This window comes from Tateyamaria sp. (assembly GCF_039945315.1).
GTDB lineage: Bacteria > Pseudomonadota > Alphaproteobacteria > Rhodobacterales > Rhodobacteraceae > Tateyamaria.
Map to the genome: position 1 here is coordinate 1 of NZ_JBDUXB010000019.1, position 57297 is coordinate 57297.

Below are 57297 nucleotides of genomic sequence, written 5' to 3' on the forward strand. Positions count from 1 at the left end.
CCGCATATCCACGCTCAACAACCTGCGCCACGGCGTCCTGCTTAAACTCATCCGTAAACCGTATGCCCTTGTTCATATCCGTCTCTCCTTGGTTCCAAAATTACCAAGCAAAGCGTCTACAAATCTAGGGGCACCTCAAACGAACTTCATGGGATTTGAGCACGGGCAGAATGCTTTGAGCGCAATTCTTCTGATCATTCCGCTGAAATTTCTCGGCCAGTTCAGGAAACAGGCTCAGCACCTCTTTACGGGCCTTAGGTGTCATGCTGTGCAACGCTTCGGGTCCGGGCAGCAAGGTTTCTGTCCATGCACCACCTGCACAAACCAACTGATGGCTATCAAGGAGTAGGTGATGATAGCTCACACAGCCGCCATGACGCAGGCGCACGCTGTGATCGTTGACCAGATGGACCGCGGCAACCAAAACCTCAGGCACACCGAACAACAATTCAGCCTTCCAGCCGGTCACCAACACCCGATGCTGTTGAGAGGTTTCAAGGGAATCCGTATTGCCGATGGCGTCCGGTGCAAAAACAACCGAGGCAAAAGGGCCTTTGCGTGCGACCCGGCGCGCCCCGCGCCAGCGGACCGGCATTGCGACACCGGGTGCGGTGGTCACCAGATCGCCTGCGGCAATCATCTCAATGGGGCATGGGCCATCCGGCGTGTCGATCAGCGTACCCTCTGCAAAACAGATAGGGGTGGTGTAGTCACCGGAATCAAAACTGGGCCCTTCCAGTGTGCTGGTGACAGTCAGGGTCACACCGACGGGTGGAAAGTTCCCTGGATCTCCGACAAAGGCAAGCCCCTCGACCGTCCCATAGGCAGGGTTGGAGTTGTTGACGTTGAACGCCACCAGCGTCCAAGAGTTGGTGCCGTCTGTCACAATAAAGGAAAATTCGGCTTCAACAGTTGTGCCTGAGTCATATGTGACCCCGTCCACCGTCTGTGCTCCGTCCAGCTGCTGCAAACTGTCACTGTCCTGAAAATTGTCGTCATCATCCGTGATCGAAATCGGGCGCCACGCGTTGTCGTTGAGCGTGATCTCAATCCCTAGCAGATGGCTGCCATCACCCTGATTGACCCCATCCAGAATGGCGCCATCACTGAGCGTGATGTCGCTTTCATCAAGAACATAGATGTCATAATCGGCCATGCCTTGCGCTCAATACGTCTTTTTCAACGACCTATGCCGGTTTGTCGTGTCGAGACTTGGGCAGAAAGGTGATTTTTCTGAATGCGGGGCGATTTTTTTAACAGCAGCTTGATCGCGTGTACGGGCTGAAATTGAGCACAGCCAATGCCCAGGCGGAGTGAGTGCAAAAAAGACCGTACGATGTGCGCCCCCACAACAAAACTGCTTAGCGACCTAAGAAGTGTCCGAGGTTAAGGTGTTGGCTGCCGCCGTGCGGCAAACCGCTTAACCCCTCCTTAACAAACCCCACCGCACTCCCTGTTAACCCACCAAACCGTGCACAGCCGGTGCATACCTTGTGCACTCATAGTGCACGCCCTGTGCTTGTCCGATTCTCCACAAAACATGGGCGTTAACCCTCGATTCGCGCCGTCCGTCGAAAGCACCCCACGATCCGTTGCGCGCCGCGACCCTCCGGGCCATTGACCAACCCGGCGTTCCGCGACATATCCCATCCCATGATACCGCTTTCACATATCCGCAATTTCTCCATCGTCGCACATATCGACCACGGGAAATCCACGCTTGCTGACCGCTTGATCCAGTCGACCAACACGGTCTCGGAACGGGATATGAAGGCGCAGCTGCTCGACAGTATGGACATCGAGCGGGAGCGCGGGATCACGATCAAGGCCAACACGGTGCGCATCGACTTCACCGCCGAAAACGGCGAGGCCTATGTGCTGAACCTGATCGACACGCCCGGCCACGTGGATTTTGCCTATGAGGTCAGCCGCTCGATGCGCGCGGTCGAGGGGTCTTTGCTGGTTGTTGATGCGTCTCAGGGGGTTGAGGCGCAGACGCTGGCCAATGTCTATCACGCCATCGACGCGGATCACGAAATTGTCCCTATTCTCAACAAGATAGATCTGCCAGCCGCTGATTGCGACCGCGTGGCCGAACAGATCGAAGACGTGATCGGGATCGATGCCTCCGGCGCTATTCAGGTGTCGGCCAAGACGGGGCAGGGGATCACCGAAACGCTTGAGGCCATCGTCGAACACTTGCCCGCGCCCAAGGGCGACCCGGATGCGCCGCTCAAGGCGATGCTGGTGGATTCATGGTATGACAGCTATCTGGGTGTGATCGTTCTGGTGCGCATCATCGATGGGCGGCTGAAAAAGGGCGAGAAGGTCAAGTTCCTCTCCAACAACACCGTGCACCACGTGGACCGCATCGGCGTGTTCCGCCCCGAAATGCAGGTGGTAGACAGCCTCGGTCCCGGTGAAATCGGGTTCCTGACGGCGTCGATCAAACAGGTGCGTGACACACGCGTGGGCGACACGATCACGCACGAACGTCAAAACGTGGAACCGCTGCCCGGCTTTAAGCCTGCGCAACCTGTGGTTTTCTGTGGGCTGTTCCCCGTGGACAGCAACGAATTCGAAGACTTGCGCGACGCCATCGACAAACTGGCGCTGAACGATGCCTCCTTCAGCTTTGAAATGGAAACGTCCGCCGCCTTGGGCTTTGGCTTTCGCTGCGGGTTCCTTGGGCTCTTGCACCTCGAAGTGATCCGCGACCGGATCGAGCGGGAATATGACATTGAGCTGATCACGACCGCACCGTCGGTGATCTATCATGTCTACGAGCGCGACGGGTCGATGACCGAACTGCACAACCCAGCTGACATGCCCGACCCGAGCACCATCGATCACGTGGAAGAACCCCGGATCAAGGCGACGATCCTCGTGCCCGACGAATACCTCGGTGACGTGCTCAAGCTGTGTCAGGAACGGCGCGGCATCCAGATGGACCTGACCTATGCGGGGTCGCGGGCGATGACGGTCTATGACCTGCCGCTGAACGAGGTGGTGTTTGATTTCTATGACCGACTGAAATCGGTGACCAAGGGCTATGCGTCCTTTGACTACCAACTGACGGGCTACCGCGAGGACAATCTGGTCAAGATGTCGATCCTTGTGAATGACGAACCTGTGGATGCGCTGTCGATGATGGTGCACCGCGACCGGGCCGAGATGCGGGGCCGGGCGATGGTGGAAAAGCTCAAGGACCTGATCCCGCGCCACATGTTCAAAATCCCGATCCAGGCGGCGATTGGGGGCAAGGTGATCGCCCGCGAGACGCTGTCGGCGATGCGCAAGGACGTGACGGCCAAGTGCTACGGGGGGGATGCCACCCGGAAACGGAAGTTGCTCGACAAACAGAAGGCCGGCAAGAAGAAGATGCGCCAGTTCGGGAAGGTGGATATCCCGCAGGAAGCATTCATAAGCGCGCTCAAAATGGACAGCTAATCCGTCCATTTTGGGCGCTTAGGAATGCCAGTGCGCGAAAGTCGTATCGCGCACTGGCACTCGGTTCGTGTGGAGGCGATCCAGCTTTCGCCATATGCATATTATTTCATAATCAATAGTTTGCAGGGGTGTCTCAAACATTTTGGGTAAGCCGACCGTGCAATCAAGGGTGGGCTGGGTCCGAAGCTCGCCCCATGAATTCACTCCTGCAATTTCTGGGTTTTTTCCAAAACTTCCACCCTTTCCCGCGCCTTCTCCGCCCGCGCCTTCGCTTCCTTCACCCCGTCCGCAATTTCGCGCAGGTCGTCGATCTCTTTCCCTTCGACCCCCATGTTGTCCGCCACCAGCAGCAGCGCCTCGGTCAGTTTGCCCAGCTGCTTGCCGTAGCTGGCCACTGAGGTGATCACCTCGTGCTCGACTTCCGGGACCCCTTCGATCTCGCCAAAGTTGGGGGCGATGGCTTGGGTGATGTTGCCCGACAGCGGGTATTCGAAATGCGGAGCGAAGGTGAATGGGAACATGGGCGAATCTCCTGTTTTGCTGAAATCAATGCCCGCAAGCCTCGCCGCATTGCAGCAATCGATCAAGTCAGGGAAACCCGTATACGACACCGTTTCTGACCCATGCCAAGCAGGCCAATCGACACGATAATTCTGACTTACCCCCAGCTTATCCACAAGAGATACACATGTAAAATCAACAGCTTATCCCCAAGAAATTTCGCAGAACCGCCAAATTTATGTTGCGCGACTCGCCGCGAAACCGCAGTCTGAATTCACCGACGCAGAGTTCTTCGAACAACGCGGTGGACGCAAAGGCCCCTCAGGGTGGTAAGCAAAACGCAATAGGTCCCCAGGATCAGGTGCGTCGAGTGGAAGCCAAGAGGACATGAGCCAGATCGTGGATCGGAAACGGTACGTGAGAGGGTGAAGTTGCAGGGTTGGAGCGGGGGAGTGCAGGTCGCAAGGCAAGCAGTCTCGGTGACGGGTGGTAACACCCCGAGCAAGCTGGGCCCAAATCGCCCTCTGGGGGGATGATAGGTTCAAGAAGGCGTCAGGTTGGTGAGGACCTCGGTCCACTCCCCTGGCGCCTTTCGCTTTTTCAGGGACCGTTTCCGGGTGAGGCCCTTGTTGATGTGGGTCAAGGCGGCCTCGTGTCCTTTGTTCCATGCTGGCCTCCATCACAACAGGAGGTGCCCATGGACATCGCAACCCAGAAACAGACCCTATTGAACCGTCGCGCCAAGCTGGTCGGTGATATGACCGAGATTGAACACCAGTTGGACGCCCCCGCGACCAAGGATGTCGAGGATCGATCATCAGAGCGGCAGGGCGATGAGGTGTTGGAGGCGCTGGGCCGGGTCGATCTGGACGAGGTAAAGCGTATCGACGCAGCACTTCAGCGGGTCGATGCAGGTACCTATGGCCTTTGCGTCAAATGCGGTGAACCCATCTCGGAAGCCCGTCTTGAGTTGTTGCCGGCCACGCCGTTCTGCAAGCGATGTGCTGTTTAAGACCGAATTGCTGTGAGGCTTTGGCCTTCCGCTAAATAGACAACGGCCCCGCATCTGGTGATCGGGGCCGCATGTTGTGTTCTTTGGATGGATATTCGCTGCCAGGCCAGAGCCCGCATGCGATCCCTTACTTATACCCGAAGGCGGAGTCCGGCATCCAGTCTGGCGCGCCTTTGCCCGCCCGCATCAGCAGGCAGGATGTGCCCACGCGCTGGAAGTAAAGGATGTCGACCGGGTACCAGCCTGCCTGAGGCACTTCGACCTGGACCGCGCGTGTTTCCTGACAGGTTTGCCGTCCATCGAAATAGCCGACCTCTTGCCCGCCGATCCTTGCGTCCAACCCGTCATTGGTCAGAAAGTCGATTGTGTAGGTTCCGGGGCTGTCGAATTTTACGTAACCGGTGATTCCGGCAACCACGTGTTCGACCTGCTTGGAGGTCAACGCTTTTTCACCAGGTGCGGTGTCGCGGTAGTCGAGCCCTTTAAGCGCTGGGCCTGCTTTGGCCTCTTTCAGATAGCGTTTGGCTTGAGCGAGATTTTTGACGTCCAGCGGGTAGGTGTATTTCACCGAAAGCCCCGATTTGAGCCCACTGGGCTGTGGGTTGGCGGGTTTGAGCTTGACCGGTGCGGCGAAGGCGGCCCCCGCCACCAGAATTGCCGCTGCTGCCAGCGCGGCTGTCTTTAACATCTTCATTCCGTTTACTCCCGTTGGTCGCCCGCTTTGGTGGGGCTTTCAATGGCCAGTAGTCTAGAGCGTAGCCTGCCAGAATGACAAGTTGTCCAGCATTATTGTGAACGCTACGCCGCCGGTGCGCGGTAAAAGAGGTAGCGTTCCGGATCAATCGTGTCCGGCCCCGCGATTTGTTCGAGCCCGATCAGCGGCTGTTGTGACAGCACCAGACCGCGCGGTGCCATCACGGCGGCGATCAGCGGGCTGAGTGCGCCGCCTTCTGCTACGTCGAGGTCTTTGACCCCATGGCCGAAGTCGTAATGCGCGAGTGCCATCTTATGCCCCTGTTCGGCCAGCTGCCGCAGCATGTCGTCCGCTTCGCCTTGCAGGAAGTCTTCCGGAGGAGGCACGCAACTGGGGTGCGGCTCCAGCACACGGTCGATCACCCAGATCCGCCGGTTTGGAATCTCCTGCCGCAAGTGGTCGTAGGTCCGGCCATTCCCCAGCCCCATTTCCAGCACGTCGCCCTGTGTGTCGCTGATCAGTGCTGCGGCCCAGTTGATTCCGTCAATCTGTGCGCTCAGGCGGCGGCGCATCGATTCAAGTCTGCTCATGTCGTGCTCTCCATCGTCCATGGTGTTGCGCCACCGTCCAGCAGTTCGCGCAGGAAGGCGGCGGTAAACGTCCAGATGGCCTCTGTGTGGACCAGGTGGTGGGTCAAAAGGCCAAAGGGTTCGCGCGTATCTTCGTTCCCCAAACGCCGTGCTTCCAGATGCTGGCAGGCTTGCGCGATCAGTTGGGCAGGGTCTACCAGATCCCGCGTCCCTTTCCACCAGATCGGGTCGATATGCGTGTTGATCTGGACAAGGCCGGGGGCGGCCTCGGGTGACGTGCGTGGCCCAAATGTGGACAGCGAGGTGTAGCCTTGCGAGGGCAACGCCTGCACCACCTGAGGACTGATCCTGTTCCAAGGGGGAACAAACATGGGACCGAGTGCTGCGCCAAAACGGGCGTGCATCCGTTTCATCGCCTCGGCCGTCTCATCGTTCGCGTCGGTGCGCGGTGTCAGGAATTCGTTTTTCTTGCCGATCCCGGCGCTGTGGTCCTTGTGCGCCCAACCGTGAACGACGGGGATAAGCGGCGCGGTTGCGATGAAGTTGACCAGTGTTTCATCAAGGTGCGCCGGGATGATGGCCAGATGAACCGGCAGGTTAAGGTCGGTGCTGAGGTCCGATAACCGGTCAAGCGCAGGCGTTGCCGACACGGCATCATCGTCGCGCCACCAGATCGGCAGGGCGATCCCGTCGCGTCGAAACGCGCTCAACGCCTCACGCAGTGGGGTCCAGTCAACGTTCATTGCGACACCTGCCTGCCCCGCAAATCGTGGGCAATCTCGACGCTGCGCGCGGCGCCGTTCATGTTCGACTGGCGCGGTGGTCGGACCGGCGCGTTGCGCACGTCTTCTAAGGCCGTGGCGAGGGCCGGGCCATTCAACTCCGCTTGCAGCAGCACCGTGATCCCGTCGAGGTGGCTCAATGCTTCGGAGCGCAATCCCTGTTCCACCTCACCCCCGTCATCAAATGGGACCAGCACGGCAGGCACTCCAGTTTGCAGGACATCCATTGCCGTGTTGTAGCCGCACATGGACACAGACGCGGCGGCCCCCGCCAGCAGTGTGCGGAAATCCGGGCGCGGCGCTTCGATATCGACGTGGGATGGCGCAGCGCGGATGAACCGCTCCCGTCGCGCGTCTGTCCCACCAATAAGGAACAACCAGTGGACCTGAGGCATCAAAGAGGCGGCATCAAGCGCGGCCTCGAAAATACGTTCGCCCACGTCGCCCCCGCCCGCACTGACGAGGATGCTGCCGTGATCATTCGTGTCGGCATTTGGTGGCGCAGGGGCAACAAAGCCGGTGTAGTGCAACGAGGGTGCGAGCGTGTTGGATACGGGCCAGCTGTGCCCAAGCGTCACAAGGTCGGGATCAGAGTGCACCAGCACGCCGTCATAAAAGGCAGCCACCTGTTCGTCTGCAAACACGGCCTTGGCCGGCTTGCTGGGCGGCGCAAGGATATCGCGGATCGAAGACAGGACCAGAGGTGGTGCTTCCATGTCCGTAGCAGCCGCAAGCAGTGCAGCGAACTCGTCGCGCAGGATGCGGCGGCCGAATGGGAACAACTCGGTGATCAGAATGTCGGGAGCACCCTCTGCCAGCGCGTCCAGCAGCATATCACGCCGTGCATCCATATAGGCAGGATCGACGGGTGCGCCGTCTTCGCCCAGCAACATGGTAAAATCGGTCCCGTTGGAATGCACGGGGGGCAGTTGGATCAGGCGCATGCCTTGAGCGTTGAAGTGCGGCACAGGCCGCCCTCCGCTCAGGATGGTGACATGATCCCCATTGACCTGAAAGGCCTGCCCAAGGGTCAGGGCGCGCGCCAGATGCCCTGTGCCTAGCAGGTGGGTAACGACGATCATGACCTTCATGAGGTGGCCTTGATCAGCCGTTCGTTGGTAGGCGCAGCGGTCCAGTTTGTGCCGTCGATGGTGATCACAAACAACCGGTCCCGTTTGATCGCAAAAGGCGCGGGTCCGTCAAAGTTCCAGCCCGTGGCGATAGCCATCAATACTCGCATCACGCCGATATGGCAGATGGCGACGGTATCGCGAGTGAGACCCATCGCCCATGGTTCAAGCCGCTTGCGCAGATCGGCTGGCGCTTCACCACCCGGCGGGCAGTAATCCCAGCCCCAGTCTTCGATATCGCGAAACCCAGATGCCGGATCGGCCTTGAGCACGGCCCCTTGGCCCCCTTCCCAGTCGCCCCAGTTCATCTCCATCAGGGCCGGTTCGGCCTGCGGAGTGCGTCCGGTGACCAGTTCGCCTGTGCCCATGGCGCGCGACAGGGGGCTGGCAACAATGTCCGCGTGTGCCCAGCCCGCGGGGAGACTGAATGCGCGCAGGTGGTCGCGCGCTTCGTCGTCCAGTGGGATGTCGGTGCGCCCCTGAATGCGCCCGGCGCGGTTCCACGCTGTGTGTCCGTGGCGCAAAAGGGCAAGGCGGATCATGTCAGGGACTCCAAGGTTTTGTTCAAGGCTCTGGTTGCGCTGGTTGCGAGATGGCACTCAGCCACGATAGCACGCGCTTTCCCCCCAATGTCACGCAGCACGTTTAGTTTCCCGGTCAGGTTCAGAACCTCTGCCGCAAGCCCGGAAGGACCGGCGTCCACGTCAGCAAGGGGGGCGTAGACCACATCCCGCACTCCGGGTCGGTCCTGTGCCACCACAGGTACGCCTGCGGCTTGCGCCTCTAGGTAGGTCAACCCGAACGCCTCGTTCACGCCCGGCCACAAAAGCAGACTGGCATGGCTGTAGAGTTTAGCAAGCGCTATCGGATCGAGGGCTCCGTGCAGGCGCACGCGCTGCCCAAACGGCTCCATCAAAGCCTCAACTGCGCCATAGGCAGGTCCGTCACCTGCGATATCCAGCTCCCACTCAAGTGAGGACGGCAAAGCCTCTAGCGTGCGCGCAATCAGGGTATAGGAATTCAGTTTGTCCCCTTCGCGCATCATGCCCACACTCAGCATGGGTCCCTCAAGAGTGCTCACCTCTGGCAGATCAATTCTGTCGAGAAAAGGGGGCAGATGGCGCAGGTTTTGTCCGTGGGGCGCATCACGGCGCAACGTTTCGGCGTCCCGATGGGTGAAGTAGAATATGGTATGCGCGGCATCGCTGGCCGCTTCGGCAGCAGCGGCAAACCGTGCCCACTGCCCATCAAGCCGCTTGCGAGCGCGCGTGCTCTCCACTTGCAGGTAGGGGATGTTCAGCGCGCGTGCGACAGTGGGACCGACCAAGTCGGGGGCCTTGTAGTAGTTATGATAGGTAAACCAAGCGCCCCAAGATTGGGCATCGGCGTGGGCCAGCAAACGTGTAACTTCTTCTTGGGCGTCTGCAAATAACGCGTCCTGCGCGGCTATATCTCCGCGAGGTTCGTAAATGCGCAGATCGCTGGCGAGGGTGACGGCGTGGCCACCTGCGTCAAGAGCGCTGATCAGCGCGCGGGCCAGTGCTCGGTCGCCGGACGGCGTCGGGTGGCCGGGTGGTTTGAGGGGCGCGAAAAAGGCGACATTCATGGCTGCATCATCCCGCGCAGGCGTTCGGCAAGATGGTCGATGCCCGGCTGCATGGTGAATTCGGAATGCAACCGCGCGTGGGCGGCTTCAGCTAGTTTGGGCCCGAGGTCCGGCGTTTCGGCCAGCCGCGTCATTTCGTTGGCGAGCGTGACAGGGTCGTCCGCGCATAAAATCCCATGCACGCCGGTGTCGATGAATTCGGGGATGGCGGACACAGGTGTGGAGAGGATGGGCAACTTTTGGCTGGCCGCCTCCATTAACACGTTGGGCAGGCCGTCACGGTCGCCGTCCTTTGCGATGCGGCTGGGCAGGACAAAAAGGTCAGCAGCGCGCATGGCGGCAATCACTTCGGGCTGATCGCAGGCGCCGCACCATGTGATACGCGCGCTGATCCCGTGAGCCTCGGCCCGGGCGCGCATGTCGGCATCAAGCGTGCCGCCGCCGATATGGATCCAGTGCCAGTCGATGTTTCGCTGCAGCAGCGCAAGGGCGTCGATCAGCCTGTCAAACCCCTTTTTCTCAACCAATCGCCCGACAGAGAGCATGGAGAAGGGCGCATCCGGGCTCCGCGGTGTGCGTGCAGGCGGATCGGGAAAGCGTGAAAGGTCGAGGCCGTGGTAAACTAGATCGACCGGGGTTGTGGCCGCGAGCGCATTCAGATGCTCGGCTCCAAACGCAGTGCAGGTTGCTCCAAAGCCTGCACCATTTGTGTCCGCAGCCAGCTTTTCCCGTAACTCCCATTCGGGGGACGTCCAGATATCCTTGGCATGCGCCGAGAACGCCCATGGAAGCCCGCGCAAACCGGCTGTGTAGCGGGCGACGGAAGAGGGGGTATGCAGAAAATGGGCGTAAATGGCTTGCGTGTCACGCGGCAACTCGCGCGCCATCACGCAGGCCTGTCCGAACCGGCGCACGCGGTTGCGGGTTACATCGCGCCGCAAATCGCGCAGGAATTGCGCGCAGGTGCACCAAAACCCGCGGCGCAGAATGGCCGCTCCCAGCCCGCGCAACACACGCAATGGCTCTTGGTGCAGGTATTCGGGCAGGTAGTAGACAGGCGCGCGCAACTGGTCATGCAGAGGATGCGTCTTGGTGTCTGTGGGATGGCGCAAGGACCAGATGGCGAAATCGATCCCGGCACGCTCCAGCGCTACCAGTTCTTGTGCAATGAACGTCTCTGAGAGGCGCGGCCAGCCTTTTACGGCGACGGCCAGACGCGGCTGGGCGTTGCTCATTCCGCAGCGTCGACCAACGTCGAGCGCATAAGCGCACTGGCGCGTTCGATCACCAAATCCAGACCATCCAGCAGACCGTCAGCGCCTGCCTGAGAGGGGCGTTGCTGATGCGGTAGCCCTCGGATGGCCGAGATCATGGAGGCGGCGGTAAGGCCATCGCGGAATTCATCGAGGTTGCGCACAAGGCCCAACTCTTCGGCGCGGTGGGCGCGGATCCATTGTTCCAACCTTGGTTTGGTGCGTGGCACGATGACGGCGCGCTGATCAAAGGACAGCACCTCGCAGAATGTGTTGTACCCGCCCATGCAAATCACACCCTCAGCATTGGCAAAAAGCGATTCAATGCGGCTGTCAAACCCAGTGGCTGTCACGCGGCCATCAAGGGCGGCCACGCGGGATTCAAATGCCTCGCGCCGATCACCGGACAGGAACGGCCCGTAGACCAGCACAGCGTGAGGGGAGAGTTCCGGGTCCTGCTCGTATGCTTGAAGGACGAGATCGACCATTGCTTCGCCGTCGCCGCCACCGCCGGGGGTGACGAGGATGTAGGGTGTATCGGGGACCTCGGCCGGGTCGATAACGGCCCGACGCAAATAGCCTGTCCAATGGGTGCGCGCGCGTACCGAATCTGACAGAGGCAAGCCGACAGTTGGGTCATAGACAGACTTCGGTCCATAGACCCAGAATTCGTCGTAATACGCTTCGGCGGCGTCCAGCGCGCCTTTGCGTTCCCATTCAGAGGCGAGCACTTCGGGTTCGTCCAGAACGTCGCGCAGCCCCAGCACGATGCGAGTGCGGCCAGAGTTGGTCAGCGTTTCGAGAGTGGGCAACAACTCACCACGAAAGCCGGTGGGTTCCTTATCCACGATCAGCAGGTCCGGGTCGTACTGCACGATGGTGGAATTGATCAGACCTTCACGCAAGGAGGTTGTGGCCTCCAGATCCATGCCCGAGTTCTGGCTGACGTAACTGCCATCGGCCAGTTTCTTGACCCCTGGCAGACGCACGTGATCAACGGCGCGTGGGAAAGTAAATCGCCCTGCTACCGGGCTGCCGGTGAGGATGATTGCGGAACCGGCAGTGCCGGACTGGGTCAGCGCCGAGGCCAGCGCCCGGCTGCGTCGCAGATGCCCAAGGCCAAAAGTGTCATGACTGTAAAGAACCACACGTCGGGGGCGTGAACCGGGCTGGGTCAGCGTTTCAGGTTTCGAAGTGACCATCGTGCTCTTCTTTTTGCCGTACTGTTCTGCCAGCGCGCGCGCTGATCAGACCCCTTGTTCCCTCTGGTAGGCAAGCTGCCCAGCCGTTTCAAGCTGTTGCGTTTTCTCACCCATCGCGCGAGTCATAATCCTGCCACCCGACAGGGACGCCTCGATATAGCGCTATGGCATGGAAATATCTCTTTTGCAAAACAAGCAGGGCCACAAAACGCCAATGAGGGAATTGTTTTTGCCAGTGTGCAACACTAGCGTGCTGTCTGCCGTGGATAGGATAGGCCTGCGATGAAAACCAATGTGATCTCGATGGTAGTGGTGCTTGCCTTTGTTTGGGTTGCCAGCCTGTTCCCCATACCCGTGGCCGCCCAAGGGCTGAGCAATTTGCTGTCAGGCTCAGAGACCGAAGCGCCATTGGATATTGACGCGGTGATGGCTGCAGCGGCTGAAAACGGCGTCAGCGTCATTGTGATCGACACCAACGGGCGCGTTCTGACGGATATCGAGGGCCCGGCTCAAACCGACGAAAGTCAGGACATGGGCGGGGCTTTAATGTCCATGCAGGACGATGCGGCGGCTTTTCGCACAGCGCTGTCCGAAGGGTTGCTGAACCTGCCCGCCTCGTTCAACGAGGTGCTGTATATTCTCAGGGCAACAAGCCCCAGCGGCGCTATCTTCAGCTATGTCGAAGTGCTTTTCTGGAGCCTTGTGTTTCTGGGCATCGGAATCCTGTTTCAGAACGAGATTTACGGCAAGCGCATCGTCAAGAATTACGTGGTGGGCCGCATTCTGGAAAAGCCTGTGGGCTACGGGCAAAAGATGCCTTTCCTTATGTTTCGTTTCTTTGTGGGCCTGATCGGAATCGTGATTTCGATGGTTGTGGCGTGGATTGTCGGGACTGTGGTCTTTGGGCCGCTGGAAAATTCGGCCCTGCAGTTCACCGCCACCCTGATCAACGTGGCCTATTTTGTGATCCGGGTTGTGACCAGCATCTGGCGCATGATCCTGTCCCCGTTCCTGTCCCAGTATCGTATCCCGCTTTTTTCTGACCGGGACGCAAAGAAGCTTTATTACTGGTTGTGTGTGGGCACGATCATGGGCATTTCCACCATTCTGTTTGGCGCGTGGATTCGCGAGCTTGGCTTGAATATGGACGTCTTCGTGTTCCTCTATTCCCTGCTGTCGTTTTTTGTGCTGGTTCAGAGCGTGATGATCGTTGTGTTCAACTGGCGCGCGGTGACCAATGCCATTCTGAACGGAACGCCCCCCATCGCCGCAAGCTGGATCCTGCGCATGCTGTCGCGCGCATGGGCCCCTATCAGCATCTTGTTCTTTTTGTTCGCATGGGGCGAGCAGACCTTCCGCCTTGTCTTGGGTGATCCGAACAGTTTCCCGCTTTTGGTCGGAGGCTGGTTCATCCTGACCACCATCATCGTCGTCTATGGTGTGCTGAATTTCTATATTGAGCGTGGTTTTGCGCGCCGCCGATATATGCGTGAGCATGCTCAGGATGATCGCGATGATAACTCGGAGGACAAGGTCCTCTCCGGTCCGCCCCGCGGCGCGGCCCTGACATCTTTTGAAGGTCTTGCCCGCCGGATCGCCGGTATTATCGCCTTTGTCGCAGGCAGTTATGCATTTCTGGGCATGTGGAGTCCGGGAGCAGGATTCGTCGGGGGCAGTGTCTCCGCCCGTCTGCTGGACGTCATCGTCATCATTTTTTTGGGCTACATTGGCTATTATGCCTTTCGCATCTGGATCGACCGCAAGATCGCGGACGAACAGGGCGACATGGGTGAGGGCGAGTTAGGCGACGAAGGAGGCGGCACCAGCGCGTCACGCCTTGCGACTCTATTGCCGTTGTTCCGCAATTTCATACTGATCCTGATTGTCCTGACCATCGGTCTGATTATTCTGATGGAAGTCGGGGTGAATGTTGGCCCGCTCTTTGCCGGTGCTGGTATTCTTGGCGTCGCTATCGGTTTTGGCAGCCAAAGCCTCGTGCGTGACATCTTTTCCGGAGCGTTCTTTCTGTTCGATGACGCGTTCCGCCGCGGAGAATATATCGATGTGGGAGGCGTCAAAGGAACGGTCGAGAAAATCTCAGTTCGTTCGTTCCAGTTGCGTCACCATCTGGGGGCGCTGCACACCATGCCCTTTGGCGAAATTCAGGTGCTGACCAACTATTCGCGTGACTGGGTGATCATGAAGCTGCCCTTGCGGGTGACCTACGACACGGATGTGGAAAAGGTCAGAAAACTGATCAAGAAGCTGGGTGTGGAATTGCTGGATGATCCAGTGATCGGCGACAACTTTATCCAACCCTTGAAATCACAGGGTGTGATCGAGATGCAGGATTCAGCGATGATCATCCGGGTCAAGTTCATGACTAAACCCGGCGATCAGTGGCTGGTGCGCAAAAAGGTCTACGAAGACATCCGTGAGTTGTTCGCCCGGGAGGGTATTCGGTTTGCCCATCGCGAGGTCACTGTTCGGCTCGCCGATGGCGAAAAGAAAGTCGAAGAATTGTCAGACGAGGATCGCAAGGCGATCACGGCTGCGGCGCAGGCTTCTATTGAGGAAGACATGCTTGAGGGCGGTGTCGCGGATGGGGACGACCGATAATCCCTCTCGACATGGGGCCTGAAAGGGCATAGGCGCTCAACGCTTGGTGGCCGGGATCGCCCGGCCCCTTTGCTTTGATAGGACCGAACCCCGTGATTACGCCCCTCCAGACCGCATTAACCGCCCGTGGATATACAGACCTGACCCCTGTGCAAGAGGCGGTCACTGACCCGGAACTGGTCGGTGCTGACCTGCTGGTTTCCGCACAGACGGGATCAGGTAAGACAGTCGGCTTTGGTCTTGCGCTGGGCCCGACACTGCTGGGCGATGAACCGCTGTTTCAGATGGCGGATGCGCCATTGGCGTTGGTGATCGCGCCCACCCGCGAACTGGCAATGCAGGTCAAACGCGAGTTGGGCTGGCTTTACGGCGAGACCGGCGTGGTCATGGCGTCCTGCGTTGGTGGCATGGACATGCGCGACGAACGGCGTGCTTTGGGGCGCGGCGCGCATATTGTTGTCGCCACGCCGGGCCGGTTGCGCGACCACATCATGCGCGGCTCGATCGACCTGACCGCGATCCGCGGCGTTGTGCTGGATGAAGCGGACGAGATGCTGGACCTTGGCTTTCGCGAGGATCTTGAGTTTATTCTCGGCGAATGCCCTGACAGCCGCCGCACCCTGATGTTCTCGGCCACTGTGCCTGCGCAAATCGCGAAACTGGCCAAGACCTATCAAAAGGATGCGATCCGCATCGCGACAACCAGCGGTGAAAAACAGCACGCCGACATCACCTATCAGGCCATGACCGTGGCCAATCATGACGCCGAAAACGCGATCATCAATATCCTGCGGTTTCACGAAGCCCCCAATGCCATCGTGTTCTGTAACACACGTGCGATGGTGAATCGGGTCACCACGCGACTGTCCAACAGGGGATTTCCCGTCGTGGCACTGTCGGGCGAATTGACCCAATCCGAGCGGACCAATGCACTGCAAGCGATGCGCGATGGGCGCGCGCGTGTCTGTGTGGCGACGGACGTGGCCGCACGCGGGATCGACCTGCCCAACCTGGATCTGGTGGTGCACGCTGAGCTGCCGTCCAACCATGAAACGCTGCTGCACCGTTCAGGCCGGACGGGCCGCGCGGGTCGCAAGGGCACGTCCGCATTGATCGTCACGGCTAAGGTCCGCGCCAAGGCCAACCGCATCCTGCGCGGCGCCAAGGTAGAGGCGGAGTGGATCGACGCACCATCAGCGGATGACGTCCGCGCAGCTGATGAAACCCGCCTGCTGGACGATCCAATGTGGACGGATGCGATCACCGAAGGCGAAGGCGATATGGTCGCCAAGTTCGTCGAGGCCTTTAGCCCCGAGCAACTGGCCACCGCGGTTCTGCGTATTCACGGTCTGCGCCATTCCGCGCCCGAGCACCTGTCCGAAGTCAAAGGCGACAAGGCCGCGCCCAAGGCGCGGGCGCCCTTCGGGCCAAGCACGTGGTTTTCTGTTGCGGGTGGTCGCGATCAGGGGGTTGAGGTGCGCCGCCTGCTGCCCATCGTATGCAATGCAGGTGACATCACCAAAGACGACATAGGCGCGATCCGCATCGTCGATGACATGTCTTATGTCGAGTTGAAGACAGAAGCAGTGGCCGGGTTCGTGCAGAACCTTGGACCTGCGATGCAAGTCGAAGGCGGGGCGAGCGTCACGCAGCTAGACGGTGTGCCCGATGCGGCCAGCCAACCCAAGCCACGGTTCGAGGGCAAGCCGGGTGGTCGTCCCAAGCGGGATTTTGGCGACAAGCCGAAACGTGACTATGGCGATAAGCCCAAGCGCGACTTTGGTGACAAACCCAAGCGGGACTTTGGCGACAAGCCCAAACGCGGCTTTGCCGATGCGCCGAGACCGACGGGCAAACCTTCGGCCAAAAAAGTTTGGAACCCCGACACCGCGCCTGCGCCCAAACCGCGTAACGATGCGGCCCCCATCGACTGGAACGACACATCGACCCCTAAACCGCGCAAGCCCAAACCGGGCGCAAAGCCCAAAGGCAAACCGGGCGGGAAAAAGCCATTCGCAAAAGCGCCCAGCACGCTTGAAAAAGCCATGCAGGACGGCAGCGTGAGCGCACCGAAAAAACCGCGCCACAAACCAGATAGTGCGCCGGGCGCGCCAAAAAAGGCGAAATGGAACAGCAAGAAAAACCAGGCCCGCCGCGCGGCTGCCGGCCAAGGTGGTGCGCAGCCCCCCAAACGCAAAGGGTAAGCGGGGTTTTCTAAGCTCTGCGCTTTAGCTTGTGTAAGGGTCCAGACTGTCGCGCAGACCGTCGCCGAGGAAGTTGAATGCCAGCACCACGATGATGATGGGCAGCATCGGGATCGCCGTCCACGGATAGATCTCAATACTCGCAAGGTTCTGCGCGTCGTTCAGCATCACACCCCATGACACCGCCGGCGCCCGCAAGCCAAGGCCTAAGAAGCTGAGTGCCGTCTCTCCAAGGATCATCGCCGGGATCGACAGGGTGGCGGACGCGATCAGGTGGGACATGAAGTTCGGCAGCAAATGGCGTCGAATGACCCGACCGGGCTTGGCCCCCATCATTTCTGCCGCACGTACATATTCCTCCTCTCTCAACGAGAGGAACTTACTTCGCACCGCCCTCGCGAGGCCGGGCCAATCGAGAAGCCCGAGTATGATACTGATAATGAAGAAGACGGACACGGGCCCCCAATTCGACGGCACCGCAGCCGACAGTGCCAGCCAGAGCGGCAGTTCAGGCAAACTTCGCAGGATTTCGATGGCCCGATTCACCACCCAGTCGACCCAGCCACCGAAATAGCCCGCAATGGCCCCGAACCCGATGCCAAGGATAAAGGACACCGTAATCCCGATCAGACCCACGGTCAGCGACAGTTGCGCCCCGTAAGAGATGCGCGAGAACACGTCACGCCCCAGCCGATCTGAGCCAAAGATGAATATCGTCGCCCCTTCGGGCGCGCAGAACAGATGGGTTGTGCTGGGGATGAACCCAAACAGATTGTATTCCGACTTTTCACAGAAGAACTTGAGCGGCATGGGTCGCGTTGTGTCAGTGATGTAGGTCCATCGGTAATTTTCGAGGTCTGCAACCGCCTCCGTCGGATAGACGAAGGGGCCGATGAATTCATCCTCGTGCCAAAGACGGATGGCCTGGGGTGGGTGGTAAAGGTACTCGGCGCTGCGTTCATTGGGCGTGTAAGGCGAGAAGAACCCTGCAAAAGGGATCGCCATATAGGCCAGAAACAGGAAAATGCCGGACAGCAGCCCCAGCCGGTGTTTCTTGAACTTGCGCCAGACCAGCACCCAGTTGGGGGCGTCCATGTCCGTCCGATCAAGGGCCGAAAGGTCCACATTCGGATCGTATGGGGCGTCGTCGATAAAGCGGCCGTCGGGAAGGGTGCTCATGTTCTGTTATCCTTCTCGGGCGCCATAGCGGATGCGCGGATCAAGCAGCACCAGCAAAAGGTCGGAAATCATGGTGCCGATCAGGGTCAGCAGGGCGACAAACATCAAAACGAACGCTGCAAGGAACTGGTCCTGCGATTTGAGCGCGGTCAGCAGCGCGGGCCCGATGGTTTGCAGGCCCAACACCACCGACACCAGAACCGAACCAGACACCATGGCAGGCAGCAGGTTGCCGATGTCGGCCACGAAGGGGTTGAAGGCCATGCGCAGTGGGTACTTCGTCAACAACTTGGTGGGGCCAAGCCCCTTGGCTTGCGCGGTTTCAACGTAAGGTTTGCTCAGCTCGTCCAGCATATTGGCGCGCAGGCGTTGCATCATCCCAGCCGCGCCAGAGGTGCCGATCACAAAGGTCGGAACGATCAGGTGCACAAGGATGGACTGTACCTTGGCCAGCGACATCGGTTCGCCCTCGAACTCCGGGCTCATCAGCCCGCCAATTGGCAGGCCAAGGTATTTGTGGCCGTAGTAGAACAAGATCAGCGCCAGCAGAAAGTTCGGCGTCGCAAGGCCCAGATAACCGACAAAGGCAGTGGTGTAGTCGACCCATGTAGCCGAGCGGGCAGCGGCCAGAACACCAAGTGGCAGGGCAACGAGGTAGACAAACAGAACCGCCGCAAGGTTCACAAGAACCGTCAGCCAAAGCGCGTCGCCTACGATGTCCGCAACAGGCGCATCAAATTCAAAGGACCAGCCGAAATCACCCTGTAACAGGCCGGAAAACCCATTGGGACCGTCCCAGACGCCAACCCAGATCAGATATTGTTCCCACAATGGTCGGTCGAGCGCGTATTCGGTGCGCAGAAACTCGGCCTTTGCGACCCCTTCGGCCTGCCCAGTGGCGCGCAGTTCGGCGATCTGGTTGGACAGGTAGTCACCGGGGGGCAGGTTGATAATGATGAACACCAGCACCGACACAACGGCCAGCGTCAGCAACATCGTGACCAGTCGCCACGCCGCGTAGCGCACAAACATCATTTGCTGACCTGCGCGATTTGTTCATCATCCGAGAAGTAGAATTCGTCGACCCTGTGCACGCCGAAATGGGCGCCGGGGTCCCATGCCCATTTGCCTTTCTCGGGCACATTGCGCAGCCTGTCTGATACCACGACCGGTTGCGGGGCCTCGGACAGGATGCCGATGCCAAACTGCTGGTCGGCGTGAATATCCAGCATTTCGCGCCAGATTTTGGTGCGTTCCGCTTCGATGCTCGTGCCCTGCCATGCCTTGCTGAGATCCATCAGGCGTTGGGCCGCAGGCAAGTCGATTGGTTCGCCTGCCGCGCCGTGTGTCTGGTAATGTTGCCCCCATTTAGGCCAGGCAAAGAACACCTGATCGGTGGGCGCAAGGTAGCTTGGTGGCGTGAAAGGTTGGGGGATACCATTGTCCCATCCGAACCAAACCGCGGCCATGGTCACTCCGGAAAAGACGCGGTTGCGCAGGATGTCACGATCCAGTGGGCGCATGATCAGCTTGATACCCAGATCGCGCCATGTGTCGGTGATGATGGCCAGCGCATTTTCGACTTCTTGGCGCTCGCCCGCAGTCTCAATCACGAACTCCATCGGTCGCCCATCGGGCAGCAGGCGGATGCCGGACGCCGTGCGTTCGGTCAGCCCCATTTCATCGAGCATATTGTTGGCAAGTTCCGGGTTGTAGATTGCCCATTTGGTGAGATTGTCAGGCTCAAAGAACGGGCTGGCGGCCAGCGCGGTCATGCCGCCCTCTTTCCCAAGCCCAAAGTAAAGCGCGCGGTTGATCATGCGCCGATCGATGCCCAAGGACAGTGCGCGGCGGAAGCGCGCATCGCGGATCACTTTGCTCCAAACCGGATCAGCAAAGTTGAGGTTGGGGTAGATCGCGATCTGGCTGGCTGCACCGTTGGACCACAAGTACGTGCGGTATGGGGCGCCATCCTGTTCGCCTTTCTTGAGGATCGATACGTCGCGGAAATCAAGGCCGCGTGCTTGCAGATCGGATTCGCCAGCGTTGGATTTTGCAGCCACCAGGCCTGAGCCGACGATGCCCATTTCGACCACATCAATGTAGGGCAGTTGCGTGCCGCGCGCGTCGACGCGGTGAAAGTATGGATTGCGAATGAACAACTGGCGCGACGAAGTTCCGCTCGCCACCACCCACGGCTGCAACGTGGGCAGGGCGGCGTTGTCGAACTGGTACATGTTGTCCATCTTGTTGTGCAGTGGCGCCCAGCTGCGCACGCGCTTGGCGTCGATCATCGCCTCCATCTCTTCGACGGTGTTGAAGTTCACATGGAACTGTTTGAGGTAATGGGACGGGCGAAAGATGAAAGGCGGCGCGGCCTGCGCCAGCATTTGCAGGAAGTTTGGATTGGGGCGCGGGAAAGTGACGACAACCGTGTAAGGGTCGGGAAAAGACATGGTTCCAAATTCTTCGCCCACACGCATGACTTCGGGCGGGCCATTGGGGCTGAGTTCCGGGTTTTGGGCGACGTGTTCCCACCAGTATTCAAAGTCGGCAGAGGTGAAGGGCGCACCATCTGACCAGCGGTGGCCGGGGCGCAGGTGAAGGGTAAAGACGCGCCGGTCTTCGACCTCATAATCCCGCAGAATATCCGCCTTTAGTCGGTATTTTTCGTCATAACCCACAAGGCGCGCGTATCCGTAAACAACCATTTGGCGGACGTCTTTGGACCGCGTGACCATAGTGCGCAATGTGCCGCCCTGTGTTCCGAATGTGCGACCCTTGGCTTCGAGATCGACGATCAGCGGGGTTTCGGGAATGCGCTGAGCTGCGGGGTCCATCTGGCCTTTGGCAACTTCGCTTTCCCAGAATGGGCTTTCATTGATGAGGGTCTGTGCCGTGGCGGGCAGGGCCAGGCAAGTGGCAAGGATGAGAGCGGCAAAACGGTTAAACATGGCAACGTACCTTGTGTCCGGGTTGGACTTGAATGAGGTCAGGGGCATCGATCCCTTCAAAACGGAATTCTTCAGACCACCCATCAGGGGACCCCGCCCCACGCGACACTTCTTCAAGGTCAATAGGACGGTCCAGGTCTGGTTCGGGCTGCGCCGCGATCAGTGCCTTGGTATAGGGGTGGCGGGGGTTGTAAAACAGAGTGTCCGGCGGGGCCTGTTCGACCACAACGCCCTGACGCATCACGGCAACTTCGTCCGCGATGCGCGCGACAACGGCCAGATCGTGACTGATGAACAGGTAACTCAGGCCCATACCGTCCTGTATGCGTTCTAGCAGCGTAAGTATCTGTTCCTGAACGGACACATCGAGCGCCGAGGTCGGTTCATCACAGACCAGCAGAACCGGATCGAGCGTGAGCGCGCGCGCAATAGACAGTCGCTGGCGTTGTCCGCCGGAAAAAGCATGCGGATAGCGTTTGAGCATATCCGGATTGAGACCCACCCAGCGCAGCATTTCGGCGGCCTTGTCACGCCGCTCCTGTTTGGACCCGATCTTGTGGATTTCCATTGGCTCGGTCAGCGCCTCTTGCACCCGCATGCGGGGGGACAGGGACGAGTAGGGGTCCTGAAACACCATCTGTGCCTGACGTTGGAAGGCGACCTTTTGAGCGCGGGTCAGAGCGCCGATATTGATGGGCTCTGCGCCTGCTCCTGGGCGAAACAGAACCCGCGACCCTTCGTCCGGCACTTCGGCTCCCAGTGCGATCCGGGCGCAGGTGGTCTTGCCCGACCCGCTTTCGCCCACCACAGCCAGTGTTTTGCCGCGCGGCAGTTTGAGAGAAACGTCGCTGCACGCATGCACCAGCTTGCGTTCGCGCCATCCGCCTGCGCGGACGGAGTAGGTTTTGGAGACGGATTTAAGTTCGAGGATCAGATCATCTTCGACCACCGGCGGCGAAGGCTCGGCAACCTCCGGGATCATCGGCGCCGCGGCGAACAGTTTTTTTGTATAGCCGTGACCCGGTGCTCCAAGGACAGCCGCAGCCGGGCCGCTTTCCATTATGTGGCCTTTGTTCATCACCACGACGCTGTCGGCCATATTGGCGACGACTCCCAGATCGTGGGTGACAAGGATCATTGCCATACCTGTGTCGCGTTGCAGGTTTTTCATCAGGCCAAGAACTTGCGCCTGCGTGGTCACATCCAACGCAGTGGTCGGTTCGTCGGCGATCAGTAATTCCGGTTTGGCCACCATCGCCATAGCGATCATCGCGCGTTGGCGCATGCCACCGGACATCTCGAATGGATAGGCGCGGTAGGCGCGTTCGGCATCGGCAAACCCGACCCTCTCGAAGGTGGCCAGCACATCGCGCTTGGCCTCTGAAAGGCTCATGTCACGGTGCAGTGTCAGCACCTCGCTTACCTGATTGCCGATGCGGTGGAGCGGGGAAAGAGAGCGCATGGGTTCTTGAAAAATCATCGAAATGGCATCGCCACGAACGGCTCTGATGTCTGAATTGCTGAGGCCGAGCAGGTCAGCGCGCGACGCGCCGGTCCCAAATTCAATAGACCCGCTGCGCAATTGCGCGGCGCCCGGAAGGATACGCAGGACCGAACGGCAAGTGAGCGTTTTACCCGACCCGCTTTCCCCGACGAGGGCCAGCGTTTCACCCGCATGAACGGAAAAATTTACACCTGCCACGACAGGCGGTGCTTCGCCAAAGCCGATAGAGAGGTTTTTTACGTCCAGCAGGGGGGCCATAGGGCGTCCTTTGTTGCGCGTGCGTGCCAGAGTTCAGTCAACCCGATTCCGACACTCAGGTCCATACACTGGTTATGCCGGAATTGTTGCTACACATTTTTGTCGTTCTGGCGCATCTAGAGGAAAAGCCAAAGGAATGCGCGCATGAGCCAAAGCCGTCTTGATCTGTTTGTCGACCGTATGGTTTCCCAGCGTGCCTGTCTGGATTATGCCGCCGCCGCGATTGCGGATGTGCCGGGCCCTGTGTTCGAGTTGGGCCTGGGCAATGGTCGCACCTATCACCACATGTGCCATATCATGCCGACCCGCGATATTTTCGTCTTCGAACGCGCAATTGCGTCCCACCCTGACAGCACACCGCCCGAGGGTCAGGTCCTGCTTGGCGATGTATATGACACGTTGCCTCAGGCATTGGAGCGTTTTGGGCCCACTGCGGCGCTGATCCACGCGGATCTTGGTGGCCATAATCGGGTCAAGAACGATATCTTCGCACGCAACGTCTCGCCCTTTGTTGAGCCCCTGTTGGCGGTCGGCGGGCTGATGGTGGCGTCGGATCGGATGTATTTTGAAGGTTTGGTGGAACAGCCATTGCCGACAGATGCCGTGCCTGGACGGTGTTTTATCTACAAGCGCGAGGCATGATCTGGTGGGCGCGCTGACGCGCGGAGACATGTTTTAGGGGCGCGGTCGCCAGGAGTTTTCTAAAACAGAAAAGGGTGAGCGTGCCCTATGACTGGTGACGCTGCGGCCTTTTGAGAAACGCTTGCCCTTTTGCGCGGCGCGCCTAGGCTGTGCGCCAAGGGAGAAATTCATGAGCGACAAGATTGCCTATGCACGGCACGGCGATATCGCCGTGCTTACCGTAAAGAACCCACCTGTAAATGCGCTGAGCCAGGCCGTGCGTCAGGGCCTTTGGGATGGCATGAACAAGGCCGAAGCCGACACCGGCGTGCGCGCGGTCCTCATCGTTGGCGAGGGGCGTGCGTTTTTTGCAGGAGCCGACATTAAGGAGTTTGGCAAGCCTCCGCTGGACCCGCACCTGCCCGACCTGATCCGCCGGATAGAGGCATCGCCCCTGATTGTTGTGGCGTCTATGCATGGTGTGTCCCTTGGTGGCGGGCTTGAGGTCGCTTTGGGCTGTCACTACCGTATTGCGGTGCCGTCGGCCCGGGTGGGTCTGCCCGAAGTGCATTTGGGTTTGATTCCGGGTGCCGGAGGTACGCAACGTCTGCCCCGTCTCACCGGGGTGGATGCGGCACTGGATGTTATGACGACCGGCCGCCCGATCGGCGCGGCGCAGGCCCATGATCTGGGCATCATTGATGTGATCAAAGACGGCGATCCGGCGGAAAACGGGCTGGCCTATGCACAAGAGCTCCTGGACGCTGGGGCCATACGGCGCGCGGTGAGCGAATTGCCGTTGCCCGCGGCGATCGACTGGGATGCAACGTTTGATGCCACGCTGGCCCGGTCCAAAGGTCAGATCTCACCCGCGTGGTGTGTCAGAGCGATCGAAGCCGCCTATGCCGGCGATTTCGAGGCCGGGATGAAAGCTGAGCGCCAGATTTTCTTTGACCTCATGCAGACTGATCAGCGCAAAGGCATGATTCACGCCTTTTTCTCGGAACGTGCGGTGGGCAATCTGCCAGAACTGAAGGGGGTTGCGCCACGTGAGGTGAGCCGGATCGGTGTGATCGGAGGCGGCACCATGGGGGCTGGCATTGCCACGGCAGCCCTTCTGGCCGGGCTACGCGTCCATCTGCTCGAGATGTCGCCCGAGGCTGGAGAAGTTGCGCGTGGTCGTATTGAAAGCAACCTGTCCGGGGCGTTGAGGCGCGGCAAGATCAGTGCAGACCAGCATGCGGCCATCCTTGGCGACGCCTTGCAGGTGGTGACGGATTATGACGCGCTGGCCGAGGCTGATCTGGTGATCGAAGCCGTTTTCGAAGACATGGCCGTGAAAAAGGTGGTTTTTGCCGAACTGGACCGGGTCTGCAAACCGGGCGCGGTGCTGGCCTCCAACACCTCATACCTTGATATCAACGAGATTGCGGCGACTACTTCGCGGCCCGGCGATGTGCTGGGACTGCACTTCTTTTCTCCGGCGCATGTCATGAAGCTGCTGGAAGTGGTGGTGGCCGATGCGACGGCGCCAGACGTTGCTGCAACCGGTTTTGCCTTGGGCAAGGCGTTGGGCAAGACTTCTGTGCGTGCGGGTGTCTGTGATGGGTTCATCGGGAACCGCATCCTGTCGACTTATCGCACGTGTGCAGACCACATGATTTTGGACGGCGCCTCACCCTATCAGATTGATGCAGCCCTTGAGGCGTTTGGATTTGCCATGGGGCCTTTTGCCGTGGCCGACCTTGCCGGGCTTGATATCGGCTGGGCCGTGCGCAAACGCAAACGGACCGAGGGGCTTGATCCACGCGCGCGCGACGCCGCTTATGCGGATAAGTTGTGCGAAGACGGGCATTTCGGACAAAAGACCGGCAAAGGCTATTACGACTATGCCGCCGGTCCCAAAGCCCGCGTTCCGAACCCGGATGTGATGCCGTTGATCGAGGCGGAGAGGGCCGCGCAGGGGATCACACCGCGCGACTTTGATGACGAAGAGATCGTGCGCCGGTACATGGCCTCAATGGTCAATGAGGCGGCCAAGGTTGTCGGCGAAGGGATCGCGCGGCGCCCGCTGGACGTGGATATGACGCTGCTCTTTGGCTATGGTTTTCCGCGCTATCGCGGCGGGCCTTTGAAATGGGCGGACATCGTCGGGCTTGAGAGTTTGCTGAGCGATATCAAAGGCTACGCAGAGGCTGATCCGTATTTTTGGGCGCCCGCGCCACTTTTAGAGAAGCTGGTGGCCGAGGGCCGCACCTTTGATGACCTGAACAAGGAGGGTTGAGACATGGACCTGAGCTATACCCCCGAGGAACTGGCCTTTCAGGACGAATTGCGCGCGTTCCTGCGCAACGAACTGCCCGCAGAAATCTCAGAAAAGGTGCGTCAGGGGCGCGAGTTGGAAAAGGCGGACATGGAGCGCTGGCATGCGATTCTGAACGCCCGCGGCTGGCTGGCCCAGAACTGGCCCAAGGCCTTTGGCGGCGCTGAATGGAGTGCTGTGCAGCGCCACATCTACGACGTCGAGGCCGCAGCAGCAGGTGCGCCACGCATTGTTCCTTTTGGTCTGTCGATGCTGGGACCTGTGTTGCAGAAATTCGGCTCCAAGGCGCAGCAGGACCATTGGCTGCCGGGCATTCTGGACGGATCGGACTGGTGGTGTCAGGGCTATTCCGAACCTGGTGCCGGGTCTGATCTGGCCTCCCTTAAAACCCGCGCGGTGCGGGATGGTAACCACTATATCGTCAACGGGCAAAAGACGTGGACGACGCTGGGCCAGCACGCCAACATGATCTTCTGCCTTGTGCGGACGGACCCGGAGGTAAAGCAACAGGAAGGGATATCCTTTCTGTTGATCGACATGAACACGCCCGGCGTCGAAGTGCGACCAATCATCCTGCTCGATGGCAGCCCCGAGGTGAATGAAGTCTGGTTCACAGACGTGCGCGTGCCAGCAGAAAACCTTGTCGGAGAAGAGAACAAGGGCTGGACCTATGCCAAGTATCTGCTGACCCATGAACGCACGGGCCTTGGCGGGATCGGAGCCAGTCAGGCTGCGCTTGCGTCGGTCAAACGGGTTGCACGGGCAGAAACTCACAACGGCAAACCACTGATGCAGAACCCGCATTTTGCCGCGCGAGTCGCGCAGGTGGAAATTGATATGCGGGCTATGGCCACGTCGAACTTGCGGATCGTATCGCAGGCCGCAGCCGGAGGCGCACCGGGGCTGGAAGCATCCATGCTAAAAGTCAAAGGATCGGTGATCCGTCAGGAGATCAATGACTTGGCCCGTCGCGCAGTGGGCCCATACGCCATGCCCTTCGCCTCAGAAGCGGTGGAAGGCGCCAACGATCTGATCCCCGATCCGTTGGGCGCTGGCCCGGTGGCAGCGCAGTATTTCAATAATCGCAAACTTTCGATCTTTGGCGGGTCCAACGAAATTCAGCGTGGTATTATCGCTAAGGTTACACTGGGAGGTGGCGCATGAATTTTGTTCTCACCGAAGAACGGAAAATGCTGCAGGACACCCTGCGCCGGTATCTCCGGGACAAATACACCACCTCAGTACGCAACGACATTCTGAATTCTGAAATGGGCATGTCGGTCGATATCTGGGCGGAACTGGCCGAGCTTGGCGTGCTAGGCGCGCTCTTTACCGAAGATCAGGGCGGATATGGCGGCGCCGGTTTCGATATTGCGGTGGTGTTTAAGGAACTGGGGCGCGCGGGAGTGGTGGAACCTGTGCTCGACAGCGCATTGATGGGTGGGCGCCTGCTGGCCGAGGCTGGCAAGACGGACATGGTCGAAAACATTATCGCGGGCACTTTGCAACTGGCTGTTGCCCACGGTGAACCCGGCGGGCGCTATGATTTGGACCATGTGCTGTCGCGTGCGGAGGACGATGTGCTCACCGGGCGCAAGGCCGTTGTGATGAATGCAGAAAGTGCGGAGCACCTGATTGTCTCAGCGCGCGATGGGGACGACATTGCATTTTACCTTGTGGCCAGCGATGCGCCCGGTGTTGATATTCAAGGCTATCCCTTGCTGGCAGGCGGGCGTGCGGCGGAGGTGACACTGGACAAGGCGCCGGGAATTCCACTTGGGCTGGGTCTGGCAGAATACGAGTGGATCAATGCGCTTGCCCTTGTGGCCATCAGTGCAGAGGCGCTGGGTGCGATGGAAAGCGCCACGGCGCTGACCAAGGATTACCTGATGACCCGCAGGCAGTTCGGGCGGCCCATTGGGACGTTCCAAGCGCTTGCGCATCGCATGTCCGATGTGCTGATCGAACTGGAACAGGTACGCAGTGCGGTGATCAATGCTGCCGGGAACCTCGACGCATCTGATCGAGACCTGCACCTGTCAGCGACAAAGAACTTGATTGGCCGCGCAGGTCGGCTCGTCGCCGAAGAAGCGATCCAAATGCACGGCGGTATCGCGATGACGCAAGAATATGAACTCGCGCATATCGCCAAGCGGATCATCATGGCTGACCATCGTTTCGGCGACACAGACTATCATCTGGAGCGGTTTATCGCCCTCTCCGCAGCCTGATCTCAGGCCCAGACGCCTTCGGCTGCGGCACGAATGGCGCGGATGTTGTCTCCGTAAGGTGCAGGGTCGCTGACAGACCCTCCGCGGAACACGGCCGAGCCTGCAACCAGAACATCTGCGCCCGCTTGTGCGACAATCGGGGCCGTGTTCGGATCAACGCCGCCATCAATTTCGATATGGACAGGCCGGTCGCCGATCATACGCCGCAAAGCGGTGATCTTGGTGCTCATGTCGATGAATTTCTGCCCGCCAAAGCCCGGGTTGACCGTCATCACGCAGATCAGATCGACCATGTCCATCAGTTCCGAGACAGCCTCTGCCGGTGTGCCGGGGTTGAGCGCGACACCCGCCTTCATGCCTGCGGCTCGGATCGCTTGAAGCGTGCGATGGATGTGCGGACCAGCCTCGACGTGTGCCGTCAGAACGTCGGCTCTCGCCTGTGCAAAGGCGTCGATGTAGGGATCAACTGGTGCGATCATCAGATGCACGTCCATCACACCCTTGATGTGGGGGCGGATGGCGGCGCAGGTCGCTGGCCCAAAGGTGATGTTGGGCACGAAATGCCCGTCCATGACATCCACATGGATCCAGTCAGCGCCCTGCGCTTCAACAGCGGCGCATTCCGCCCCGAAGTTGGCGAAATCGGCGGCGAGGATGGAAGGTGCAATCTTGATCGAGCGATCGAAGGTCATGGGCAGGCTCCGTGGTGGCGTCGCCGCGCTATATCTGCCTGATGCGCCTGTGGAAAGGGGCCCTTCTGGGAGGATTTTTTCAAATCAGAGAATTCGGACAGGTGCCATGGGCATCAAAGATGGGCGCTTTCCTTAGTTGCACATTTAATTTGACATTTGAATTAATGAGAACGACTGTGTGTGCTCAGGGAGGAATTTCATGTTTCTGGGGCTTGATCTGGGCACCTCGGGTGTCAAGGCGTTGCTGGTGGACGGTGAAGGCCGTGCGATTGGCAGTGCTGATGCGTCTTATGACGTCTCCAACCCCGCTCAAGGCTGGAGCGAGCAGGCCCCTGCAGATTGGACGGCTGGCGTCAGCGCGGCGCTTTCAGAGCTGAAATCCGCACATCCTGACGCCTTTGGCGCAGTGCAGGGTCTGGCCTTGTCCGGGCACATGCATGGTGCGGTTCTGGTGGATGCTGCGGGCGACGTGTTGCGCCCCTGTATCCTGTGGAACGACACCCGCAGTTTTGAGCAGGCCGCAGATATCGATTCCGACGCAAAGGCGCGGACCATCAGTGGCAACATTGTCTTTCCCGGTTTTACTGCGCCGAAACTGGCCTGGGTCGCAGCCAACGAACCGGATGTTTTTGCCAAGGTCGCCCGCGTCATGCTGCCCAAGGACTACGTGGTTTGGTGGCTGACCGGGCGCTATGTCACCGAAATGTCGGACGCCGCCGGCACAGCCTGGCTGGATGTCGGAGCGCGCGCCTGGTCTGACGACCTGATTGCCCTTGGCGGGATGCGCCGCGACCAGATGCCAGATCTCTTGGAAGGCAGCGACGTGGTCGGCGAGATACAATCTGCACGCGCGGACCTTGGCCTGCCTTCAACTTGCAAAGTGATCGCAGGTGGGGCCGACAATGCGGTTGCGGCCTGCGGTGTAGGGGCGTTGGGCGAAGGGCAGGGCTTTGTCTCTCTCGGAACATCGGGCGTCGTTCTGGCGGGGCGCGATACTTATGCCCCTTTGCCTGCCAGCGCTGTACACACGTTTTGCCATGCCGTTCCTGCGCGCTGGTACCAGATGGGCGTTGTGCTGGCGGCCACGGACAGCCTGAACTGGCTGTCGCGCGTCACAGGACAATCGGCGCAGGCCCTGTCAGAGGGTGCGGGCGACGTTCTGCTCGCCCCAGGCGCGGTCAAATTCTATCCCTACCTGTCCGGCGAACGCACACCACACAATGACGCCCATGTGCGTGGCGGCCTGACTGGACTGGACGTGGCCACTGGCCCTGCCGACCTTACCCAAGCGGTGATGGCAGGTGTGACCTTTGCCTTGCGCGACAGTTTTGAAGCGCTCAAGGCCACCGGGGCCAATCTTCCGTCTGCGCTCGCCATCGGGGGCGGCAGCCGGTCAGACCTGTGGTGCAGCATGCTGGCCACAACCCTGAACATCCCGCTTGAGAGACCTCAGGAGGGCGCATTTGGCGCTGCCTTGGGCGCGGCGCGCCTCGCCATGTGCGGGGTCACCGGCGCCGACCCGGACCAGATCATGACAAAACCGCCAATCGCGGATGTTGTTTCCCCAAACCTTGACCTCATTGCGGCCTATGATGACGCATACCGCGCCTTCGCTGCTGCCTATCCAACTTTGAAAGCCATGCCATGACCTCAGGATTTTTTGACGCCGTTGCTCCCGCCACATTTGAAGGGCCAGACAGCACCAACCCAATGGCGTTCCGCCACTACAACCCAGATGAAATGGTGATGGGCAAACGGATGGAAGACCATCTGCGTTTTGCCGTGGCCTATTGGCATTCCTTCGCGTGGGAAGGCGGCGACCCCTTTGGCGGACAGACATTCATTCGCCCCTGGCACCCGCAAGACGACATGGGCCGCGCAAAGATGAAGGCGGATGTGGCCTTTGAAATGTTCGAACGGCTCGGCGTTCCTTATTTCTGTTGGCACGACGCGGATGTGCGTCCCGAAGGCGCAAACCTGTCAGAGTCCATCGACCGTTTGAACGAGATCACCGACTACTTCGCGGAAAAGATGGAAGGGGCCAAAGTCGGCTGCCTCTGGGGCACCGCCAACATGTTCAGCCACCGACGCTGGATGTCTGGCGCCTCGACCAACCCGGACCCGGACGTGTTCGCTTATGCCGCCGCAACGGTCAAATCCTGCATGGACGCGACACAAAAACTGGGCGGCGAAAACTACGTCCTGTGGGGCGGGCGCGAAGGGTACGAAACCCTGCTGAACACCGATATGGGGCGCGAACTGGATCACATGGGCGCGTTCCTGAACATGGTGGTTGAGTACAAGCACAAGATTGGGTTCAAGGGGCAGATTCTGGTCGAACCCAAGCCGCAGGAACCGTCCAAACACCAGTATGACTACGACGCGGCCACTTGCATCGGTTTCCTGCGCAAGTACGGGCTTGAAAACGAAGTGAAGCTGAACCTCGAACAGGGCCACGCAATCCTTGCTGGTCACAGCTTTGAACATGAAATCGCTGTCGCCACGTCCGAAGGTATGCTCGGCTCTATCGACATGAACCGTAACGACTACCAGTCTGGTTGGGATACAGATCAGTTCCCCAACAATGTGCCGGAGGTGGCCTTGTGCTACTACCACATCCTGAAAGCAGGCGGTCTGGGCCTTGGGGGCACAAACTTTGACGCTAAACTGCGCCGCCAGTCTTTGGATGCCGAGGATTTGATAGCAGCCCACGTGGGCGGCATGGACATCTGCGCGCGCGGCCTCAAAGCTGCAGCGGCAATGATAGAAGATGGTGGGCTAGAGGATGCATTGGCCGAACGTTACGCAGGCTGGGACGGAGCCGAGGCGCAAGCGATGTTGAAAAGCGATCTTGCCTCGATCTCCGAACGGGTGCTGGGCGGCGGGATCGAGCCGCAACCACGTTCCGGACGGCAGGAGATATTGGAGAACTATGTCTCGCGTTTCGTTTAAGGCAGTTGCGCTCGGCCTGATCGCCGGCCCGCTTTGGGCTGCTGATTTGCCCTATGAAGAGCCTGTCTTTCCTGACCACCCCAGCGCCCAGATCGAGTTGGGACAACTGCTGTTTTACGACCCCATTCTGTCGGGGTCGAAAACGGTCAGCTGCGCCACCTGCCACCACCCCAAGCACGCCACAGGCGATGGGGTTTCCTTGGGCTTGGGCGATGGCGGCAGCGGGCTTGGCCCGGACCGCACTGTGGATGCGGACAACCTGCCCGAACAACGCATTCCACGGAATGCACCACCCTTGTTCAACCTTGGCGCTGCGGAATTCACAGTCTTTTTCCACGACGGACGGTTGGAGGAAGACGCCAATCGCCCTTCCGGCATCCGCACGCCGTTGGGGTCTGAAATGGAAGCGGGCTTTGCCTCTGCCCTTTCTGCGCAATCCATGTTTCCGGTCCTGTCTCCGGACGAAATGGCTGGGCATTACGCAGAAAACGATGTCGCTCAGGCCGTGCGGCAGGGGTTACTCACCGGTGAAGGCGGCGCATGGGATATTCTGTCCAAACGGGTCGAGGTGATCCCGGAGTACCGCACGCGCTTTGATGCGGTCATTGGGACAGAGACAATTGCCTTCACCGACATCTCCGATGCGCTTGCAGCCTTCCTCGATTTCGAATGGCGCGGCGTGGCCAGCCCCTTTGACCTCTACCTGCGCAATGGCACTGAAATGGAGCCCGCCGCGATGCGCGGGATGGACCTATTTTACGGCAAAGCCGACTGCGCGGCCTGCCATTCCGGCAGGTTCCAGACGGATCACGACTTTCACGCTATCGCGATGCCGCAGATCGGGCCGGGCAAGGCCGCACGGTTTGAAAGCCATGCTCAGGACACCGGTCGGATGCGGGTGACGGGTGATCCCGCAGATGCCTATGCCTTCCGCACGCCGCCATTGCGCAACGTGGCGCAAACGGCTCCCTACGGACATACGGGTGCCTATGCGACACTCGAAGGGGTGGTGCGCCATCATCTTGATCCGGTGGCGAGCCTCAGATCCTACGATATCAACGAGGCGATCCTGCCGGGATTAAAAGCCGATGATCTGCGCGTTTTGAACGATCCCACAGAACTGGCCGCAATCGCCTCTGCCAATGTGCTGGCGCCTCAGTCGCTCAGCGACGGCGAAGTGATGGACATCATCGCCTTCCTCAATGCGCTTACCGATCCGCAAAGCGTGCGTGGCGCACTCGGCGTTCCAGACACGGTGCCCAGCGGGCTACCGATAGATCGTTAGACAATCGCGGCTTTCTTCTCTGATTGAAAAAAATCCTGGGGAGTCCGAAGGACGGGGCAAAGCCCCCAAAAGATGATATCGCCTCAAGGCGTCCGCAGGATCATGCAAAGGCGCCGTACGCCGCGTTCATATTTAGCAATCGGTATATGAACGGTGCACAGGGTGTGCACAGTCTGCGTAGGCCCCGTGCATCCCCGTTTCACGCCGGTAACCTCTATAAAATAGTGGTTAACGCGGCGCCGGGATCCAGATCGACTATTCGTTAACAATCACCACCTGATCGACGCCCACGTCGCGCCAGTCCGACCAGTCTGCGTGGGGCCAGCGCACGCGCAGGCGCACCGTCTCAACATCGCCCAGCCCAAAGTGCTGCGGCCCTGCCACGCCACCGGCATGCCCGCCACCGACCGTGATTTCACGGGCCTGCACCGACGCGCCGTCATCCACCTCAATCCACGCCCCGACACCTTGCGTGTTTACTCCGGTCCGACGCAGTTCAACGCTCAACCAGTGGCCTGTGCCCGTGCTTACGTTCTTCCAGACCTCGAGCGGGGCGCGGCGATTGACCACTACCAGATCCAGCAACCCGTCAGCGTTCAAATCCACCAGTGCAGCCCCGCGTCCGCGATGCACCGAGGCGACACCAGCCACATCTCCCGCTTCAGAAAAGCTACCGTCATCTTGCGACATCAACAGGTTATTGGGGTCCTCCATCGCATTTCCGGGCATCTGCTGCACATTGCCCTTGGCGATAAATACATCATCGCGCCCGTCGTTGTTCACATCGCCAAACGAGATATGCCACCCGGTCGATGGGCGGCCATCATCACCAATATAGGGGCGCTGCGCGGCGGTGCCCGTTGCGAAAGGCACATCAGCAAAGGCAGGCCCGTCCCCGGTTCTGCGCATCAGGCGTTGATCGCCCATTGAGCTCAGAAACACCTCATCCCGTCCATCCCGATCCAGATCGCGGGTGGCAATGCCCATGCCCCAAAGCATGTGGCGCGCCCAGCCTTCATCTTCAGTAAATAATCGGGGCGTATCTTCCATAGCCCAAAGCTGTTCCTCGCCGTCGCGCACGTAGTAATGGCGGTCGTTGGACACCCGTAGGTCGGCACGCCCGGTACGGTCCCAGTCCGTAAAGAGGACCGACAGCGCGCAGTAGCCGGGGACAAGGTCATGGCGAGTGTAGCCCGTGCCTACAGGCCGCCAGAGGTGGTTCACATCACAGGCTTCGAACGGCCCATCCGGGTTCGAACGGTCCACATAGTGCCCGAAGGCAAGGGTGGGCTTAGATCTCCCCTCTTCCCAAGTGGCCGAAAAGGCGGTTGACCAATGATCCCCAGTCTCAAAGAACATGGGTTCGAAGTCACAATTCCCCGTTCCCTTCAGAACGACGTCAGGCCCTACCCGCAGCAGAACCAGATCAAGCAGACCGTCATTGTCCATATCGATTGGATAGGCGCCCACAGTTCCGGTCAGATCGAGCGCCTTGGGCGTGGCCTCTTCAAGCTGCACCAGACCGGCGGCTGACGACACATTGCGCAGCAACATGGGGCTGTTGCTCCCACCTGCCGCTACAAGGTCGGGCCGGGTGTCACCGTTGCAGTCAAACACAGCAAGGCCTCCACCGACAAAATGCTCCCACCCGCCATCATAGATATGCTCGGGTATTTCGACGGGTTCAAATAGCGGGCTTTCGGCTGCCAAAGGTTGACCCATCAGAACTGCCGCAACCAGCAACAGCCTATACATCCTGCAACGCCTCGACAGCGGTATCCTGAACAAATTCAAGGGCATAGGCTGCACCACCCCGCGCCCACATAAAGGCGTCCCATTGGTGCACCACGACCTCGGGCGGGGGTTTGTCCACGTCCACGATGCTCTTGCGCATCTCCTCGATAACGTTGCCAGCATAGATGTCGTCGAACTGAATTTGCTCTCCGGCAAGGATAACGCGTTCCGGGTCAAAAATGTTGACGAGGTTGGCCAGACCAAGCGCAAACATCTTGCTTGCGCGTTCCAGCACGGTGCGAGCCACGGGATCGCCTTCCTTGGCAGCGGTCAACACTGCCGTAACGGCCTTGGAGGTCTGAGCCATCTGCGCAACATTGCCGACACTGTTTGCCTCGCGGACCAGCGCATAGTCCGCCACGTAAGCCTCAAGGCATCCGCGCTGTCCGCATCGACACAGCGCGCCATCCAAATGCACTTTGGTATGTCCAAATTCCGCCCCGCACCCGCGCGTGCCCCGATAAAGCTGCCCGCCCAAAACCATGCCCATGCCGACACCGCTTTCGATGGTGATGACGATAAAATCGGAGTGATCTTTGCCGATGCCAAAGGTCAGTTCGGCCATGGCCACAAGGTTTGCGTCGTTGTCCACATAGGCCGCGATGCCAAGTCGCTCGCGCAGGACCTTGGCAAAGGGCACGTTGCGCCGATCGAGGGAAGGAGACCAATAGACCAACCCATTGCCCGCATCCACAATGCCGGTAAGGCCCACACCCACGCCGGAAATGTCTGAAAGAGTATAGCCTGCCTTTTTTGCCAAACGGGTCAGCCCGTGATGCACTTCTTGCGCCAGTGCATCGGGCGTGTAGCGCGTCGTCAAAATCTCGTGCTCATGCTGGGCGACATCTGCGCCCTCAAAATCCATCAAAACCATCGATATCGTTGTGTCGGACACTTTCAATCCGGCGATCAAATGGGCCGCTCCCGAAATCTTCAGGTCAATCCGTGGCCGTCCGCGCGTGGCCTCATCCCCGCTCGAATCACGTGGGACTTCTTCGATCAATCCGCCGCGCAAAAGTTCGGCCGTTATGGAGGTTACAGTGGCCCGACTGATTCCCGTTCGGTGTGCCAGATCGATGCGTGGCAGCGGGCCGCGCTGGGAAATCTCGCGCAGCAGCAGCCGCCTGCTCTCCACTTTTTGGTACCGGAAGACCATGAAAACACGCCCTTTTTTCCTCCCACCCATGGAAAAACCACAGGCCCCTCGGATGAGATGATGGCTGGTTTTTACGAGACTGTCCAATTTAATTTGCTTTTCGAATTTAAACCGCTAACAATGCACCACCGGCCACGCAAACGCATGATGGGCGGTTAATGTCTTTGGGAGGACACTTAATGAAACGACGTAATCTACTTGGCGCCCTCGCGGCTGCCACGATGCTCACCACGCCTGCATTCGCCGACGGACACTCCGTAACGGTTGGTGTCAGCTGGTCCGACTTTCAGGAAGAGCGCTGGAAAACAGACGAAGCTGCAATGCTGGCCGCACTTGAAGCGGAAGGCGCGAAATATCTGTCTGCGGATGCACAGTCTTCGGCGACAAAACAGCTTGCTGATGTTGAAAGCCTGATCACACAAGGCGTCGACGCCTTGATCATTCTAGCCCAAGACGGCAGCGCTATTGGCCCAGCCCTTGATGCAGCCGAAGCTGCGGGTATTCCGGTTATCGGTTATGACCGCCTCATCGCAGACCCTCGTGCCTTCTACCTCACATTCGACAACGTTGAAGTGGGTCGCATGCAGGCGCGCGAAGTGTTCAAAGCGAAGCCATCTGGCAACTACGTTATGATTAAGGGTTCGCCAACGGATCCTAACTCTGACTTCCTGCGTGGCGGCCAGCAAGAAATTATCGCGGGCGCCATCAAGGCCGGTGATATCACCATCGTGGGTGAAACATACACCGATGGTTGGCAGCCTGCGAACGCGCAGCGCAACATGGAACAGATCCTGACACAGACCAACAACGAAGTTGATGCCGTGATCGTTTCCAACGACGGCATGGCGGGCGGCGTTGTCGCAGCACTTGCCGCTCAAGGTATGGACGGTATTCCTGTGTCCGGCCAGGACGGTGACCATGCCGCTCTGAACCGCGTCGCACTCGGCACCCAAACTGTGTCTGTCTGGAAGGACAGCCGTGACCTGGGCATCAACGCCGGCCGAATTGCCGTAGCTCTGGCGAGCGGAACTTCGATGGATGAAATCAAAGGCCAGCGTCCGTTCAAATCCGGTGACGTCACAGTCAACTCGTTGCTGCTGGCACCTCAGCCGATCACTCAGGACAACCTGAATATCGTTGTTGATGCCAAGTGGATCCCCAAAGACGTTCTTTGTCAGGGCGTCACGGGTCTGGCAGTCTGCGAGTAAGCTGATCTGAACGACCAATAGCTCCATCCGCCGTGCGCGGGTGGGGCTTTTTTAATCACCGCACCTGATGCCAGGTGTGACGGGGAGGGGCGCTCATGTCTGGCGGACTTGGGAATCTAATCAAAACACTACAGATCGATACGCGGCTTTTGGGCATGGTTGGTGCCTTTGTGCTGATCGCGTTGGTCTTTCACATTGCGACGGGCGGGACGTTCCTGACACCGCGCAACCTATTTACACTGACGTTGCAGACCGCGTCGGTTGCCGTGATGGCGACGGGCATGGTGTTTGTCATCGTCACCCGCAACATCGATCTGTCGATCGGCTCGTTGCTGGGCATCATTGGTATGGTGATGGGCGTCATTCAGGTGCAAATCCTGCCTGACATCGTAGGCTTTGGCAGCCCTGCGATCTGGATAATTACCGTAACCATCGGTATCCTGATGGGGGCCGCGATTGGTGGCTTTCAAGGCTGGTTGATCGGTTATCTTGCGATCCCGTCCTTTATCGTCACATTGGGCGGTCTGCTAATCTGGCGCGGTGGCGCTTGGTGGGTATCGCGCGGTACGACAATTTCTCCGCTTGATCCGAACTTTGTAATGCTCGGAGGCGCAACCGGTACTATTGGGGTCACAGCGAGTTGGATACTGGCGCTGGTCGGTTCCGCCCTCACTGTCTGGTTCCTGATCAACACGCGGCGCAAGCACATTGGCCATGGTTTTGCGGTTAAACCCGTCTGGGCGGAATATGCGTTGGGCGCGATCCTCGTCGGCGCAATTTGCGGGATCACCGCAATTATGAACGCCTATCTGGTGCCTACGCGCATTCTGCAACGCCGCTTTGAGCGCGAAGGGCTGGAAATGCCCGAGGGTTACACAGAAGCCTACGGTTTCCCGATTTCGGTTCTGATCGTGCTGTTCGTTGCCATAACGATGACCATCGTAGCTAAGAAGACCCGCTTTGGTCGCTACATCTTTGCAATGGGTGGCAACCCGGATGCGGCAGAGTTGTCTGGTATCAATACGCGCTTGCTGACGGTCAAAGTGTTTGCCTTGATGGGTGCGCTGACGGCTATTGCCGGTGTGATTGCCTCGGCTCGTTTGGGTTCGGCCGGCAGTTCGCTGGGTGAGTTGGACGAATTACGGGTGATCGCGGCCGCTGTGATCGGTGGCACGGCCCTTGCAGGGGGTGTCGGTACGATTTACGGCGCAATCCTTGGCGCCTTTATCATGCAGGCCCTTGTCTCTGGCATGGGTATGGTGGGCGTGGATTCGCCGTTGCAGAACATGATCGTGGGGGGCGTTCTCATTCTCGCCGTCTGGATTGACATTCTTTATCGTCGCAGAACGGGAGACAGCTAATGAGCACCCCACTTCTTGAAATGCGCAATATCTCCATCCACTTTGGTGGGATCAAGGCCGTGGACGACGTGTCCATCGACGTGATGCCGGGCGAAGTTGTGGGCCTTCTGGGTCACAACGGTGCGGGAAAATCCACACTGATCAAAATCCTTGCCGGCGCCTACGCCAAAGACAGCGGCGAAATTTATGTGGATGGCAAAAAGGTTGAAATCAACAATCCCCGCGATGCGCGCGATCTGAACATCGAGACGATCTATCAGACGCTCGCGTTGTCCGACAATCTGGATGCAGCTTCGAACCTGTTTCTGGGGCGTGAAATCACGACTGCGTTCGGGTTGGTGGATGACACCAAGATGGAGGCCGAAAGCCGCAAGATCATGGCGCGGCTCAACCCCAACTTTCAACGGTTCTCTGAGCCGGTGCGATCGCTGTCGGGTGGTCAACGCCAGTCGGTGGCCATCGCGCGCGCGGTCTATTTCAATGCCCGGATCCTCATCATGGACGAACCCACGGCGGCGCTCGGGGTGCATGAGACGGCCATGGTTGCGGACCTGATCAAAGAGCTGAAAGCCCAGGGCCTCGGCATCTTCCTGATCAGCCACGACACGCGTGAAATGATGGAGCTTTGTGACCGTGTTTCTGTGATGAAGAACGGTCAGTTGATCGGCACCGAACGGGTTGAAGATGTGACCGAAGACGATGTCTTGTCCATGATCATCATGGGCAAAAAGCCCGGAGAGACGGTGGATGCGTGAAGGGTCAGCCATGCCGCACCTTGTCGCCGATGTGGGAGGCACCAACTGCCGTCTCGCATTGGCAGACGCGGGTGGCGTGCGTGCCGAAACGGTACGCCGTTTTCGAAACGATGATTTTTCAAGCTTTGCCGACCTCGCTCGTGGCTACGTCGCGGATCAGCCGTTGTTGGAATCAGCGGCAATTGCCATCGCCGGACCTGTGGGCAAAGGCGAGGGGCGGCTAACAAACCGGAACTGGCACTTTGACGCAGCGGGCCTGGAAAGCGAGTTGTACCTGCCACGTGTGCATCTGCTCAACGACCTTGAGGCGCTGGGGCATGCGATCTGTGTGTTGCCCGACTCCTCGTTGACCCATTTGGGTGGCAAGCCGACGCCTGAAGAACCGCAGGCGCTCGTTGTTGGACTTGGCACCGGCTTTAACGTCGCGCTGACCCATCGTCCCTCTGGAATCGTCTTTTCTGCCGAGATGGGACACGCACGGTTGCCCCATTCGGTTGAGGCGATCGTGGCTGAGGCTGTTGGCGATGCCGATGTTTTTGACACGGTCGAGCATTTGCTGGCCGGCAGAGGGCTTGCCAAGCTGCATAAGGCGCGCACCGGGCACAGTTGTGATCCCGAACATGTCGAAGCGGCTGAAGGCGGGTGCGAAACGCTGGCGGTCGCTGCCCGTGCGCTTGGCGCTTTGGTGCGTGAGATTGCCTACATCTATCTCCCGGAGGGCGGTATTTACTTCAATGGCAGTCTGGCCCGCACATTGCTTGGCCAAGAAACCCGGGCACTCGCTTTGGAGCCTTTGCAAGGTGAACAAGCTTTTGATGGGCGGATGGCGCGCATTCCGACCTATCTTCTGAACGATGATGCGTCAGCGTTGCACGGGTGCGCACGCTTTCTGACTGTAGGAACAACTTAACGCGATATAGATATTAAGTCGCACCTGCGAGTTCTGTGATCGTGTCAAAGGCCGTGTCGAAATCCCGTTCCTCGCAATCAAACTGACCAGCGGTGAACCGGATCACCTTTTGCCCGTCCACAAGCGTTTGGGTGAGGTAGATACGGCCGTCATCGTTGATCGCATCTACAAGTGCCTGTGTCTGGTCATCTGAAGCGTCCCGCACCTTGAAGGTCCAAAGCGACAGGATTGGTTCGGTTACGATCTCAAATTCACTTTGGCTGCGCAGCCGCTCGCACAGGGCTTGGGACCACTTTACGTGATTTCGGATACGGGTACGCAGACCTTCCATTCCGTAATGGCGCATCAGAAACCAAAGTTTCAAAGCACGGAAGCGGCGACCCAGCGGGATCGACCATTCAGAATAGTCAGTGACGTCCTCGGTCCCGTGGGTTTTCAAGTACTCTGGGCGAATGGCGAGTGTCTGTCGCAACAGGTCCGGATCACGCAGGAAATGGGCAGCACAGTCAAACTGTGCACCCAACCACTTGTGGGGATTAAAGACGATGCTGTCGAACTGATCAGCCCCTGCCCAGAGGGTTCGAAATTCAGGGCAGATCATGGCTGATCCCGCCCAAGCGGCATCCAGATGTGTGTAGATGTCGTGCTCCTTGGCGATGGCGGCAACTGCCTCCAGATCATCGCAGGCGCCCATGCCAGTGGCCCCGATCGCTGCAATGATACCGGCGGGAATCCTACCCGCCGCTTTGTCCTCGGCGATAGCTGTCTCAAGGTCCAGCGGATCCATGCTGCGCAAATCGCCCGTGGTGCGGATCTTGACCAGATTGTCCGAACCGATGCCCGCCACCCAGATGGCGCGGTCGATTGAGGAATGTACCTGATCCGAACAATAGATGCGCAGCTGGGGCGCGCCGTGCAGCCCTTCGATGTTGCCACGGAAATTCAACGCCCGCTCGCGCATGGTCAGCACAGCGGCAAGTGTGGCTGAAGACGCGCTGTCCTGAATAACGCCCTGATAGATGTCCGGCAGGCCAAGTCCATGGCACAGCCACTCCATCATGCGCGTTTCCATCTCGGTCGCTGCCGGTGAGGTCTGCCACAGCATGCATTGTGGCGCGATGATCGATGCGAGGAATTCGGCAAGCACCGAGGCGGGCGCGGCATTGGAGCTGAAATAGGCAAAGAAACGGGGGTGCTGCCAATGGGTGATGCCGGGCATCACGACCTTCTCAAAATCCGCCATGATCGCGCCAAGATCGCATCCGTCTTCTGGCGGGGTGTCGTCCAGTTGGCGCGCAGTGTCTCCCGGAGCAGTCTGGGCGCGCACGGGCCGGTCGCGCAAGGTTGTATGATAGGCGGCGCCCCAGTCTGCGGCGTCTTTGGCGTGTTTGGCGAAATCATTCCAGCTCATGGGCGTCCTTTCTGGCGGGCGGCGCACCACAGTGCGCCTTACGCAGATATTTGTCAGGCAGAGGTGTCCTCTGGCGATGATAGAGTGCCACAGTTACTGGGGCATTGGGAAATGGCCTGCAGGTGATCGGGGATGGCGTTTGGCCGAACTGGCATTGTCACACCCCCAGTCGTGGGATTTTCGGGTCCCCGGTTGCGATGCCGATATGTTTTTGTTCCATGTAGAACTCGAATGACCAATCCCCGCCATCTCGTCCAATCCCGCTGGCTTTCATGCCGCCAAAGGGGGTGGGCAAGTGGCGAACATTGGCTGAATTCACCCAGATCATCCCGGCCTCAAGCTCTTCGGTAAAGCGCATGGCGCGCGCAATATCCGAAGTCCAGACATAGCCTGCCAGCCCGTAGGGCGTATCATTCGCGATCTTCAGCGCGTCGTCTTCGGTTGCAAAACGGATGGATGTCAGGACAGGGCCAAAAATCTCATTCTGGGCGATTGCCATCTCATTTGTGGCACCCGTGAACAGGGTAGGGGCCACAAACTGGCCGGTGTCGCCGATGCGCACACCGCCTGCGGCAATCTTGGCCCCTTCGGCGCGCCCGGTATCAAAACTGGCCATAACTTTGGCGCGGTGCGCCTCGTGGATCAGCGGGCCGACTTCTGTCGCCGGGTCCAGCGGGTGCCCGACCTTTATGGCCTTGGCGCGGGTCGCCAATTTGCGTTCGAATTCATCCGCGATGGTGTCTTGAACCAACAGGCGTGAAGACGATGTGCACCGTTCACCATTGAGCGAGTAGATCATGAAAATCACGGCATCCAGTGCGGCTTCCAGATCGGCGTCGTCAAACACGATGATGGGGTTCTTGCCGCCCAGCTCAAAATGCACCCGCTTCAAAGTCGCCGCACCTTGCGCCATAATCTCTGACCCGGTGGCGGACTCGCCGACAAATGCAATGGCCCGGATCGCAGGATGTTGGGTGAGGGCCTTTCCTGCCTCTTCGCCCAGCCCGTTTATCAGGTTCCAGACACCGGGGGGCAGACCTGCCTTTTCGGCAATGTCCATCAGGATGCGGGCGGTCCACGGGCTGAACTCGGCCGGTTTGTGAACCACTGTGCAACCTGCTGCTAGTGCAGGTGCGATTTTCCACGTCGACAGCATAAAGGGGGTGTTCCATGGCGTAATGACGCCTACAGGCCCCAGTGGTACGCGGGTCGTAATGTTCATCAACGTGGGCGAGGGCAGGGATTGCCCATCGCGAGCACTAGGTGCGCGGTCAGCGAAAAAGCGGAAATTGTCCGCGCCGCGCAGGGCTGCTTTGGACATGAACCGCAGCGCCTGGCCTGTATCCCAGCACTCGCATAATGCAATTTCCTCGGCTCGCGCCTCGATCCCGTCGGCAATGGCGTGCAGGATCGCCTTACGCTCAGTTGCGCCCATATCACGCCATGCCGGAAAGGCTGCTTTGGCAGCTTGGGCAGCATTATCAACATCGGCTGCACCACTGCGCGCGACTTGCGCAATATGACTGTCATCAACCGGCGACGTCTTGTCGAACCACACCCCGCTTGCTGCTGGAATGGGTTTGCCTCCAATGTGGTTGAGGATGCCACGGCGTCCAACCTCCGCCAGATGCGGAGCCAGAGCGGCAAGGTTGTGGTGTAGCTTGGTCATATGCCTAAAACTCAAACGAGGTTCATATAATGAACCAGTGGACGCAAAAATATATTGCAAGCTGAAGCGAGGTGCGTCAAGCTTTGCAAATGTCGACGATTTCTAAAGCGCTTCAACTCTTGGACCTGTTCTCGGATTCGCAGCCGCAAATGGGCCTGTCAGATGCGCAACGCCTGACAGGGCGAGACAAGGCCACCGTGCACAGACACCTCAGTGCACTGGAAGAGGCTGGGTACTTGGAACAGGACCCTTCGACACGCGCTTACCGTCTTGGCCCTGCTTTGACCCGGTTGGCGGGGATGCGAGCCCGCACCGTCCCAGAGGTCGAAATGGTGCGCACAGTCATCGACAAGCTCAGCCGAACGGCAGGTGAGTTGGTCCATGTCAGCCGCTTGCAAGGCTTTGATCTGGTTGATGTCTATCACGCTGAACAGCACGATCATCCGGTGCGTGTCAGCTTTGACGCCTATGGTCTGCCGCCGTTGTTTGCGACGTCCTCGGGCAAGGCCTATCTCGCCTTTTCACCTGGCGGTGTGCTGGACCTCGCCCTGGCAGACCCGCGCACCTGGCTGCCGGGATCAGATGCCCCCGACAAGGGTACGTTGCTCACAGAACTCGAGTCCATCGCGAAACGCGGCTATGCGCGCAACCGCGATGCATTGCGCCTTGGCGTGTCGTCGGTCGCCATCCCGGTGTTTGATGCGGCGGCCCGGGCGACAGCCACCTGTTCCATCGCCTATCCAACAAGTCGTGGCGGGGCTGCTGCCGAGGATCACCTCGCCCGCTTGCTGATGGCCCATGGGCGCGACATTACCGAAGCTATGGGTGGTGCCGTGCCGCCCGACGTTCAATCCATCTGGACACCGAGCCGTGAAAGGGCCGCGTCATGAAAGACAGCAATTTCCTAAAGGAAAACAATGCCCGCCAAGTCTGGCAACCTATGGCCCACCCAGCAGACAGTGTCGCCAATCCACCAACAATACTCACTGAAGGTGAGGGCGTGTATATCACCGATGTGGACGGTCACCGTACCATCGACGCTGTCGGTGGGCTGTGGAACGTCAACCTTGGCTACTCATGCGACCCGATCAAGGCAGCCATCTCAGAACAGCTTGAGGCACTGCCTTACTATTCGCTCTTCCGAGGCACCACGAACGATAAGGCGATCGAGCTGGGATATTTGCTGGCCGACCTTTTTGCGCCAGACGGAATGACGCGCAGTTTTTTCACATCTGGTGGGTCTGACAGCATCGAAGTGGCGCTGAAATTCGCGCGACAATATCACCGCATCCGGGGCGAGGGCACGCGGACCAAGTATATCAGCCTCGAAAAAGGGTATCACGGTACGCACTTTGGCGGCGCTTCGATCAACGGAAATTCCAAGTTCCGCAATAGCTATGAACCGCTTTTGCCGGGCTGCTACCACATTCCGGGCCCCTACCTTTATCGCAACCCGTTTGGGGCCGAGACCGACGAAGAACTGGCCAAGCTGTCTGCCGCGATGCTGGAGCGCGAGATTGCGTTTCAGGGGGCCAACACCGTGGCCGCCTTCATTATGGAGCCGGTTTTGGGCGCAGGTGGCGTGCTGCCGCCGCATCCGTCGTTCATGCCAATGGTGCGCGACATTTGCGACAAACATGGGGTCCTGCTGATCGCGGATGAGGTGATCACTGGGTTCGGACGCGCCGGATCGGCCACGGGGTCACGTCATTGGGGGGTACAGCCCGATCTGATGTGCACCGCCAAGGCCATCACCAATGGCTATTTCCCGTTTGGAGCCGTGATGATCTCTGAGCGGGTGGTTTCCGTATTTGAGGACGACGAAACGGGGATGGCGTCAGTCGACATGGGCTATACTTATTCCGGGCATCCCGTTGGTGCTGCCGCAGCCGTGGCGTGCATGACAGAAACCATGCGCATCCGACCTTGGGAAAACGCGGCGCTCTTGGGTCCAAAACTCAAGGCGGGATTAGAAGAGTTTGCCACCCGCTATGACGTGATTGGCGATGTGCGCGGTGAGGGGCTGATGTGCGCCATCGAGCTTGTCAGTGACCGGGCCACCAAAGCGCCGGTGGGCAAATCGGTGCCCCTCGACTTTCAGAAAGCGGCTTATGAGGACGGCGTGATGATAAGGGTTTCGGCCAACAACGCGATCATGTCTCCGCCCTTGATACTGGAGGCAGATCACGTGGACAAAATCCTATCTGCTGTTGAGACAGGCCTGAAAGCGGTCAGCGCCTGATGAAAAGCAGGGCGTCCGCCAAGGCACTTAAGAGTGCGGTGCGGGACGCCCCGATGCGGACAGGAGTCGCCACGCGTTCCTTTGTCAGCGCCTGCCCACCGGCGCGGAGGATCAATGTCGAGGATGTGAACGATTTTCGCCGCACGCGCGGAGACTTGGTGTTTTCGATCTTCATGGTCTGTGTTGCGCTGTTTTTCTTCGCTTTTTTCTTTACCCAAACAGGCTGGGAGGATCGCAAGCTGCCCGCCAATATGGCCCGCTATTGGATGGATCAGTTCGGGGTGACGGCCCCTGAAGGGCGGTTGTCGCGTCTGGGCCGTATCATCAAACAGGGGTGGTTTGCGCCACTGGTGTGTGTGTGCATCCTTGTGCCCGCCGCCCTCTGGAACCTGCAATGGGCGTGGCGTGCCCACGCGTGGCGTGCGCGATTCAAACAACCCACTGCTGTTGGGCATGAATTGCTGCAATGGCTGCGCGCGTTGGAATTTGTCGCCTGGTTCGTGGCTTACACATTGCTGGTGCCGGTGCTGGGCTACTTGGTGGCCACACTGATCTTGGGGACGGCCCTGCCATGGCGGCTGGGGTATCGCGGTCTGCGATGGTTCGGCATTTGCTTTGCGGCCAGCTTTGCCATCGTGCTCGTGTTCCGCTCGGGCCTGCAAATCCGCACGCCTGTGAACATCTGGCTTTATGACCAACTGCCTCAAGGGTTGGAAACCTTCATGCAGGTCTGGTTCTGAGATGGAGGCACTGTGGGCAGGTATCGACAATCTTGCCAGCTGGCCCGTTTTGGCGGCGATCCTGATCGGGTCGGTCGGGGGGCTGGCCATCGGTGCTGTGCCCGGGATTGGCCCCGCGATTGCCATTGCGATCCTGCTGCCTGCGACCGTCTTCCTCGACGATCTGGTCAGCCTAGTGCTGCTTCTCGGCGTTTACGGCTCATCCATGTATGGCGGTGCAATCCCCGCGATCCTGATCAATACGCCCGGCACGCCGGTCAATGCGCTGACCACCTATGACGGATACGCCATGACCCGACGAGGAGAGGCCGCGCGAGCCTTATCGCTCGCCTATGCGGCATCGTTTTTCGGGGGCTGCTTTTCGATCATTCTGGGTCTGTCCGCGCTGATGCTGTTTGGCCCATACTTGCGTGATCTTGGGGCGCTGTTTGGGCAACGCGACATCTTTATGGCCGCGGCTCTCGGCGCTGTTCTGTTGGTGGCTGCGCACCGCAAGACCATGGGCATCGCGGCGCTGCTCTTTGGCCTTGGCTTTCTCATTGCGATCATCGGGCGGCAGACCACGCGCCAGATCGACCGCTATACATTTGACATCGAATACCTCTATCCGGGGTTCAACTTGATCGTCGTCATCGTGGGCATCTTTGCGATTTCCCAAGCGCTGTTCCTGCTAACGGGCAAGGACACAGACCCGCCCCACGCGCGCCTGAAGGGTGGGTTGCTGCGCGGGTTTGGTGAGTTGAACCGGTTCAAACCGGTGGCCCTGATCAGCGCCGGCTATGGCACCATAATGGGGATCATTCCCGGCGTGGGAGAGTTTGTCGCGCAGTTCTTCAGCTACTCAACCGCACGGGCCATGTCGCGCGATCCGGGCAAGTTCGGGCGCGGTGCGCCGGATGGTCTGATCGCATCGGAGGCCTCTAACAACGCTGTGCCTGCGGCGGCTATGGTGCCATTGCTCGCGCTTGGTGTTCCGGGCGAGGCGCTCACAGCAATGATGATGGTCGTCTTCTTTGATGCAGGTATCAAACCGGGTCCGGACATCTTTGACAACAACCCCGACTTCTTGTTCTCGCTGTTCTTTGCGCTGCTGATCATCAACGTGCTTGTCGTCATCACGCTGTTGATCTCGACCCGCCATATCGCGCGGATCATCTATATTCCCAACCGCCTGCTGGGTGCATTTATCCTGATCCTCGCCTTTGTCGGGGTCTTTTCGATCCGCAATTCGTTCACCGATTGCATGTTTGCCGCCGGGTTTGGTTTCCTTGGCTTCATTCTGCGCCGTCTGGACTGGCCGCTGGTGCCTATCGTTCTTGGGCTCGTTTTGGGATCAATCATGATCGAAAAACTGACAGCCGGATCGGGGCAGATCAAAACCGTGGTTGATCTGGTGAACCGGCCTGTGTCGGGCACTCTTTTTGTCGTCATCCTGATCGTGATTGGTGTCACGATCTTCACCAGCCTTCGCACCCGAAGGTTCGAACATTAACCAAAAGCAAAACAAACTCAGGGAGAGTGAAAATGAAAAAGCTTTTGACTACGGCGGCCTTTGCGGTCGCAACCTTGGCCAGTCCCGCGCTGGCAGAGTACCCAACCGGCCCCGTACAGTTCATCGTGCCGTGGCCTCCCGGTGATTTTGAAGACATCCTGACGCGCATGATTGCCGCCGATATGGCCGAAGCGACAGGGCAACCTGCATCGGTTGTGAACCGCCCCGGTGGCGGCGATGGCCCGTTCCCCGGCGCGCTTGAAGTGCTTGAGGCGCCCAATGACGGATCGGTCATCGGGTCCTTTGTGATCGGTGTTCCGATTGTTGGTCCCAAGATCGACATCGGCATTGAAGAAGACAGCTTTGTCCCCGTCGGCATCTTTCTGACCTACCCGTTTGTGTTGGCCGCATCCGGCGATGCGCCCTATTCCAACATGGCGGAACTGGCGGAATACGCGCAGGACAATGACGTCGTGCTGGGCCACTTTGGCGCTGGTCTGACGCCGACAGCGGTTTCCATGGCAGCAGCCGTCAAGATGGATTTTGAATTTGCCGACGACAGTGCCTTTGACCTTCTGGATTGCAACACGCTGTCTTCGGGCGATGCGGATGTGATCAACACCACGCTTGCGCTGATCGAACCCTGTCTGGGTGAGATCAACGTGCTGGCAAACATTGGCGAAAACCCAATCGCCAAACTGGACGGGGTCGAAACGATTGCTGCGCAATCCGGCGTCAATGACGTCGAGTTGTGGAACGGGTTGTTCGTGACCAAGGGTACGCCCCAAGAGGTGATCGACACCATCGCCGCAGTCGCCGCCAAGACGATGGCGTCCGAGGCCGCGCAGACGCTGATGGCTGAAACCGGGGCCGCCGTTTACTGGCAGGGTCAGGCCGAAGCCGAGGCGCGGATCACCGCAGACCGCACCAAATCGGCAGAGATCAACGAGATCTTGGGCCGTTAAAACAAGGGGGCGGCGCGTAGCGTCGCCCTTTTTGACAAAAGGAAAGACATGACCCGTCTGAAACTTGGCATCTTGCAGGTGAACCACGACCGTTCGGTCGAGGTTGGCGATGCGTTCCCGGATGATGCACATCGCTTTCGCGATCTTTTTGATGCGCAAGATCAACGTTTTAATTATCGCGTCTACATGACCATTGGCGACGAAGTGCCCGCGAGTGTGGATGAACAGGATGCGTTTCTGATCACCGGTTCGCCGCTAAGCGTGCTAGACGATCTGGCGTTTCTGCCTGCCCTTTATGACTTTATCCGCGCCTGTGATACGGCGCAAAAGCCACTTCTGGGGGCCTGTTTTGGTCATCAGGCCATCGCTGTTGCCCTTGGTGGTCAAGTGACGCGTCAGGACTGGAACATCGGGATCGATCAGGTCGATATCACGCAATTGCTGCCATGGATGACCCCGGATGAGTCCATGCTGAACCTTTATCAGTTTCATCATGATGCGGTGACCCAACTGCCTGAAGGCACGGTTCCTTATGCGCATTCAGCCAAATGCGCTGTCGCAGGATTCACCAAGGGCAGCCACATCTTCACCACCCAAACGCATCCGGAATTCACCGACCCGTTCATGCGCTGCGTGTTGGACTACACCCGCCCGATCTTGTCACCGACTGAGATCGTCGAGACAGAGGCCACGTTGGACAAGCGCAACGATGGCCCGGTCTTTGGACAATGGGCCACCCGCTTTTTCGGAGGTACTCCATGAAAAATCTGGCCGACCACGACAGCTTTGTCGACGGGGTGCCCCACGACACCTTTGAGCAGATGCGCAGTGAGGCACCGGTGCATTGGACGCCGGATCATGGGGCTGACAAGGGCTTTTGGTCGCTGACCCGATACACTGACATCATGGCTGCGCAAAAGGAACCAACCACCTTTTCCAGCGCCCAAGGCATTCGGATCGAAGACCAGAGTTATGCCGAATACATGGCCCGTCGCACTTTTCAGGAAACCGATCCGCCTGAGCATTCGACCACTAGGCGCGTGGTCAATCCGGCATTTGCAAAGCCAGTGATGGCGGGGTTTGAACCGGTAATCCGAGAGCTTGCCAGCGACATCGTAGATCAGGCCCTGCAACACAGCGAATTCGATGGAATCGACCTGATCGCAAAGCGCCTGCCGATGTTGATGCTGGGCCGCATCCTTGGGGTGCCGGACGTTGACCTTGATTGGCTGGTCGAACGGGGTGACGCACTGATCGGCAATACGGACCCGGATTTCACCGAAACTGTGATCGACAAGGTTAATACGGATGCCTACGCGATGATGCCCTTCCGCTCTCCGGCGGGCGTAGAGTTATACGATTACGCTGAAGAGATCCTTAATGGCGCGCGCAGTGTCGACGATGAGGGCATTCTGGCCCGCGTGCTGCGTGCCGAAGGAGGGGCGGTGCAAGGGCAGGATTTCAAGAATTTCTTTTGTCTTCTGGTCGCGGCGGGCAATGACACGACACGCTATTCCATCGCGATGGCGCTGTGGCTGCTGACACAGAACAAGGGGCTGCTGCCTCAACTCCAAACGGGTGCGGTTTGGGAAAGCTGCGCGGATGAATTCATCCGCCTTGCCTCGCCCACCCTGCACTTTCGCCGCACAGCAACGCGGGACGTTAAGATGCACGGAGAAACCATCAAGGAAGGCGACAAGGTGCTGATGTGGTTTGTATCCGGCAATCGGGACGAGGCCATGTTCAAAGATCCTCACACGGCCCATCTGGACCGCAGCCCGAACCGCCATATGGCCTTTGGTCAGGGCGGTCCGCACGTTTGTCTGGGCATGTGGCTGGCCAAGCTGGAACTGAAAGTTGTCCTGCAAGAGTTGGCAGGCCGCATCACCGGGCTGGAGGCCACTGCCGCCCCCACCTGGACCCGTTCGAATTTCATCTGTGGGGTCAAATCGCTGACCTTGCGCCCAACATTGAAGGGACGCCCATGACCCATCGCACCCGTGTTCTGTTTTGTGATCTTTTGAACCTGCCGCGTGGCAAATACATCCCTTCGGACGTGGCGGCAGGGGGCAAGGTTGGCTTTGCCCGGGGTGTTTTTGGCACCACATTTGACCGGGATTTGATCCCGGTGCCGGGGGCAGGGGTTTTTGACGGCCTCCCGGATATGGAATTGGCGCTGGACGGCGCACGTCATTCGGGTTGGCAAGCCGATACCGAGATCGCGCTGGGCACGCTGCAAACCCATGACGCCCCCTTTGGCCTGTGCGGGCGCGGACGTTTGCAGGCGGCTGTGGCAGCGTGGCAAGCGCGCGGGCTGTCTCCAAAAATCGGTTTGGAGTTAGAGGCTTACGTCTTTCAGCAAGATGCCGACGGCGTGTGGGGGCCCTATGACACGCCAGGCGCATTTGTCTATGGCACAGGCCCACAGAACGATCCGGCCGGGTTGATGAATGCCCTGTGGAGCACCGCCGCAGAGGCGGGCCTGTGTATCGATTCAATGAACGGGGAATATGACAACGGTCAGTTCGAATTGACGTTGCAGTTCGACGATGCAGTTGCCGCTTGCGACGCTGCCTTCCTGTTCAAAACCATGGCGCGTGAAGTGGCTGCCGGTCTGGGTCTTTTGCTGACCTTCCTGCCCAAGCCGATCCCGGATCGGGGCGGGTCGGGCATGCACATCAACTTCAGCTTCTCGGACGAAAGCGGGGCCAATGTGATCGCGCCGGATGGGGCGCTGTCCGACGTGGCCAAGGGCTGCATCGCAGGTATGATCCATCATCACGAGGGGCTTGCCGGGCTGCTTGCGACAACTGTGAACAGCTATGACCGGCTGGGGCCTGCGTCGATGGCCGGGTATTGGGCAAACTGGGCGGATGACCACCGCCTTGTGACCGTGCGGTCCTGCGTGACGTCGCCCAAATCGGCCCGACTTGAGCATCGCATGGCCGATTGCGCGACCAATCCATACCTTGCTGTGACCGCTGTTTTGCGGGCCGCTTTGCTGGGGATCGAGAACAGCTATGCTGTCCCTGAGGCCGAGGATCTGGATGGGTTGGAAAACGTACGGGCGACGCGACATGTGCCCTCGGCGCTGGATCGCGCTCTGGACGCGCTTGATGCAGACAAGCCTTTGCGGATGGCCGTGGGTGAGGAGATTTGTGATGCCCTCATCTTCCTGAAACAGGACGAATGGAAGCGGTTACAAGATAAATCGGTGGACGAGGTGCGGGACTACTATTTACCTTTTGTCTGATACCGCGGGTTTGGCCAGATTAAGCCGGTATTCAGAATGGTTTACGGCTCCATTTGGGGGGCACACCCGTGCACAAGCAGTGCACAACCTGTGCACCGGACATGCACCAAAGACGTCAGGTTAACGGATCGCACGTGGTATCGGCACTACAGGCAACAGTTCGCCTCAGTCTTCGCTCAATTCCATCGTCCAAGGCGGATTTGCGCCCGCACGCGACACGGTGATCGCAGCTGCGCGCGCGGCGACTGTCAGCATATGGTGCAGGGTGGACTCTGGCAGATCGGCGAGCGCGCCAGGGTGTAGCGCGCCCTCACTGCGCAGAGCGGCCAGGCATCCGGCGTTGAACGTATCGCCTGCGCCAACCGTATCCACGACGGTCGCCTTTTGTGCGGGAACGTGCAGGTGCCGTCCGCTTTGCAGATAGGCGGTGGCTCCGTCGCCCCCTTCGGTCAGCAGGAACATCTTGGGACCGCGGGTCAGGATCTCTTTGGCCTTTTCTTCCAGTGACGCCTCACCCGGGATCACCCAGTTCAGATCGTCATCGGACAGTTTGATGATGTCAGCGCGCGCGATCAGAGCGTTCAGGCGCGCGCGATACCCTTCGTGATCAGAGACAAAGCTGGGGCGGATGTTGGGGTCTGCCATTACCAGCCGACGCTCAGGTTGGGCCAGCGCAAGGGTCAGCAGGCTGTCCGCCACAGGCGGGTTGCACAGGCTGATGCCGCCAAAGAACATTGCCTTGATGTCGGAAGGCACGGGATCGATATCGTCAGGCTGAATCTCGCGGGTCGCGGTGTCTTCGTCATAGAATGTGTAAGTGGCCTGCCCCTCGTCCAGATGCACAAAGGCCAGCGTCGTGTTGCGCGCACTGCGCACTGCGTAGGCGGTCGAGACGTGGCTGGCCGACATATGTTCGGCGATCATTGCGCCGAACGGGTCCGACGACAGGCCAGTGATCAGCCCCGTTGTGACGCCCAAACGCCCCAGCGCCACGGCCGTGTTCAGAACTGCGCCGCCCACATGGGGCACATAGGCCCCGGCCTCGTTCGGGATCATGTCGATTAAGGCTTCGCCGCAGCAGAGGATCATGTGGATGTCTCCGTCCAGATAATGTCAGCCGGGGCCGACTTGGTCATTACCGTCGTGATATTCGGTACGTCGTTGGTGTCAATCCATGCTTGCGCATCTGGTTTGCTATGTTCGACCCAGCGGGCTTTTAGCCGTTTGATCAACAGATCCATCGGAGGGTTCAACGCAATGGATAGGGTCCAAAGGTCGTGCAGCTGGGTCCATGGAGGCTGCTGCAACAGAAGGTAGTTGCCTTCCACGACAACGGTTTTGCACGTGGCCGGAACCCGACCCGCACCAGCGATCGCAATTTCGCGGCTGCGGTCAAAAATCGGGTAGATAACCGGCTCAGGGGACTGCAGGGCCTTGATCATCCGGACGAACCCATATGCGTCGAAAGTGTTGGGTGCCCCTTTGCGATTTTGTGTCCCGTCTGCTTGTAAAAGGCGGTCGTCGAGGTGAAAGCCGTCCATAGGCACGACTGCACTCTCTTCGCCTTGTGCTGTTAGGCGCAAGGACAGCGCGTGTGCCACTGTGCTTTTGCCACTTGCGGGCGGACCGACGACAGCGATGAGGCGCCGATTTGGGGAGGGCGCGCGCGCAAGAACCTGTGCGCAAACCTCGTCGAGCGTCATCTCAGGCCGCAATCTCGGGTTCGGCGGCACCGGTCATGTAGGCCACAGCGTCTGACATCGAATGTTCCTTGGGGTCGATGACGCAAAGCCTCCGCCCCAGCCGGTGCACGTGAATGCGATCCGCGATCTCAAAGACGTGGGGCATGTTGTGGCTGATCAAAATGATTGGAATGCCGCGCGCGCGCACGTCCTGAATCAGTTCCAGCACCTTGCGGCTTTCCTTGACCCCCAGCGCGGCGGTGGGTTCGTCGAGGATGACAACTTTGGACCCAAAGGCGGCTGCACGGGCCACCGCCACGCCTTGACGTTGCCCACCCGACAGAGATTCCACGGCCTGATTGATGTTCTGAATTGTGGCCAGCCCCAGTTCAGACAGCTTTTCACGGGCGAACTTTTCCATGGCCGGTTTGTCCAGTTGGCGAAAGAGTGACCCCATGATCCCCGGTTTGCGCAATTCGCGTCCCATAAACATGTTGTCGGCGATCGACAGTGCGGGGGACATGGCCAGTTGCTGATAGACGGTCTCGATGCCCTCTTCGCGCGCCTCAATGGGCGTGCGGAAGTTGATCTCGCGCCCCTCCAGCCAGACCTGACCTTCGTCCGGAATGGTCGCCCCCGACACCGCCTTGATCATCGAAGATTTGCCAGCCCCGTTATCGCCGATGACTGCAAGGATTTCGCCGGGCATCAGGTCAAAGTCGGCGTGATCCAGTGCGGTGACCTTGCCATAGCGTTTGACCAGCCCGCGTGCTTTGAGAATGGGTTCCATTATGCTGCGACCTCCCGGATCCATTGGTCAACTGCGACGGCTGCGATGATCAGCAATCCGATCAGCATGAACGTCCACTGCGGGTCAGCGCCCGCCATGCGCAGGCCCAGTTCGAATACACCCACGATGAGGGCTCCGAACAGCGCTCCGGCAATCGAGCCGCGCCCCCCAAAGAGCGATATGCCCCCGATCACCACGGCGGTGATGGCCTGAATGTTTCCGATCACGCCGGTTGTCGCGGAAGGAGAGATAGAGCCAAACCGCCCGATCATCACCCAACCCGCCAGACCGCAAATGCATCCGGCGGCCATGTAGACGGACATATAGGTCTTGTGCACATCGACACCTGACAGCTGCGCGGCTTCCGGGTCGTCCCCGACCGCGTACACGTGCCGCCCCCAAGCGGTGGATCGCAACGCATAAGCCAGTCCGATGAACAGGACGATCATCAGCACAACGCCGAGCGTAAAGGTCGCTCCTCCGAGCTGCAGCTTGGTTCCAAGGAATTGCAGAAATGCGGCCTCAGCCTCAATGTCCTGAGACCGGATCGTTTCATTGGATGAATAGAGGTAGTTGGCCGCCAGCACGATCTGCCACATACCAAGAGTGACGATGAAGGGCGGCAGTTTCATACGGCTGACCAACCAACCGCTGATGGCCCCGAGGGTCGTGCCCACGGTGATGCCGATGGACACCGAGATGGCTGGCGGTATCCCATAGCTGAACGTGGCCTTTCCCATGACAACGGTGCACAGGACCGCGATGGCCCCGACGCTCAGGTCGATGCCAGCAGTCAGGATGATGAGCGTTTGCGCGGCGGCCAGAACGCCGACGATCTGAACCTGTTGCAGGATGAGTGTCAGGGCGAAAGGCGAGCAAAAGCGTGATCCCAGCAGGATTCCGAACAGGATCACTGAAAAGAGAAGCACAATGAGCGGTACAAGGGACGGCGTCTGGTGGAGCCTGTTTTGTATACGCCCGACAAGACCGGTGCGGGTGTCTTCGAACTGGGCGATGGTGTCGTCGGCGCCGCTGACGGCCGCTTCGTGATTGTCAGAAGTTGACATCGCTTTCCCTTTACGCTGGGTGGTTCAGGATTGGGGGCAGGCGTGGGGCCCGCCCCGATCATGGTGATTGGGTTATGATTTGCGCCTCAGAGTATGACCGCCGAGGCTTTGTCCGTAAAACCCTCAAATGCTCCACAGGAGCGGTTGCCCGGGGCCGTTGGCCCCGGGTGCAGGATTCTATCCCCAGCAGCGGTCGGTGCCTTCAGCGACCGAGATGCTGTCTACGCCGTCAGCAGGCTTGTCAGTGACCAGTGAAACGCCTGTGTCAAAGAACGCTTTACCTTCTGTCGCTGCAGGCTTAGTGCCGTCCTTAGCCCATTGAGCGATGGCCTCGATCCCGAGCGAGGCCATCAGCAGTGGGTACTGCTGCGATGTGGCACCGATCACGCCATCGGCCACGTTTTGCACGCCGGGGCAGCCGCCATCGACGGATACGATCAGCACGTCATTTTCACGACCAATGGCTTTGAGCGCCTCATAGGCCCCCGCAGCGGCAGGTTCGTTGATTGTATAGACCACGTTGATGGACGGATCCTTGGCTAGCAAGTTCTCCATCGCGCGACGGCCACCTTCTTCGTTGCCGGAGGTTACGTCGTTGCCGACGATGCGCGCATCATCCTCATCACCCCATTTGTTGGGGTCTTTGACGTCGATGCCAAAGCCAGTCAGGAAGCCTTGGTCGCGCAGAACGCCCACGGTTGGCTGACTGATGGCCAGGTCGAGCATGCCGATCTTGGCGTCTGCCGCTGCATCGCCCAGTGTGGCCGCAGCCCATGCACCGATCAGCTCGCCGGCAAGGAAGTTGTCCGTCGCGAAGGTCATGTCGGCTGCATCAATCGGCTCGAGCGGGGTGTCGAGTGCGATGACCAGCAGGCCCGCATCGCGCGCTTGCTGTACAACCGGCGTGATCGAGGACGTGTCGGACGCGGTCAGCAGGATGCCCTTTGCGCCATTCGCGATGCAGGTTTCAATCGCCTGTACTTGGGTCTCGTGGTCGCCATCGACCTTACCGGCATATGAATTCAGCGTGATGCCCAGCTCTTCGGCTTTGGCAGTCGCACCTTCGCGCATTTTGACAAAGAACGGGTTCGTGTCCGTTTTGGTGATGAGGCAAGCAGAGATGCCGTGGCCGTCAGCAAAGGCGGCACCCGCCATCGCGGTCATGGCACAGACTGTGCCCAGTAAAAGTTTCTTCATGATATCCTCCCAGATGATATGTCACGCCGGACTTCCGCCCAACATTGACTGAACTAAGGGAAACGCGATTCTCGCTGCGTGTCAATTAATAAATAAACTTGATTTAATAACTCGCATGAGTCTGAATATTGAGCAGGGAGAAGATGTGTCATGACTTTGGATCACGTGCGCAGTCTGTCTGGCGGGATCAACCAGACTGGAGTGCGCGCCTATAACGAGCGACTGTTGCTGTCGATTTTGCAGCGCAACGGGGCGTTGCCCGGCAGCGAGTTGGCGCGCCGTACCGGCCTGTCGCCGCAAACGGCTTCGGTGATCCTACGCAAGCTGGAACAAGACGGTTTGTTGCGCAAAGGGACCTCGGTCAAAGGCAAGGTCGGCAAGCCCTCCGTCCCGTTTGCGCTGAACCCGGATGGTGTATTTTCTCTTGGGCTCAAGGTAGGACGGCGCAGTGCCGATTTGCTGGTTCTGGATCTGGAGGGCGTCGTGCGTCACCAGTTGCGCGAAACCTATGACTATCCGTTGCCGGATACGGTGTTCGGGTTCCTGCGCAACGGATATTCCAG

Annotated in this window: 48 protein-coding genes (1 of these 48 only partly in view); 24 read left to right on the forward strand and 24 right to left on the reverse strand. The window is 59.2% G+C overall.

Annotated features, from left to right (window positions below):
• Positions 1 to 124: 124 nt before the first annotated feature.
• Complete coding sequence (locus ABJD00_RS05070) at positions 125 to 1156, reverse strand: Hint domain-containing protein (RefSeq protein ID WP_413835651.1); 1032 nt, start codon at positions 1154 to 1156, stop codon at positions 125 to 127.
• Between the two features lie 497 nt (positions 1157 to 1653).
• Here ABJD00_RS05070 and lepA point away from each other — a divergent pair, with 497 nt between their 5' ends.
• A complete protein-coding gene (gene lepA / locus ABJD00_RS05075) occupies positions 1654 to 3450 on the forward strand; it encodes a translation elongation factor 4 (RefSeq protein WP_413835648.1) in 1797 nt (598 codons plus the stop codon).
• A 200-nt stretch (positions 3451 to 3650) separates the two neighbouring features.
• Here lepA and ABJD00_RS05080 read toward each other — a convergent pair whose 3' ends face one another.
• On the reverse strand, positions 3651 to 3971 hold the full coding sequence (locus ABJD00_RS05080; RefSeq protein WP_413835646.1) for a hypothetical protein: 321 nt from the start codon (positions 3969 to 3971) through the stop codon (positions 3651 to 3653).
• A gap of 677 nt (positions 3972 to 4648) precedes the next feature.
• Between ABJD00_RS05080 and ABJD00_RS05085 the strand changes: the two genes are divergently transcribed.
• Positions 4649 to 4963 (forward strand): TraR/DksA family transcriptional regulator, encoded by a 315-nt coding sequence (locus tag ABJD00_RS05085; RefSeq protein ID WP_108836534.1) that lies wholly within the window; start codon positions 4649 to 4651, stop codon positions 4961 to 4963.
• Between the two features lie 127 nt (positions 4964 to 5090).
• Here ABJD00_RS05085 and ABJD00_RS05090 read toward each other — a convergent pair whose 3' ends face one another.
• The 8 genes from ABJD00_RS05090 to ABJD00_RS05125 all read right to left on the reverse strand — a co-directional run bounded on the left by ABJD00_RS05090 (position 5091) and on the right by ABJD00_RS05125 (position 12220).
• On the reverse strand, positions 5091 to 5657 hold the full coding sequence (locus ABJD00_RS05090) for a PA14 domain-containing protein (protein ID WP_348201603.1): 567 nt from the start codon (positions 5655 to 5657) through the stop codon (positions 5091 to 5093).
• A 104-nt stretch (positions 5658 to 5761) separates the two neighbouring features.
• A complete protein-coding gene (locus ABJD00_RS05095) occupies positions 5762 to 6247 on the reverse strand; it encodes a class I SAM-dependent methyltransferase (RefSeq protein WP_413835643.1) in 486 nt (161 codons plus the stop codon).
• Positions 6244 to 6990: a polysaccharide deacetylase family protein gene (locus ABJD00_RS05100; protein ID WP_413835640.1), complete on the reverse strand. Its 747-nt coding sequence runs from the start codon at positions 6988 to 6990 to the stop codon at positions 6244 to 6246. Before ABJD00_RS05100 ends, ABJD00_RS05095 begins: the two co-directional genes overlap by 4 nt.
• Positions 6987 to 8120, reverse strand: coding sequence for a glycosyltransferase family protein (locus ABJD00_RS05105; RefSeq protein WP_413835638.1), 1134 nt, complete (start codon positions 8118 to 8120; stop codon positions 6987 to 6989). The genes ABJD00_RS05100 and ABJD00_RS05105 overlap by 4 nt, the downstream gene beginning before the upstream one ends.
• The gene (locus tag ABJD00_RS05110; protein WP_413835635.1) at positions 8117 to 8701 is read right to left on the reverse strand and encodes a histidine phosphatase family protein; all 585 of its coding nucleotides are present in this window, start codon (positions 8699 to 8701) and stop codon (positions 8117 to 8119) included. The genes ABJD00_RS05105 and ABJD00_RS05110 overlap by 4 nt, the downstream gene beginning before the upstream one ends.
• A complete protein-coding gene (locus ABJD00_RS05115; RefSeq protein WP_413835632.1) occupies positions 8698 to 9765 on the reverse strand; it encodes a glycosyltransferase family 4 protein in 1068 nt (355 codons plus the stop codon). Before ABJD00_RS05115 ends, ABJD00_RS05110 begins: the two co-directional genes overlap by 4 nt.
• Positions 9762 to 11000 carry a glycosyltransferase family 4 protein gene (locus ABJD00_RS05120; RefSeq protein WP_413835629.1) on the reverse strand — a complete coding sequence of 413 codons (1239 nt, stop codon included), beginning with the start codon at positions 10998 to 11000 and terminating at the stop codon, positions 9762 to 9764. The genes ABJD00_RS05115 and ABJD00_RS05120 overlap by 4 nt, the downstream gene beginning before the upstream one ends.
• Positions 10997 to 12220 carry a glycosyltransferase family protein gene (locus ABJD00_RS05125; protein ID WP_413835627.1) on the reverse strand — a complete coding sequence of 408 codons (1224 nt, stop codon included), beginning with the start codon at positions 12218 to 12220 and terminating at the stop codon, positions 10997 to 10999. The genes ABJD00_RS05120 and ABJD00_RS05125 overlap by 4 nt, the downstream gene beginning before the upstream one ends.
• Positions 12221 to 12502: 282 nt before the next feature.
• On the opposite strand from ABJD00_RS05125, the gene ABJD00_RS05130 reads away from it, so the two are divergent.
• Together ABJD00_RS05130 and ABJD00_RS05135 are read left to right on the forward strand one after the other, a co-directional pair.
• Positions 12503 to 14839 (forward strand): mechanosensitive ion channel family protein, encoded by a 2337-nt coding sequence (locus tag ABJD00_RS05130; RefSeq protein WP_413835624.1) that lies wholly within the window; start codon positions 12503 to 12505, stop codon positions 14837 to 14839.
• Between the two features lie 92 nt (positions 14840 to 14931).
• Positions 14932 to 17043 (forward strand): DEAD/DEAH box helicase, encoded by a 2112-nt coding sequence (locus ABJD00_RS05135; protein ID WP_413835621.1) that lies wholly within the window; start codon positions 14932 to 14934, stop codon positions 17041 to 17043.
• A gap of 24 nt (positions 17044 to 17067) precedes the next feature.
• Here the strand turns inward: ABJD00_RS05135 and ABJD00_RS05140 are convergent, their stop codons facing one another.
• The 4 genes from ABJD00_RS05140 to ABJD00_RS05155 are packed head-to-tail and all read right to left on the reverse strand — an operon-like array spanning position 17068 to position 22938.
• Positions 17068 to 18222, reverse strand: a complete 1155-nt coding sequence (locus tag ABJD00_RS05140) for an ABC transporter permease (RefSeq protein ID WP_413835618.1) — start codon at positions 18220 to 18222, stop codon at positions 17068 to 17070.
• Positions 18223 to 18228: 6 nt separating this feature from the next.
• Complete coding sequence (locus ABJD00_RS05145) at positions 18229 to 19257, reverse strand: ABC transporter permease (protein WP_413835615.1); 1029 nt, start codon at positions 19255 to 19257, stop codon at positions 18229 to 18231.
• Positions 19254 to 21176 (reverse strand): ABC transporter substrate-binding protein, encoded by a 1923-nt coding sequence (locus ABJD00_RS05150; RefSeq protein ID WP_413835613.1) that lies wholly within the window; start codon positions 21174 to 21176, stop codon positions 19254 to 19256. Before ABJD00_RS05150 ends, ABJD00_RS05145 begins: the two co-directional genes overlap by 4 nt.
• Positions 21169 to 22938: a dipeptide ABC transporter ATP-binding protein gene (locus ABJD00_RS05155; RefSeq protein WP_413835610.1), complete on the reverse strand. Its 1770-nt coding sequence runs from the start codon at positions 22936 to 22938 to the stop codon at positions 21169 to 21171. The genes ABJD00_RS05150 and ABJD00_RS05155 overlap by 8 nt, the downstream gene beginning before the upstream one ends.
• A 144-nt stretch (positions 22939 to 23082) precedes the next feature.
• Here ABJD00_RS05155 and ABJD00_RS05160 point away from each other — a divergent pair, with 144 nt between their 5' ends.
• The 4 genes from ABJD00_RS05160 to ABJD00_RS05175 all read left to right on the forward strand — a co-directional run bounded on the left by ABJD00_RS05160 (position 23083) and on the right by ABJD00_RS05175 (position 28113).
• Positions 23083 to 23580 (forward strand): class I SAM-dependent methyltransferase, encoded by a 498-nt coding sequence (locus ABJD00_RS05160; protein WP_413835608.1) that lies wholly within the window; start codon positions 23083 to 23085, stop codon positions 23578 to 23580.
• Positions 23581 to 23749: 169 nt separating this feature from the next.
• A complete protein-coding gene (locus ABJD00_RS05165; protein WP_413835605.1) occupies positions 23750 to 25843 on the forward strand; it encodes a 3-hydroxyacyl-CoA dehydrogenase NAD-binding domain-containing protein in 2094 nt (697 codons plus the stop codon).
• 3 nt (positions 25844 to 25846) lie between these two features.
• Entirely contained in the window at positions 25847 to 27046 is a 1200-nt protein-coding gene (locus ABJD00_RS05170) for an acyl-CoA dehydrogenase family protein (RefSeq protein ID WP_413835602.1), read from the forward strand.
• Positions 27043 to 28113, forward strand: a complete 1071-nt coding sequence (locus tag ABJD00_RS05175; protein WP_413835599.1) for an acyl-CoA dehydrogenase family protein — start codon at positions 27043 to 27045, stop codon at positions 28111 to 28113. The genes ABJD00_RS05170 and ABJD00_RS05175 overlap by 4 nt, the downstream gene beginning before the upstream one ends.
• A 2-nt stretch (positions 28114 to 28115) precedes the next feature.
• On the opposite strand, the gene rpe is transcribed toward ABJD00_RS05175, so the two are convergent.
• Positions 28116 to 28805 (reverse strand): ribulose-phosphate 3-epimerase, encoded by a 690-nt coding sequence (rpe, locus tag ABJD00_RS05180; protein ID WP_413835596.1) that lies wholly within the window; start codon positions 28803 to 28805, stop codon positions 28116 to 28118.
• A gap of 199 nt (positions 28806 to 29004) precedes the next feature.
• On the opposite strand from rpe, the gene xylB reads away from it, so the two are divergent.
• The 3 genes from xylB to ABJD00_RS05195 are packed head-to-tail and all read left to right on the forward strand — an operon-like array spanning position 29005 to position 33042.
• Positions 29005 to 30453 (forward strand): xylulokinase, encoded by a 1449-nt coding sequence (gene xylB, locus ABJD00_RS05185; RefSeq protein ID WP_413835593.1) that lies wholly within the window; start codon positions 29005 to 29007, stop codon positions 30451 to 30453.
• Positions 30450 to 31757 carry a xylose isomerase gene (xylA, locus tag ABJD00_RS05190; protein WP_413835591.1) on the forward strand — a complete coding sequence of 436 codons (1308 nt, stop codon included), beginning with the start codon at positions 30450 to 30452 and terminating at the stop codon, positions 31755 to 31757. The genes xylB and xylA overlap by 4 nt, the downstream gene beginning before the upstream one ends.
• On the forward strand, positions 31738 to 33042 hold the full coding sequence (locus ABJD00_RS05195; protein ID WP_413835589.1) for a cytochrome-c peroxidase: 1305 nt from the start codon (positions 31738 to 31740) through the stop codon (positions 33040 to 33042). The genes xylA and ABJD00_RS05195 overlap by 20 nt, the downstream gene beginning before the upstream one ends.
• Before the next feature lie 255 nt (positions 33043 to 33297).
• Here the strand turns inward: ABJD00_RS05195 and ABJD00_RS05200 are convergent, their stop codons facing one another.
• Both ABJD00_RS05200 and ABJD00_RS05205 read right to left on the reverse strand, forming a co-directional pair.
• Positions 33298 to 34797 carry a CRTAC1 family protein gene (locus ABJD00_RS05200; protein WP_413835587.1) on the reverse strand — a complete coding sequence of 500 codons (1500 nt, stop codon included), beginning with the start codon at positions 34795 to 34797 and terminating at the stop codon, positions 33298 to 33300.
• Complete coding sequence (locus ABJD00_RS05205) at positions 34790 to 35992, reverse strand: ROK family protein (protein WP_413835586.1); 1203 nt, start codon at positions 35990 to 35992, stop codon at positions 34790 to 34792. The genes ABJD00_RS05200 and ABJD00_RS05205 overlap by 8 nt, the downstream gene beginning before the upstream one ends.
• A gap of 179 nt (positions 35993 to 36171) precedes the next feature.
• Between ABJD00_RS05205 and xylF the strand changes: the two genes are divergently transcribed.
• The 4 genes from xylF (at position 36172) to ABJD00_RS05225 (ending at position 40226) form a co-directional block, all read left to right on the forward strand.
• A complete protein-coding gene (gene xylF, locus ABJD00_RS05210) occupies positions 36172 to 37200 on the forward strand; it encodes a D-xylose ABC transporter substrate-binding protein (protein ID WP_413835584.1) in 1029 nt (342 codons plus the stop codon).
• 95 nt (positions 37201 to 37295) lie between these two features.
• Entirely contained in the window at positions 37296 to 38561 is a 1266-nt protein-coding gene (locus tag ABJD00_RS05215) for a sugar ABC transporter permease (protein WP_108836513.1), read from the forward strand.
• The gene (locus ABJD00_RS05220; protein ID WP_108836512.1) at positions 38561 to 39316 is read left to right on the forward strand and encodes an ATP-binding cassette domain-containing protein; all 756 of its coding nucleotides are present in this window, start codon (positions 38561 to 38563) and stop codon (positions 39314 to 39316) included. Before ABJD00_RS05215 ends, ABJD00_RS05220 begins: the two co-directional genes overlap by 1 nt.
• On the forward strand, positions 39309 to 40226 hold the full coding sequence (locus ABJD00_RS05225) for a glucokinase (protein ID WP_413835580.1): 918 nt from the start codon (positions 39309 to 39311) through the stop codon (positions 40224 to 40226). Before ABJD00_RS05220 ends, ABJD00_RS05225 begins: the two co-directional genes overlap by 8 nt.
• Before the next feature lie 13 nt (positions 40227 to 40239).
• Here ABJD00_RS05225 and ABJD00_RS05230 read toward each other — a convergent pair whose 3' ends face one another.
• Complete coding sequence (locus ABJD00_RS05230) at positions 40240 to 41637, reverse strand: pyridoxal phosphate-dependent decarboxylase family protein (protein WP_413835575.1); 1398 nt, start codon at positions 41635 to 41637, stop codon at positions 40240 to 40242.
• A gap of 157 nt (positions 41638 to 41794) precedes the next feature.
• The gene (hpaE, locus tag ABJD00_RS05235) at positions 41795 to 43306 is read right to left on the reverse strand and encodes a 5-carboxymethyl-2-hydroxymuconate semialdehyde dehydrogenase (RefSeq protein ID WP_413835573.1); all 1512 of its coding nucleotides are present in this window, start codon (positions 43304 to 43306) and stop codon (positions 41795 to 41797) included.
• An 89-nt stretch (positions 43307 to 43395) separates the two neighbouring features.
• On the opposite strand from hpaE, the gene ABJD00_RS05240 reads away from it, so the two are divergent.
• The 8 genes from ABJD00_RS05240 to ABJD00_RS05275 are packed head-to-tail and all read left to right on the forward strand — an operon-like array spanning position 43396 to position 51998.
• A complete protein-coding gene (locus ABJD00_RS05240; protein WP_413835571.1) occupies positions 43396 to 44196 on the forward strand; it encodes an IclR family transcriptional regulator in 801 nt (266 codons plus the stop codon).
• The gene (locus tag ABJD00_RS05245; protein WP_413835569.1) at positions 44193 to 45548 is read left to right on the forward strand and encodes an aminotransferase class III-fold pyridoxal phosphate-dependent enzyme; all 1356 of its coding nucleotides are present in this window, start codon (positions 44193 to 44195) and stop codon (positions 45546 to 45548) included. The genes ABJD00_RS05240 and ABJD00_RS05245 overlap by 4 nt, the downstream gene beginning before the upstream one ends.
• Positions 45549 to 45601: 53 nt before the next feature.
• Entirely contained in the window at positions 45602 to 46288 is a 687-nt protein-coding gene (locus ABJD00_RS05250; RefSeq protein ID WP_413835567.1) for a tripartite tricarboxylate transporter TctB family protein, read from the forward strand.
• Position 46289: 1 nt separating this feature from the next.
• Positions 46290 to 47780: a tripartite tricarboxylate transporter permease gene (locus ABJD00_RS05255; protein WP_108836505.1), complete on the forward strand. Its 1491-nt coding sequence runs from the start codon at positions 46290 to 46292 to the stop codon at positions 47778 to 47780.
• Between the two features lie 32 nt (positions 47781 to 47812).
• Positions 47813 to 48745 carry a tripartite tricarboxylate transporter substrate-binding protein gene (locus ABJD00_RS05260; RefSeq protein WP_413835564.1) on the forward strand — a complete coding sequence of 311 codons (933 nt, stop codon included), beginning with the start codon at positions 47813 to 47815 and terminating at the stop codon, positions 48743 to 48745.
• Between the two features lie 48 nt (positions 48746 to 48793).
• Positions 48794 to 49507: a type 1 glutamine amidotransferase gene (locus tag ABJD00_RS05265; RefSeq protein ID WP_413835561.1), complete on the forward strand. Its 714-nt coding sequence runs from the start codon at positions 48794 to 48796 to the stop codon at positions 49505 to 49507.
• On the forward strand, positions 49504 to 50733 hold the full coding sequence (locus ABJD00_RS05270; protein ID WP_413835559.1) for a cytochrome P450: 1230 nt from the start codon (positions 49504 to 49506) through the stop codon (positions 50731 to 50733). Before ABJD00_RS05265 ends, ABJD00_RS05270 begins: the two co-directional genes overlap by 4 nt.
• Positions 50730 to 51998, forward strand: coding sequence for a glutamine synthetase (locus ABJD00_RS05275; RefSeq protein WP_413835556.1), 1269 nt, complete (start codon positions 50730 to 50732; stop codon positions 51996 to 51998). The genes ABJD00_RS05270 and ABJD00_RS05275 overlap by 4 nt, the downstream gene beginning before the upstream one ends.
• A gap of 165 nt (positions 51999 to 52163) precedes the next feature.
• Here ABJD00_RS05275 and ABJD00_RS05280 read toward each other — a convergent pair whose 3' ends face one another.
• From ABJD00_RS05280 to ABJD00_RS05300, 5 genes are all read right to left on the reverse strand, one after another.
• Positions 52164 to 53087 (reverse strand): carbohydrate kinase family protein, encoded by a 924-nt coding sequence (locus ABJD00_RS05280; protein WP_413835554.1) that lies wholly within the window; start codon positions 53085 to 53087, stop codon positions 52164 to 52166.
• Entirely contained in the window at positions 53084 to 53701 is a 618-nt protein-coding gene (locus tag ABJD00_RS05285) for a hypothetical protein (protein ID WP_413835551.1), read from the reverse strand. Before ABJD00_RS05285 ends, ABJD00_RS05280 begins: the two co-directional genes overlap by 4 nt.
• 1 nt (position 53702) lies before the next feature.
• A complete protein-coding gene (locus ABJD00_RS05290; RefSeq protein WP_413835549.1) occupies positions 53703 to 54470 on the reverse strand; it encodes an ATP-binding cassette domain-containing protein in 768 nt (255 codons plus the stop codon).
• Complete coding sequence (locus tag ABJD00_RS05295) at positions 54470 to 55537, reverse strand: ABC transporter permease (RefSeq protein ID WP_413835547.1); 1068 nt, start codon at positions 55535 to 55537, stop codon at positions 54470 to 54472. The genes ABJD00_RS05290 and ABJD00_RS05295 overlap by 1 nt, the downstream gene beginning before the upstream one ends.
• A 177-nt stretch (positions 55538 to 55714) precedes the next feature.
• Entirely contained in the window at positions 55715 to 56734 is a 1020-nt protein-coding gene (locus tag ABJD00_RS05300) for a sugar ABC transporter substrate-binding protein (RefSeq protein WP_108836496.1), read from the reverse strand.
• A 150-nt stretch (positions 56735 to 56884) separates the two neighbouring features.
• Between ABJD00_RS05300 and ABJD00_RS05305 the strand changes: the two genes are divergently transcribed.
• Positions 56885 to 57297: the 5' end (the start) of an ROK family transcriptional regulator gene (locus ABJD00_RS05305; protein WP_413835543.1), read on the forward strand. It continues 790 nt past the right edge of the window; the window shows 413 of its 1203 coding nt (coding positions 1-413); it begins with the start codon at positions 56885 to 56887; the stop codon falls past the right edge of the window.

Excerpts from the sequence above, each read along its gene's own strand:
- ABJD00_RS05070 (WP_413835651.1), bottom strand. The coding sequence starts at position 1,156 with ATGGCCGATTATGACATCTATGTTCTTGATGAAAGCGACATCACGCTC.
- lepA (WP_413835648.1), top strand. The coding sequence starts at position 1,654 with ATGATACCGCTTTCACATATCCGCAATTTCTCCATCGTCGCACATATC.
- ABJD00_RS05080 (WP_413835646.1), bottom strand. The coding sequence starts at position 3,971 with ATGTTCCCATTCACCTTCGCTCCGCATTTCGAATACCCGCTGTCGGGC.
- ABJD00_RS05085 (WP_108836534.1), top strand. The coding sequence starts at position 4,649 with ATGGACATCGCAACCCAGAAACAGACCCTATTGAACCGTCGCGCCAAG.
- ABJD00_RS05090 (WP_348201603.1), bottom strand. The coding sequence starts at position 5,657 with ATGAAGATGTTAAAGACAGCCGCGCTGGCAGCAGCGGCAATTCTGGTG.
- ABJD00_RS05095 (WP_413835643.1), bottom strand. The coding sequence starts at position 6,247 with ATGAGCAGACTTGAATCGATGCGCCGCCGCCTGAGCGCACAGATTGAC.
- ABJD00_RS05100 (WP_413835640.1), bottom strand. The coding sequence starts at position 6,990 with ATGAACGTTGACTGGACCCCACTGCGTGAGGCGTTGAGCGCGTTTCGA.
- ABJD00_RS05105 (WP_413835638.1), bottom strand. The coding sequence starts at position 8,120 with ATGAAGGTCATGATCGTCGTTACCCACCTGCTAGGCACAGGGCATCTG.
- ABJD00_RS05110 (WP_413835635.1), bottom strand. The coding sequence starts at position 8,701 with ATGATCCGCCTTGCCCTTTTGCGCCACGGACACACAGCGTGGAACCGC.
- ABJD00_RS05115 (WP_413835632.1), bottom strand. The coding sequence starts at position 9,765 with ATGAATGTCGCCTTTTTCGCGCCCCTCAAACCACCCGGCCACCCGACG.
- ABJD00_RS05120 (WP_413835629.1), bottom strand. The coding sequence starts at position 11,000 with ATGAGCAACGCCCAGCCGCGTCTGGCCGTCGCCGTAAAAGGCTGGCCG.
- ABJD00_RS05125 (WP_413835627.1), bottom strand. The coding sequence starts at position 12,220 with ATGGTCACTTCGAAACCTGAAACGCTGACCCAGCCCGGTTCACGCCCC.
- ABJD00_RS05130 (WP_413835624.1), top strand. The coding sequence starts at position 12,503 with ATGAAAACCAATGTGATCTCGATGGTAGTGGTGCTTGCCTTTGTTTGG.
- ABJD00_RS05140 (WP_413835618.1), bottom strand. The coding sequence starts at position 18,222 with ATGAGCACCCTTCCCGACGGCCGCTTTATCGACGACGCCCCATACGAT.
- ABJD00_RS05145 (WP_413835615.1), bottom strand. The coding sequence starts at position 19,257 with ATGATGTTTGTGCGCTACGCGGCGTGGCGACTGGTCACGATGTTGCTG.
- ABJD00_RS05150 (WP_413835613.1), bottom strand. The coding sequence starts at position 21,176 with ATGTTTAACCGTTTTGCCGCTCTCATCCTTGCCACTTGCCTGGCCCTG.
- ABJD00_RS05155 (WP_413835610.1), bottom strand. The coding sequence starts at position 22,938 with ATGGCCCCCCTGCTGGACGTAAAAAACCTCTCTATCGGCTTTGGCGAA.
- ABJD00_RS05160 (WP_413835608.1), top strand. The coding sequence starts at position 23,083 with ATGAGCCAAAGCCGTCTTGATCTGTTTGTCGACCGTATGGTTTCCCAG.
- ABJD00_RS05165 (WP_413835605.1), top strand. The coding sequence starts at position 23,750 with ATGAGCGACAAGATTGCCTATGCACGGCACGGCGATATCGCCGTGCTT.
- ABJD00_RS05170 (WP_413835602.1), top strand. The coding sequence starts at position 25,847 with ATGGACCTGAGCTATACCCCCGAGGAACTGGCCTTTCAGGACGAATTG.
- ABJD00_RS05175 (WP_413835599.1), top strand. The coding sequence starts at position 27,043 with ATGAATTTTGTTCTCACCGAAGAACGGAAAATGCTGCAGGACACCCTG.
- rpe (WP_413835596.1), bottom strand. The coding sequence starts at position 28,805 with ATGACCTTCGATCGCTCGATCAAGATTGCACCTTCCATCCTCGCCGCC.
- xylB (WP_413835593.1), top strand. The coding sequence starts at position 29,005 with ATGTTTCTGGGGCTTGATCTGGGCACCTCGGGTGTCAAGGCGTTGCTG.
- xylA (WP_413835591.1), top strand. The coding sequence starts at position 30,450 with ATGACCTCAGGATTTTTTGACGCCGTTGCTCCCGCCACATTTGAAGGG.
- ABJD00_RS05195 (WP_413835589.1), top strand. The coding sequence starts at position 31,738 with ATGTCTCGCGTTTCGTTTAAGGCAGTTGCGCTCGGCCTGATCGCCGGC.
- ABJD00_RS05200 (WP_413835587.1), bottom strand. The coding sequence starts at position 34,797 with ATGTATAGGCTGTTGCTGGTTGCGGCAGTTCTGATGGGTCAACCTTTG.
- ABJD00_RS05205 (WP_413835586.1), bottom strand. The coding sequence starts at position 35,992 with ATGGTCTTCCGGTACCAAAAAGTGGAGAGCAGGCGGCTGCTGCTGCGC.
- xylF (WP_413835584.1), top strand. The coding sequence starts at position 36,172 with ATGAAACGACGTAATCTACTTGGCGCCCTCGCGGCTGCCACGATGCTC.
- ABJD00_RS05215 (WP_108836513.1), top strand. The coding sequence starts at position 37,296 with ATGTCTGGCGGACTTGGGAATCTAATCAAAACACTACAGATCGATACG.
- ABJD00_RS05220 (WP_108836512.1), top strand. The coding sequence starts at position 38,561 with ATGAGCACCCCACTTCTTGAAATGCGCAATATCTCCATCCACTTTGGT.
- ABJD00_RS05225 (WP_413835580.1), top strand. The coding sequence starts at position 39,309 with ATGCGTGAAGGGTCAGCCATGCCGCACCTTGTCGCCGATGTGGGAGGC.
- ABJD00_RS05230 (WP_413835575.1), bottom strand. The coding sequence starts at position 41,637 with ATGAGCTGGAATGATTTCGCCAAACACGCCAAAGACGCCGCAGACTGG.
- hpaE (WP_413835573.1), bottom strand. The coding sequence starts at position 43,306 with ATGACCAAGCTACACCACAACCTTGCCGCTCTGGCTCCGCATCTGGCG.
- ABJD00_RS05240 (WP_413835571.1), top strand. The coding sequence starts at position 43,396 with ATGTCGACGATTTCTAAAGCGCTTCAACTCTTGGACCTGTTCTCGGAT.
- ABJD00_RS05245 (WP_413835569.1), top strand. The coding sequence starts at position 44,193 with ATGAAAGACAGCAATTTCCTAAAGGAAAACAATGCCCGCCAAGTCTGG.
- ABJD00_RS05250 (WP_413835567.1), top strand. The coding sequence starts at position 45,602 with ATGCGGACAGGAGTCGCCACGCGTTCCTTTGTCAGCGCCTGCCCACCG.
- ABJD00_RS05255 (WP_108836505.1), top strand. The coding sequence starts at position 46,290 with ATGGAGGCACTGTGGGCAGGTATCGACAATCTTGCCAGCTGGCCCGTT.
- ABJD00_RS05260 (WP_413835564.1), top strand. The coding sequence starts at position 47,813 with ATGAAAAAGCTTTTGACTACGGCGGCCTTTGCGGTCGCAACCTTGGCC.
- ABJD00_RS05265 (WP_413835561.1), top strand. The coding sequence starts at position 48,794 with ATGACCCGTCTGAAACTTGGCATCTTGCAGGTGAACCACGACCGTTCG.
- ABJD00_RS05270 (WP_413835559.1), top strand. The coding sequence starts at position 49,504 with ATGAAAAATCTGGCCGACCACGACAGCTTTGTCGACGGGGTGCCCCAC.
- ABJD00_RS05275 (WP_413835556.1), top strand. The coding sequence starts at position 50,730 with ATGACCCATCGCACCCGTGTTCTGTTTTGTGATCTTTTGAACCTGCCG.
- ABJD00_RS05280 (WP_413835554.1), bottom strand. The coding sequence starts at position 53,087 with ATGATCCTCTGCTGCGGCGAAGCCTTAATCGACATGATCCCGAACGAG.
- ABJD00_RS05285 (WP_413835551.1), bottom strand. The coding sequence starts at position 53,701 with ATGACGCTCGACGAGGTTTGCGCACAGGTTCTTGCGCGCGCGCCCTCC.
- ABJD00_RS05290 (WP_413835549.1), bottom strand. The coding sequence starts at position 54,470 with ATGGAACCCATTCTCAAAGCACGCGGGCTGGTCAAACGCTATGGCAAG.
- ABJD00_RS05295 (WP_413835547.1), bottom strand. The coding sequence starts at position 55,537 with ATGTCAACTTCTGACAATCACGAAGCGGCCGTCAGCGGCGCCGACGAC.
- ABJD00_RS05300 (WP_108836496.1), bottom strand. The coding sequence starts at position 56,734 with ATGAAGAAACTTTTACTGGGCACAGTCTGTGCCATGACCGCGATGGCG.